The organism is Bacillus sp. UNC438CL73TsuS30, assembly GCF_000482325.1.
GTDB lineage: Bacteria > Bacillota > Bacilli > Bacillales > Cytobacillaceae > Neobacillus.
Window position 1 is genome coordinate 115344 of sequence record NZ_AXVA01000005.1, and the last position, 57671, is coordinate 173014.

Here is a 57671-nt window from a genome sequence, read left to right on the forward strand (position 1 = left end):
AATAGACCGTATGAAGATTGCTGTACGATTTTTGTCCCTGCTTCGCCAAAAACAAAGCCCCGCAGAGAGAAAGTCCAGCAATATGAAAGCTATTTTGATTTTGAGCCTTTGATTGAAGAAGCAGTTAATGACACGGAGACTATTACAATTAAACCGGATCTGGGTAACGATGATTCAGAGTTCGATGAATTATTTTAAAATGAATTTTTTGTGAACAATTACCAATTGATATTAAGAATGAACCTTGTGAGTTCTACACATTATATACTCACAAGGAGGTGATATCAAATGGCAAGCAACAATTCTAATCAACTTCTAGTTCCTGGTGTTGAACAAGCTCTTGACCAAATGAAATACGAAATTGCTAATGAATTTGGTGTAAACCTTGGTGCTGATACTACTTCTCGTGCTAACGGTTCTGTTGGTGGAGAAATCACTAAGCGTTTAGTCGCTATGGCTGAGTCTCAATTAGGCGGAAGCGGATTTACTCGTTAACAAATAAATAATATGGCTACAGAGAGCAGGATTTATTCCTGCTCTCTTCTTTTTTATATGAATTGGAGCGGTAAATCAAATTACAACTAAAAAATGTTTTTCGAATAATAATAATTTAAAATTTTAGGACAATTTTGTATAATAAAATTGGATGTAAATTTTTATTGCTGAGGGGGAGAGTTATGAAACGTGAGGATTTAATTGCACCGGAGAACTACAATCTTGTTTCTGAAGTAGAACGTTTTGCAAAAGACCCGAACAAATTAGCATTAAAATGGGAAAATGAAACAGGTGAAACTAAACAGGTTACATATGAATCATTATTGAAAAAAGTAAATCAAGCAGGTAATGTGCTGATTCAGAATGGTTTACAAAAAGGTGACACAGTTTTAGTGATTGTTCCAAGACTGATTGAAGCCTATATTGTCTACCTCGCTGCATTAAAAGCCGGGATGGTGGTAATTCCAAGTTCTGAAATGCTAAGAGAAAAGGATTTACAATACAGGATTACACATGGTGATGTTAAGGCTGTTATTAGTTATTATCCATACGTGGATCAATTTGAAAATATTAGTACTGCCCAATCTCTTGTGAAATTTTCCCTGGGAGGAAAAACGGAAGGTTGGAACCATCTGGATGAAGAAATGAAAGCGGCTTCAGAGAATTTTACCATTGCCGATACGAAAAGAGAAGATATGGCCTTTTTATCCTATACCTCGGGTACAACTGGGAATCCTAAAGGAGTGGTGCATACCCATGGTTGGGCATTTGCCCATCTGAAAACGGCTGCGTCTAAATGGCTTGGGATTAACGAAGGGGATACCGTTTGGGCAACGGCCGGTCCAGGCTGGCAAAAATGGATTTGGAGTCCATTCTTATCAGTCCTTGGATCAGGCGCAACAGGTTTAATATATAATGGCAAATTTGAGCCTAAAAAGTATTTAAGCCTGCTGCAAAAATACGATGTAAATGTTCTTTGCTGTACACCGACAGAATATCGATTAATGGCAAAGGTAGATAACCTCGCAGTATATCAATTGCCAAACCTTCATAGTGCGGTATCCGCTGGGGAACCACTCAATCGCGAGGTAATTGATACCTTTAGGAAATACTTCCGTGTTGATGTTCGGGATGGCTATGGTCAAACAGAAAACACTTTACTTGTTGGGGTTACCAAGGGAATGCAGCTAAAACCTGGTTCCATGGGCAAACCAACTCCGGGAAACCGTGTTGAAATCATTAATGAAGAAGGACAAGTTTGTCAAGTAGGTGAGGTGGGCGATATTGCCGTTCATGTTGAAACGCCTGCTTTATTCAAAAAATATTATAAAGACTCGGAACGAACAGCGATGCAATTCCGTGGGGATTACTATGTAACGGGCGACAAAGCGAAAATGGACGAGGAAGGCTATTTCTGGTTTGAAGGGCGCGGCGATGATATAATCATTAGTTCCGGCTATACAATTGGACCATTTGAAGTAGAGGATGCCCTTGTTAAACATCCATTTGTCAAAGAATGTGCCGTAGTGGGGAGTCCTGATGAAATACGCGGGTCTATTGTCAAAGCGTTTGTTGTTTTACAAGAAGGGGTTGATTCGAACAATCCTGAATTAACAAAGAATCTTCAAGAGCATGTAAAGGAGCTTACAGCACCATATAAGTACCCTAGAAAGATTGAATATGTATCGGATCTTCCGAAAACCACCTCCGGAAAAATCCGCCGTATCGAACTTCGCCAAAAGGAAATGGAAGCTTTAAAAGGATAATTAGATCAAAAGACAATCGGGAATCCCGGTTGTTTTTTATTTGGGCAAAAATTGGTGAATTAAAATTCCCCCTTTTCCTTCCGATTCACGTTATAATAAATAATATTTCGAAACTAGAAAGATTGGGGAACAGAACAACAATGAATAAATCAGAGATAAAAAAAGGAACCTTCCATGCCGGTTTCTCCTATTTCCTATGGGGGCTGCTGCCCATCTATTGGAAGCTCATCGATCAAGTAAGTGCCTTTGAAATTCTTGCGAACCGAATTTTTTGGTCGTTTATTTTTATGATCCTAGTACTTTTATTAACAAGAAGATGGAGATTATTTACTCAAACCCTTAAAGGATTTGCACAAAATAAAAAACAGCTTTATGCCCTGGCAATTGCCTCGTTATTAATAAGCATTAATTGGTTTGTCTATATTTGGGCAGTTAACAGCGGTCATATGCTTGAAGCAAGCCTTGGCTATTATATCAATCCGCTCGTGAGTGTCCTTTTGGGAATGATTGTCCTAAAAGAAAAATTGTCAATTGCACAATATATCTCATTTGGCCTAGCCACTATTGGAGTGTTGATCATTTCAATTTCCCATGGGAAATTTCCTTGGATTGCCATTAGTCTAGCACTTTCTTTTGGGTTATACGGTCTTGCAAAAAAATTAATCAATGTAGAGTCAGCCGTGGGATTAACCCTTGAAACATTAGTTGTTGCACCGATTGCAGCAATATATATGTGTTTCCTATTTATTAACGGTACGAATTCATTTTTATCAGCAAGTGCGGTAACCGATTTACTTTTAATAGGAGCCGGAGCGGCAACGGCTGTACCACTGCTTTATTTTGCAAAAGGTGCACAAAAAATTCCGTTATCCTTACTTGGATTCTTACAATACATTGCGCCGACTTTAACCTTAATTTTAGGGGTCTTTGTCTATAAAGAACATTTTTCAAAAACACAGCTGCTTTCCTTTATTTTTATTTGGTCCGCTTTAACCATTTATTCTTTATCTAAAACAAAACTATTTCCTCAGAGAGGATTAAATATCCAAAAGGAAAAATTAAACGGTTAAAAAAAGCAGCCACCCGAGATTTAGGGTGGCTGCTTTTATAGGAATTGTCTTTTCACTTTATGCCAGAATGAATTGTCTTTTAATTTAAGCGTCTTAATTTTTTTATTGCTCATTTTTATTTGAATTTTTTCCACATGGCGAATACTTAATGCTTCATTGTCCATTCCCATTACGGGATGGTCATTTCCTTCTGAAATCACTTTAAGTGTCAGCGTACGTTCATCTCCAATGATAAAGGAAGACCCCAGTGTTCGGTACCGATTATTATTTAACGAAGCAACTTCACTGATTTGCATACAGGAAAGTAATGGGTCAACAACGGAACCATTTAGTGATTTATTATAAGCAGTGCTGCCTGTAGGTGTGGCCACCACCAGCCCGTCTCCACGGAAGGTTTCAAAATGCAGCTGGTCAATGAACACGTCAATTACCAGCGTTTTAATAATGGAGGAGCGGATGCTGAACTCATTCAAACATGGGAACATCCCTTGTCCATCCACTGTCACTTCAAGAAGAGGGTAACGACGGACTTCAAATTGTTCATTTACGGAAGCTTCAACCATTTTTGAGGTATCATCAATCCGAAAATCACAGTACATACTTAAATTTCTAGTCGTGGAAATACCAGCGTAAAGACAATCCTCTCTAAAACCTGTTTTCCGGACGGCCTGCAGGAAAGTTCCGTCATGCCCGATGCTGGCAATAATATTTGCTTTCAGTTGATCATCAACAATCGTAAAACCATATTGTTCAGCTAACTCATAAATATGCGAGGCTTTTGAAAGCATATCGGCATCACGTGTGTGGTAAAAGTAAATATTGCGGCGACTTTCCATAAATGAACCTCCTTAATACAAAATGAATTTCCAATTTTTAACCTTTTTAAAAATATCTTTTGATAAAATGATGATAATCTTATTTAGTTTAGCATTTTTTTGAAACAATATGAAAATACGGACGTAAATTTAACTGGATTGACACAGGTAGGGGGAAAGAATATGAATGGAAAACGCTGGGCAGCACTCGGAATTGCAGCAGCACTATTTTTTGTCTCAGTGGTTATTAACTTTTTATCAGCTTTTGCCTTTAAGGGGATTGAGACGGATATAGGTGAATTTTTATCAACAAGTGAGCAGCCTTTTACTGAAGAGGTAGTTAAAGATGGAAGCGAGCTAAAAAAAATTGCGGTCCTGGATGTGGATGGGGTGATTCAAGATACGGGTGAAACAGCCTCTTTATTACAAAGTTCCGGCTATAACCATCAGGACTTTATGAAAAAATTAAACTTTATCAAAGAGGATGATACCGTCAAGGGCATCATCATAAAGGTCAATTCTCCCGGGGGTGGAGTCGTCGAAAGTGCCGAGATCCATGATAAACTAGCGGAGATTCAAAAAGATACGAAAAAACCGGTCTATATTTCAATGGGGTCAATGGCAGCTTCGGGAGGATATTATATTTCAACAGCAGCTAAAAGGATTTATGCAAGTCCAGAAACACTTACGGGGTCTCTTGGAGTTATTATGGAAGGGATCAATTATGAAGGATTAGCGAAGAAATATGGCGTCGATTTTGTCACGATTAAAAGTGGAAAATATAAAGACATTATGAGTCCAACTAGAAAAATGACCGAGGAAGAGCGGCAAATTCTCCAAAGAATGATTAACAATTCGTATCAGGGATTTGTCAAGGTTATATCTGAGGGCCGCCATTTAAGTATTGACCAGGTAAAAAAGATTGCCGATGGGAGAGTTTATGACGGTCGGCAGGCGAAAGAATTGAATTTAATTGATGGCTATGGATATTTGGATGATGTTATTAAGAAAATGAAAAAGGATGAAAATTTGAAGGGAGCAAAGGTTATTCGCTATTCAGAAGACCTTGGATTTGGTTCATTATTCAGTATGCAGGTTCATAAATGGATGGGAGAAAACGCGGACATGGCCGGAATGTTAAAAATTCTCTCTAAACCCAATTCACCAAGGCTCATGTATCTTTATGCGGAATAGGGGCGAAGTAGATGGAAAGCAATTATAATCAAGAAAACAAAAATCAAATAGAAGATCGTCGCTCCGAAGAAATGATGATACATCAAGAAGAAGAGATTAACAGCGAAAACAAGGTTCAACTAAAAACGGAAACGATAGAAGAATTACCACAATATCCAATTCGATATGCCGGATTTTGGATGCGTTTTTGGGCATATCTACTTGACTTAATTATAGTTGGGAGCCTAGTCAGGCTGTTGATTAAGCCTGTATTTCGCATACTTGACATCTCTTTAGCTGCATTTAATATGTTTGCTCCAATTTCTATTGCTTCTGCGGTTATTTTTTATTTATATTTTGTCTTGATGACGAAATATTTCCAGCAGACACTTGGCAAAATGGTATTTGGGATAAAAGTAGTTGATTTGAATAAGGATCAATTAACTTGGGGAACTGTTTTATTCCGTGAATGGATCGGCCGCTTTATTTCGGCGACAATCATTGTCGGATATGTAATAACTGCCTTTCTCCCGAAAAAGCAAGGATTGCACGATCTCTTTTCAGACACTTCGGTAATCCATATAGAAAAATAATTTTTAAGCCTTTCAACTTTTTGTTGAAGGGTTTATTTTTTTTCCTTAAAGCCATACTAATAGGCTGAAAGGCTGTGAATAAAATTGATCTGGGTCCTTTTAATCTTTTTGATTCTTTTGCTCTTATTCTTACTAATTATTTTTACAAAGCTGACCATTACAGTGAATTATTATCACTATAACGACAATGATGACTTTAAGATTGAGTTCAGGATTTGGTTTGGCCTAATTAAATTTAAAAAACATATTCCATTGATTAAAGTCGATGATAATTCACCAAGTATTGTTGTCAAAGGGAAAAAGAAAAAAGACCATTCTTCTAAAAAGTCCTCAAATGAAGAGGTACATCAAATTACCCCCGATGATATGATGACGAATTATAAAAATACAAGAGAAATCCTTAACCATATAATTGGTATGCATGTAATCATCCGTAAGTTTTTTAGGAAGGTCTCTATAAAACAATTTGAATGGCATACGATGTTTGGGGTCGGGGATGCCGCACATACAGGAGTATTATGTGGAGGACTTTGGACGATTAAAGGGGGGATTGTCGGTTTACTAAGTAACTATTTTAATTTAAAAGAAATGCCTATTTTACAGGTTACACCACACTTTCAAGCAACCGTTATTCAAACACAATTTTCATGTATGTTTCAGTTTCGAATCGGGCAAGCTATTTTAGCAGGATTAAAACTAATAAAATTCTGGAAGGGCGGACGCCCAAAATTAAAATCAAACACTAATTTTTCAAAGGAAAAAACTAAATCCGTTTGAAAGAGGAGGAAACTACGATGTCTGACCATCCAATTCAAGGTTTGATGACAACGGCAATGGAAAGCTTAAAAGAAATGATTGATGTGAATACAATTATCGGGGATCCTGTTGAAACCCCGGATGGAAGTGTTATTTTAACAGTTTCAAAGGTTGGTTTTGGATTTGCGGCCGGTGGAAGTGAATTTAAAGGCGGCGGCGGAGGTCAACAGGGTCAGGCGCAAAATCAGGGCCAGAATCAAGGGCAAAGCCAAAATCAGTCAAGCCTCCCATTCGGTGGAGGAAGTGGAGCCGGGGTTTCTATTACACCTATTGCCTTTTTGATTGTAAATTCTCAAGGCGTGAAAATGCTCCATTTAGACGAAAGCACTCATTTGTACGAGAAAATATTAGAACTGGCACCACAGGCTGTGGATAAAATCCAGCAAATGTTTTCGAAAAGGGATCACCAACAATCAGGCAACCTGCAAAATAGCCATCAGTCTCAAGAAAAACATGATCTTGATTTATAATGAAAAGGTTAATCTTCCAAGAAAAGGAGGATTAACTTTTTTCATGGTTAGGTTTTCAGGTTGAAATAATTGCAAAAAAGATTCTGAAAAGATATATTTACACTGTACATATTAGCGGTATGACATTAAATTGCCGCTCAATTTGATAAAAACAAAGGAGGATGTAAATATGGCAAACGTGACATTTGGCGGTAAGGCGGTAACATTATTAGGCAGTGAGGTAAAGGTAGGGGAAAAGGCACCTAATTTTACTGTGCTCGCAAACGATCGTTCAGAGGTTACTTTAAATGATACAAAGGGACAGGTGCGTTTAATTACTTCTGTACCTTCTTTGGATACAGGTGTATGTGATGCAGAAACACGTCGTTTTAACGAGGAAGCAAACAATTTAGGGAATGTAAAAATCCTAACAATCAGCTGTGATCTTCCATTTGCACAAAAGCGCTGGTGTGGAGCGAACGGAATCGAGAACGTACAGACATTATCCGATCATCGTGACCTTTCTTTCGGTGAAGCATATGGTGTTGCTATGCAAGAACATAGATTATTAGCACGTGCAGTGTTCGTGGTTGATTCCAGTGATACTGTGACATATGTTGAATATGTGAGTGAAGCAACTCATCATCCTAATTATGAAGCAGCAATCGAAGCAGCTAAAAGTGCGAAATAATTAAATGTAGAGGAGGCCTCGTCAATGGCGGGGTCTTTTTTGATTATATGGAGGTTATAGGATGAAAGTTTCTCCAGTTGAAGAGCTTTTTACGGTATTCAATCAAACGGCACTTGTGATTCAAGAAGAATTGGAATGCAGCTTTTTAGAGGCATTGGCTGAAACAGGGGAGAACCTTTTTCACGGTTCTATCCTTCAGGAGGAGTTAAGTGAATTAACCGTAAAAAGACTAAAAAAACATTATGAAGAAATTCAGATAAATAATTATTCAAATGAAGAAATTCGAAAAGCGTACCAGCTTGTGATTTTAAAAGGGATGCAGGAAAATGTGCAGCCAAATCATCAAATGACGCCTGATTCGATTGGTATGCTCATTGGTTATTTAGTTCAAAAGTTTGGCGTGCAACCATCAATGCGCTTGCTTGATCTGGCAATTGGAACAGGTAATTTATTAACGACTGTATTAAACCATTTACAAAAGGAAGTGGTTTCCATCGGCGTTGAGGTTGATGACCTTTTAATAAGGCTGGCTTATGTGAATGCGAATTTGCAACAGCATCCCGTAGAGCTTTTCAATCAGGATAGCCTTGAGCCATTATTTATTGATCCAGTTGATGTGGTAATAGGAGATTTACCTGTTGGGTACTATCCGAATGATGTTCGGGCCGCCGACTATCAATTACAGGCAAAAGAAGGGCATTCCTTTTCACACCATCTTTTTATTGAACAAAGTGTCAAGCACACAAAACCAGGCGGGTATCTCTTTTTCCTTGTGCCAAATACACTTTTTGAAAGTGACCAGGCAGGAGGGCTTCACGAATTTATAAAGGAACATGTAATTATACAAGGGTTCCTTCAATTACCAAATAGTATCTTTAAAAATAAGAGTACGGCAAAAAGTATTTTAGTTTTGCAGAAGAAGGGTGAGGAAGTAAAGCCTCCAAAGCAGGCTTTACTTGTTAATCTGCCAAGTCTGTCAAATGCTGCAGAAATGGATAAAATCTTATTAAAAATGGACAAATGGTTCCAAGAGAATAAACCAAAAAACCGATAAAATATCGGTTTTTTGTTTTTTATTAATAGTACAAAAAATTTGAATAAAATTATATTTTAGATGTAACCGCTGACACTTAAATTACTCCTTGAAATGTGACAAATCGAGTGTTTAAATGAGTAATTGAGAGATATATTCAATTTCGGTTTGCAAAGGTTAAAGATGTGCGAAAAGAGTCCTTTAAAACCGATGTTTTTATATAGAAGGAGCTGTAGCAAAATGTCTAATATTATTGCAATCAATGCCGGCAGTTCATCCTTAAAGTTTCAATTATTTGAAATGCCAAGTGAGAATGTTATTACAAAAGGGTTAATTGAAAGAATCGGCTTAAAAGATTCTATTTTTAATATCACAGCACATGGAGAAAAAATTCAAGAAATCATAGATATTCCGAATCATGACGTAGCAGTTAAGATGCTTCTAGATAAACTAACAACGCTCGGAATCATTCAATCATTAAACGAAATTGAAGGAATAGGACATCGTGTAGTGCATGGAGGGGAAACCTTTAATGATTCTGTCCTAATTACGGATGAAGTTTTGGCTAAAATAGAAGAACTATCGGAATTAGCACCTTTACACAATCCGGCAAATATTACGGGTATTAGAGCTTTTCAAGCGGTATTGCCAAACGTCCCGGCAGTTGCTGTCTTTGACACAGCCTTCCATCAAACAATGCCTGAAAGCTCTTTTTTATATAGCCTTCCATATGAATACTACAAAAATTATGGGATTCGAAAATATGGTTTCCATGGTACGTCCCATAAATATGTTTCACAGCGTGCCGCTGAGCTATTAGGTCGTCCAGTTGAACAACTGCGCCTTATATCCTGCCACTTAGGGAATGGAGCAAGTATTGCGGCTATTGAAGGCGGTAAATCAATAGACACTTCAATGGGCTTTACGCCACTTGCAGGAGTTACAATGGGTACGCGTTCAGGAAATATTGACCCTGCGTTGATTCCATATATTATGGAAAAAACGAATAAAACGGCTGAGGAAGTTCTTGATATTTTAAATAAAAAGAGTGGAATGCTGGCTGTTTCTGGTTTTTCAAGTGACCTAAGGGATATTGAAATTCAAGCGAAACAAGGAAATGCCCGGGCAAAACTTGCATTAGATGTATTCGCAAACAGAATTCATAAATACATTGGTTCCTATGCTTCCCGTATGTATGGTGTGGATGCGATTATTTTTACTGCGGGAATCGGCGAAAACAGCGATGTGATTAGAGAAAATGTTCTTAAAGGGTTAGAATTCATGGGAGTTTACTGGGATCCTGCCCTTAATAAGGTTAGAGGAGAAGAAGCCTTCATTAATTATCCTCACTCACCTGTTAAAGTAATGATCATCCCGACAAACGAAGAAGTAATGATTGCCCGCGACGTCGTTCGTTTGGCAAATTAGGACTTAATTTAAAAAGCAAAGTCTCTCTAAAGGGATTTTGCTTTTTTTAATCCTTCCGTTTCTTTATGCTATACTTAAAGAAAGAATTGGAAACAGGAGGAGTGTTTTCATGCCGCTCTCAGACAGGGAGAAAAACGTCTTGAAGGAAATAAGGGAATGGGAAAATCATTTATTCAGTTATGAAGTAAATGACTTTCAATTGACCTATGAAAAATACTTAGAGCGTTCCTTTTTACTTTTACCCAAAACGGTTCAAAAAAAGTTTTTTCTATTAGTCGACAACTGGTTGTTTCACTTACATGGCATGATTCAGGGTTCCCAGCTTCAGATGGATGCGAAGGAACGAATTCTTTCATCCGGAAGGATTTTTTACAAGGAGTTAGAAAAAATAGATGATCTAAAAAAATTAGATATCAATCAACTGCAATACATAGCCCAGCAACAAATTGCCAAGCATCGACTGTATTCCTTTGCACAAGGGGGACTCTCGGGAACAGGCGGAACTCTGCTTTTGGGAATGGATATCCCGGCAATGGCTGTGATTAATCTACGAGCTGTGCAATTAATTGCCATGACTTATGGATTTGAGGTCAATACTCCTTTTGAAATGATGACTTCACTGAAGGTTTTTCATACTGCTACACTCCCTCCTAGAATTCAGAAGGATGGATGGACGGCGCTCATGAATGAATTAGACGGAAACGATGATTTTTATTTCTATCAAGGGACTGAAGAAATAACGGATATTACCTGGCTGGAGCAGCCTGTCCAACAGCTGTTAAAGGCAATGGTTATTGCTTTATTTCGAAAAAAATTGATTCAAGGCATTCCGCTTGTCAGCATGGCGATTGGGGCAGGGGCAAATTATCAGTTAACAAGGAAAGTTACGGAAGTTGCTCACAAATATTATCAGCTTCGTTATTTAAAAGAAAAAGAGGAGTATCCGGATGAGTACGAAAGAGCATAAAAAAGAAGCTCCAAAAACCGTTCATTGTAAAGTAATTACGGTTAGTGATACACGAAATGAAGAAAGTGACAAAAGCGGGAGATTGATGATTGACCTCCTAGAGCAAGCAGGTCATAAGATCCTTGATTATTGTATAGTAAAAGATGAAAAGTCCTCTATTCAAGAAGAAATTTTAAAGGGCTGTGAACGAGAGGATATCGAGATTATTCTCACCAATGGAGGCACAGGAATTGCCAAACGGGATGTGACGATTGAGACCGTCCAAGAGCTAATAGAAAAAGAAATTGTTGGGTTTGGGGAATTGTTTAGAATGTTAAGTTACCAGGTAGATATAGGATCTGCAGCCATACTTTCACGAGCTATTGCAGGGGTTGTGAAAGATAAAGCTGTTTTTTCTACCCCGGGCTCTTCTGGTGCCGTAAAGCTGGCGATGGAAAAACTCATTCTTCCGGAAATAGGGCATGTGGTAAGAGAATTGAAAAAGGATTTGAAATAAAAAGGCTCCCAAAGCGGGAGCTCTTTTTAATGGTGCATTTTTACTGAAACAGTTTGATTTGCGCGATACCAAATCCATAAATCATTAATAATGGAAGCGAGATCCGCGATTTCGCTGTTTAGTTCACAGGAACGAGGGAAGTCGCTTTCATCTGAAAGTTGTGTTTGTTTTTGATTAATCGTATGTTCAAGTTCTGCAATTCGGTCGGGAATGGTGCCGCGAATTTGCTCCCAATAGAACAAGATAGCAGCCTGGGTCTGGCGGGAATATTGTTCCCAATCTAGTTGAATGTCAGGGAGTTGAATTCCCAGCCGTTGATCGAAAGAAAAATGTTCTTCCATACATTTGCCTCCACATGTATAGTTTTTTTCATTTTACTACACATCATCAGAGCTTTCACTGGAAAACTATTAATCTTAAAAGATAAATATAAAAACCTTCGCACATGACGATAGCTTTTGTGTTTTTTATTTGGCCCATAATTCATCATTTGTTTACCTTATTTATGCAACAATTGGAAATGTATAGATGTGCCAATTTTTCGAACAATAATGAGGTATTCATTATTGAAGGGGGCAGGCACATGAGCAAGCGTAATCCAAATAGCCAAAATGTTTTTGAGTTTGATGAACAGGGGACAAATGAGGTAAGCGAGCAAATCTTGAATTCGTATAATAGCGGATTTATCGGAGAGGGAAGCGAGCAGACTGAAAGCAGCAGTACAGAAGGTTAGGCAGGGGAGGAAGGCTGTCCGAATGAGGGCAGTCTTTTTCTTTTTTTATTCTATTTTCAATAAATCAATGCAATCTATATTGATAACAGGCTTTGACATTATTAAGCTTATGGGTGGATATAATAGTAAATATGGATGATTAAAATGGAGGTAAGGATATGCGGATTGGAGTACCTAAAGAGATAAAAAACAACGAAAATCGTGTAGCGATGACACCTGCCGGGGTAGTAAACCTATTAAAATTTGGTCATGAAGTTTATATTGAAAAAGGAGCCGGGCATGGATCTGGTTTTTCTGATGAGGATTATGCTTCGACTGGGGCAAAGATAGTAGATTCCGCCGGAGAAGCTTGGTCGATGGAAATGGTTATGAAGGTGAAGGAACCACTCCCAAGTGAGTACTCCTATTTTCGTGAAGGGCTAATATTATTTACATATTTACATTTAGCCCCTGAACCGGAATTAACCAAAGCTCTCATTGATAACAAAGTGGTTGGAATTGCCTATGAAACCGTTCAGCTAACAAATAGAAGTTTGCCATTATTGACTCCTATGAGTGAAGTAGCTGGTAGAATGGCAGCGCAAATTGGTGCTCAGTTCCTTGAAAAGGTTCATGGCGGTAAAGGAATATTGCTTTCCGGAGTGCCGGGGGTTCATCGCGGAATTGTGACAATTATCGGTGGCGGGGTTGCCGGTACCAATGCAGCCAAAATGGCCATTGGGTTAGGTGCGAAGGTTACGATTATTGATTTGAACCCCGACAGGCTCCGTCAATTGGATGATATTTTTGGTTCGGACGTGACTACATTAATGTCTAACCATTATAATATTGCGGAAGCTGTTAAGGAATCAGATCTTGTAATTGGAGCTGTCTTAATCCCGGGAGCAAAAGCACCGAAGCTTGTCACGGAAGAAATGATTCAGTCAATGAAACCGGGCGGTGTTGTCGTCGATATCGCCATTGATCAGGGTGGTATTTTTGAAACAACGGACCGGATTACGACACATGATAATCCAACCTATGTAAAGCATGGGGTGGTTCATTATGCTGTAGCAAACATGCCAGGGGCTGTTCCGCGCACCTCCACCATTGCTTTAACAAATGTAACGGTTCCGTATGCATTAGACATTGCGAATAAGGGATATAAAGCTGCTTGCCTTAAAAATGATGCATTGTTAAAAGGAATTAATACACTTGGCGGCTATGTAACCTACGAGGCAGTAGCAGAAGCACATGGTCTTCAATTTAAAGATACAAAGACATTGTTAGAAAAGGTGTAAGGTATATAACAAAACCAGCTTCAATTCGAAGCTGGTTTTTAGTTACTAATATGTAGCCGCATTTGCCGTATTCATATAAGAAAGTTTTAAACCACCACTCCTCAAAGTGGGTGTTCGCAGAAACCTTCCTGCCTGTCCTCCATGTCTTATAGACAGAGGCATGTCATTTCAGTTTCAATGTTAAAACTCCCTTTTACAGCTTAAAGGTTAAAACTTTATTATCATTACGTACAATGCAGCTTGTATTATTATTTTACTGCAGATTACTCGATTGTTCAATAGATAAAAATTCCATTTGGTTATTTAATAATTTGTAATTCTTTCGGGAAGTTTGTTAATACTTTAGCACCGTCGGCAGTAATAAAGAGATCATCCTCAATTCGGACCCCAGCTACCTCCGGTACATAAATTCCTGGTTCAATTGTGTATACCATGCCTTCTTCGATGACCAACTGATTTGTTTCAGTCATGGAAGGATATTCATGAACACTAATTCCAAGTCCATGTCCTAAACGGTGTGGAAAATATTCTCCATATCCTGCATCAGCAATAATTCTGCGGGCGGTTAGGTCAACCTCTGCTGCTGTCACACCAGGCTTACTAGCCTCAATTGCGGCAAGCTGCGCTTTTAAGACAGTGTCATAAATTTCTTTTTGCTTATCATTAATGTCTCCATATGCAACGGTTCTAGTGATATCAGAGCAATAGCGATCAACGACAACACCGAGGTCAAATAAAACCAAATCGCCTTTTTTAATTTTTGTTAAGCCCGGGTTGCCATGCGGTGATGCAGCGTTTGCACCAGTTAAAACCATCGTTGCAAAGGACATTTCGGTAACGCCCTTTTGTTTTAATGCATATTCGACTGCATTAAGAACATCTAATTCTGTTTTGCCTTCTTTGATTTCACTTGCACCGAATTCGACAGCGTAGTCTGCGAGTGCACAAGCCTCCTCGATAACTTTTAATTCTTTAGCATCCTTAATCATCCGAAGAATACGTAATTTTTCTTCAGCAGAAATAAAAGCAGCTTTTGGGAAAAGGCTCGATAGTTGTTCGTACCGTTCCACATTCATATGTTCTTTTTCAATCGCTGTTTTCGATACAATTCTGATTCTTTTTTGAATAGAGCTTTGAATCATTTCCCAAGGATTTTCGATGTCGCTATATCCAATGATTTCATGGTCCCATCCGGAGCGTTTCGCATCATGAACTTCCATGGCCGGACAAACAAGAAATGGTTCCTCTTGTTGAAAAACAACAAGTGCCAGCAGGCGTTCATGCGGATTCGTAAAATATCCGCTTAGGTAAAAAACATTTTCTGAAGAGGTGATGAAGCTTACTTCGATTTCATTTTCTTTCATCCAAGCTTGAAGCTTTTCTACACGTTGATTCATGTTAGTTCCCCCTTAAAAATCATTTCCACTTCTGAGATTATCAATTTAATGCCTGAATGTAAACAAACTGGGCTTTAGAAGTGATAGTTTATTATAGAACTGTTCAGTTCAGTTTTTTGCTAAAAGTCTGATCTTTTGGGTAAAGTTATTTTGTGAGGAAGGAATTCCTAATTTTTGCATGGAAGTAATTATAAAACTATTTATTGAGAGGAGTTAAAACAATGAAAATTTCTTATCATGGCCATTCCATTGTGCAAATTCAAACGGAAGGGAAAACAATTTTAATTGACCCGTTCATTCGAGGAAACTCTCTAACGGATTTAAATGTGGAAGAGGTAAATCCGGATGTTATTCTCTTAACACATGGTCATAACGATCATGTCGGCGATACGGTTGAAATTGCAAAAAGAACCGGTGCCCTTGTTGTTGCCAACGCTGACCTAACCACTTATCTCAGCTGGCAAGGAGTTCAAACCCATGGGATGAATATAGGCGGTGCCTATCAATTTGATTTTGGAAAGGTCAAACTGACACAGGCTTTTCATGGATCAGGTTATGCAACTGTTAACAATGAGATCGTGTACTGCGGCATGCCAACGGGTATTTTGTTTAGCAATGAAGGGAAAACAATTTACCATGCCGGTGATACAGGTCTTTTCTCCGATATGAAATTAATTGGTGAGCGTCATCCAATTGATGTTGCCTTTCTGCCAATCGGTGATAATTTTACGATGGGCGCGGAGGATGCGGCCTATGCTGCCAAATTATTAAATGCGAAAACAGTTGTGCCGATTCATTTTAATACCTTCCCGCCAATTAAGCAGGACCCGAATAAATTTATTGAACTACTTGAGGAACAAAATGGTAAAGTTCTTCAGCCAGGAGAAGCTATAGAATTATAAAGAATTGAGGTATTTGTCTACTTTTTTTCTTCCTTCTAGCATAAAAATGAAACAAGCAGTTTTTAAGGGAGGAAAAAATGTGAAGAAAAACAGATATTTATTATGCCTTTTACTTTGCGGAGCAATGCTTTATTATGCAGTGCCTCAATTATCGGTAACCGCACCGGGGCAGAAAGGGATTTTTTCTTTAGCGTGGCTCGCCTTTGCTCTAATGGTGATTGCCGGTAATTTAACGGGAATTCTTTATAGCCCGAAAAAAGCAGCTCAAAAACATCAACCAAATCGCAGTAAAAGAAAATCCCGCATGTTTCATTAAAGAGTATAAGAAAGGCTCCGGTACAACCAATACCGGAGCTTTTTCGTAATAATGTAACAATCCTCATGTCTAGCTCCAACGCCTAGCCCCTCGAGTCGCTTCGGTCCTGACGATGAAGTCAAAGAACGACTTCACCGTCAGGACCTCCAGCGCTTTTCGGGGCTAAACAAGGCGTTTCCGCTTTTCTTATTGTTTCAAGGCTTTTTTAACTCTATAATTAAATTTACAACGAATCCGGAAAGTCATTGCTGGATGAATGGGAATTTAAAATAAAGGGTGACGGTCTTGGCTACAAAACATGAACAAATTTTACAATATATTGATACACTTCCTGTAGGCGAAAAAATCTCTGTCCGCCAAATCGCAAAGGCGATGAATGTCAGCGAAGGCACAGCCTATCGAGCCATTAAGGAAGCAGAAAATAAAGGATATGTCAGCACCATTGAACGTGTTGGGACCATTAGAATAGAGCGGAAGAAAAAAGAAAACATTGAAAAACTTACCTTCGCCGAGGTTGTAAATATTGTGGATGGTCAAGTTTTAGGGGGAAGAACGGGTCTCCATAAAACACTAAATAAATTCGTCATTGGGGCAATGAAATTAGAGGCAATGATGCGCTATACCGAAGCGGGCAACCTATTAATCGTCGGTAACCGGACACAGGCTCATGAACTTGCCTTGAAAGAAGGAGCGGCAGTCCTAATAACTGGAGGATTTGATGCCGAGGACCAAATCAAAAAACTTGCAGATAGTCTAGAATTGCCAGTCATCTCAACGAGCTATGACACGTTTACTGTAGCAACGATGATTAACCGTGCCATTTATGACCAATTAATAAAAAAAGAAATCATCTTGGTGGAAGATATATTAACTCCTTTGTCTGAAACATTCTTTCTAAAAACAACAGATAAGGTTTCAAAATGGCATGAATTAAATCAACAAACCACCCACAGCCGTTATCCGGTTGTAGACCATAATATGAAGGTACAAGGGATGGTTACCTCAAAGGATATATTAGGGCAGGATTTTGAAACAACTATTGATAAGATTATGACGAAAAATCCAATGACTGTAAGCGGAAAAACAAGTGTTGCTTCCACAGCTCATATGATGGTGTGGGAGGGAATAGAGGTTCTTCCGGTGGCAGATGATTCGAACCGTTTAGAAGGAATTATCAGCAGGCAGGATGTCTTAAAAACGCTGCAAATGAATCAACGGCAGCCCCAAGTCGGTGAAACGATTGATGATATCGTAACCAACCAGATGGAATTAATTCAAGGGAAGGCAAAAGGGGAAGAGGTTTATTCCTGTGAAGTCAGCCCGCAAATGACGAATCATCTTGGAACCATTTCCTATGGTGTCTTCACCACGATTGTCTCTGATGCGGCAAATCGAATTTTACGAAGCTATAAAAAAGGAGATCTTGTCGTCGAAAATATGACCATCTATTTTCTTAAACCCGTTCAAATGGAAAGTACACTAGAAATTTATCCAAAAGTGCTTGAAGTAGGGCGGAAGTTCGGTAAGGTAGACGTTGAGGTATTTAATGACGGCATATTGGTCGGGAAAGCGATGATGATGTGTCAGCTGATTGATCGAACCTAAAACAATAAGAAAGCCGCTCCTGGATTAATGGAGCGGCCTTTCATTTATTTAGTGTCTTTTTAGGGTCTCGGCTTCTTTAACAGCAAATGGCAGATAATGTTTATAAGCTTTATATCCTGTCCATGAGCTTATGCCGCCAATGATAATAAAAACGGCAGCAACAATAATGGTAACGGTTGTCTGCGATAAATATACAGTATTAATGCCGAAAAAGAAGACAAAAAGACCAAGGGCAATACTCGATTTAGCCGAAAGCCATTTCTTTTCAGCAGGACGGTTGCTTCTAAAGTACTTTGTTTTATAAAATAAGTATAGTACAAATAATAGGACAATTAAAATAACGAGTACTGACATTTTTAGCTCCTCCGAACTTTTAAAAAATCATCTACTATTGTACAGGTTATCATCAAAAAATGCCAGAACCGGTTCAAAATGAACAGAAAAAGGAGACGCCATGCAGGAAAAAATCTTAGAAACAATTAAAAAATATGAAACCATTATTGTTCATCGCCATGTTCGTCCAGACCCTGATGCATATGGTTCCCAATGCGGACTTGTCGAAATGTTGAGAGCTTCTTTTCCGGAGAAAAAGATTTATGCAGTGGGCCGCGAAGAACCATCCCTTCATTTTATGCAGCGATTGGATACCATCGAGGATGCAGTTTATACCGGTGCACTTGTGATTGTGTGTGATACAGCTAACACGGATAGAATTTGCGACAGCCGGTATACTTTAGGAGATATGCTGATAAAAATTGATCACCATCCAAACGAAGACCCGTATGGAGACCTTTTATGGGTGGATACGAGTGCAAGCTCATGCAGTGAAATGATTTATGATTTCTATTTATTTGGGAAAGAGCAAGGTCTGAAAATGAACGATAAAGCAGCAAGACTCTTGTATGGAGGGATTGTTGGCGATACTGGCAGATTTCTTTATCCAAGTACAACAGAAAAGACTTTTTCACATGCAGGAGAATTAATCCAATATAATTTTTCACGAACAGAAATCTATGACAAGATGTATGAGCTGGATTTAAATATCATTAAGTTAAATGGCTATATTTTACAGAACTTTGAGCTGCAGGAATATGGAGTGGCCTCGGTTATTCTTTCAAAGGAGCTTTTAGAGGAATTTGGGGCGAAGCCGCCGGAAGCTTCCTTATTAGTTAGTACATTAGGGGATGTTAAAGGAATCACAGCCTGGGTCTTTTTCATTGAAGAAGATGACCAAATTAGGCTTCGCCTCCGCTCAAAAGGACCGGTAATTAATGGAGTAGCGCGCAAGTTTAAAGGCGGAGGCCATCCCCTTGCTGCAGGTGCATCCATTCATTCCTGGGATGAAGTGGAATTAGTTTTAAACGAACTACGCAAGGTTTGCAAATCACACTCCTAATCATTAAAATTAATAAAAATTCGGCCCTTTATTGTTAGGGCCGAATATTATTCATCAAAATTAATTTCAAGCTCAATGGAAAGAGTGGTATAAACAATCATTTCTTTCACTTCCAGCTTGTATCTTTTATTGTTAATTTTCACTCTTTTATTTTCAATGATTTTTTTAATCAAATCCTTACTTTTATAAACGGTTTCGAGGTCCTTGGCCAGCATCATGCTAATATCGTCCTTTACGGACTCCTCTGTTTCAAATGTACTAAGCTGATCAAGCTTATATTTCTCCCAATTTGTAATCCGAACATTTATTTTTTGAACTGTAATTTGTTCAATATTGCGTTTATTACTCTCTTTATATTCCTGCTGCCAAATATTAATATCCTTTTTCAATTCTAGGATTTCATCTTCCTGAAGACGGATTTTATGCGTATGCTTTTCTTGCCATACCCCAAAAATATATAAAAAAATGACCCAACTAATTGCACCGCCAACAGCCATTCCGGAAAAAAATCTTTGCCATGCGGGCCTTCTATAGTAAGGCGGGATTCTCATGATAAATGCTCCTGTGTCAACCAATTGATTAGCAGAGCACCTGTTTGGGCACCGCCAAGTGCGGAAAGAATTAAGAGGATCTGTTTAAATACATCCTTTGTCTCAGCATTAAAAATTCCTCTCTCAAAGCTGTACACAGCATCAAAGGTCCCGCCAATCGCTGCTACAATTGCCCAAATTCGAAGGGCTGAAGACAAACGAGCAACGGCTGTCAGAGGAGGCTGTCCAGTTAGGAAAGAAGCAATTCCCCCGATTAATGACCCGCCAAGTAAAACGCCTAAGGCAATAAAGTAGCTTTCGATAAAAGTAGGAAAAAAGCCAATCTCTTTCATGTTTTCAACCGCCCTTATACAAAATCAGTAATCCCTTACTCATTTATATGGACAAAGCCTAACGAATATGTTTTTTGCACTAAAAATTGAAAACACCAATATTCCGCCTTAATTATGGGAACATATTTTCTTTTTTTCAATGAAGTTCTATAATAGAAATAGATAATCGTTTTAAGGGTGTGATGACTAATGTCTTTTATTCACCTGCATGTATATAGCGCGTACAGCTTATTAACGAGTACGGCATCTGTTCCTAATTTGGTAGAAAACGCAAAGAAAAAGGGTTTTTCCGCCATAGCGATAACAGACCGAAATGTCATGTACGGAACAATCGAATTTTATAAATTATGTAAGAAATTTGATATAAAACCTATCATCGGGTTAACCATAGATGTTCAAAGTGAAGAAGCAGAAGCGGAGTCTTTTCCGCTTGTCTTACTGGCAGAAAACGAACAAGGCTTTAAAAACCTATTAAAAATATCAAGTGCGGTTCAAACAAAATCACCAAGTGGTATTCCTTTCAAGTGGTTAAAACACTATGCAAAAGGGTTAATTGCTATTACCCCGGGAATCGTGGGGGAAATTGAACAATATCTAGCAGAACAGAAGGAAGAATTAGCAGAAGCTGCTGCCAGAAAGTTAAGGGGAATTTTCGGTAATGACCATCTTTTTTTCTCGATTCAAGATCATCATTTGGAGAAAGAAAGATTGATAAGAGATGGAATTCTATTACTTTCCCAAAAGTTAAATATACCCATTGTTGCAACAAACTCCGTTCAGTATTTAGAAAAAGATGATTCTTTCGCACATGAAGTCATGCTGGCCATCAAAAATGGTGATAAAGTAAATGATGAAAATCATGAAAAATTGGGGAGTGACCATTTTTATTTAAAAACACCAGAAGAAATGGTTGAGACTTTTTCTGAAATACCGGAAGCCTTAGAAAATACAATCGCAATTGAAAAGCGCTGTCAGGTAAACATTGAATTAAACAAGACTTTTCTACCTGTTTATCCAACAGAAAATGGTATGCAAGCAGAAGATTATTTGGACATGCTTTGTAAAAAGGGATTAGCTGAGCGTATACCTAACCCTTCAGAAGAATATCAAAAAAGGCTTGCCTACGAATTATCGGTCATCAAACGAATGAAGTTTAGCAACTATTTTTTAATTGTTTGGGATTTTATGAGATATTCCCGTGAGAATGGGATTTTGACTGGGCCGGGCCGGGGGTCGGCAGCAGGTTCTCTTGTTGCCTATGTACTGTACATTACGGATGTAGACCCGATTCAGCATCATTTATTATTTGAACGTTTTTTGAATCCAGAACGAATTTCCATGCCTGATATTGATATCGATTTTCCGGACCATCGCCGCGATGAGGTCATTGAATATGTTGCAGATAAATATGGGGACTTGCATGTTGCTCAGATTGTCACGTTCGGAACAATGGCGGCAAAAGCAGCATTGCGGGATGTCGGCAGAGCATTTGGATTCAATTCGAAGGAATTGGATCATCTATCAAGGCTTATTCCCTCTCGATTAGGAATCAGTCTAAATTCTGCTTATAACGAATCAGAGGCATTTAGAAATTTTATTCACGAAAATCAATTGAACCGGCGTCTCTTTGAGACTGCCTTGAAACTTGAGGGGCTCCCGCGGCATACATCCACGCATGCGGCGGGAGTAGTGATCAGTGAAAAGCAGCTTGTTGATTTAATCCCCATTCAACAAGGAAGCGGAAATGTTTATTTAACGCAATATTCAATGGAGTACCTTGAAGAAATTGGTCTGTTAAAGATGGACTTTCTTGGATTAAGAAATTTATCGCTGATTGAATCCATTTTAGCTTCCATAAAGAGAAAAACCGGTAAAAAAGTAGAGATTGGTTCCATATCACTAAACGATTCTGAAACGTTTGAACTGTTAGCAAGCGGGGAAACCACTGGAATTTTCCAGCTTGAATCGGAGGGAATGAGAAAGGTGCTAGTCCGCTTAAAGCCCTCACGATTCGAAGATATTGTGGCGGTTAATGCGTTGTACCGGCCAGGTCCAATGGAAAATATCCCGCTGTTTATTGATCGCAAACATGGAATAAAGCCCGTTAGTTATCCACATCCGGATTTGAAAAACATTCTTGAGAATACATATGGAGTCATCGTCTATCAGGAGCAAATCATGCAAATTGCCTCGACAATGGCCGGATTCTCGCTTGGAGAAGCCGATTTATTGAGAAGAGCTGTTGGTAAGAAGCAAAAAGAGACACTAGACCGTGAGCGAAACCATTTTGTCCAAGGGGCTTTAAAAAAGGGGTATGAACAGAGCTTGGCGAATGAAATATACGATTTGATTGTCCGCTTTGCCAATTATGGATTTAATCGCAGCCATGCAGTTGCTTACAGTATGATTGCCTATCAGCTTGCTTATTTAAAGGCACATTATCCATTGCATTTTATGGCGGGGTTATTAACGGCTTCGATAGGAAATGAATCAAAAATATCGCAGTATATCATGGAATCAAGGCAAAAGGGAATTAAAGTACTTCCTCCTTCCATAAATAACAGCGGGTATTCATTTCAAGTGGAACCGGAAGGGATTCGTTATAGTTTAGCGGCAATCAAGGGTATCGGCGCAGCTGCCTTGAAAGAAATCTTTGGAGCAAGAAAAAAGAAAAAATTTGAAGATTTATTTGATTTTTGCAGCCGAATTTCAACGAAAGCAATTAATCGTAAACAGCTTGAAACCCTGGTCCATTCCGGAAGCTTTGATGAATTTGGGGAAGACCGTGCCGTCCTGCTCGCCAGTTTAGATGTTGCAATTGAACATGCCCAGCTGGTGAATCCGGATGACTCCAGCCAAATTGACTTTTTTTCCGGTGAAGAGTACTTTCCGAAACCAATGTATGTACAGGTTGATCCCATTAGGTCTGAGGACAAGCTTTCCTTTGAAAAAGAAGCACTCGGATTTTACCTTTCCAATCATCCTGTTTCCACTTATGAACAGGAGTTAAAACAAAAGGGGGCTCAAGCAATATTTGAGCTTACTTTGAATAGAAACAGGGCAATTTCAGGAATTTATGTTACTGTCTCAAAAAAAATTCGTACGAAAAAAGGTGAATCGATGGCCTTTCTTACCATTAGTGATTCAAGTGGTGAAATGGAGGCAGTGGTTTTCCCTGCTGTTTATAAGCGCTTTTCAGCAATTTTAGACCAAGGGAAATTTGCCGTCGTCGAGGGAAAGGTAGAAGAAAGGGAAGGGAAACGTCAATTTATTATCCAGCAGGCAGCAGAAATGCAGCACTGGCTACAGGAAAAAAAGCAAAAAGCCTCTGTGTTATATATTAAAATTGTCGAGGGAAAACAGGATGAACTTTCTTTAAGGAAATTATATTATTTTTTAAAGGAGGAAAAGGGGGATACTAGTGTTGTCTTACATTACGAATCCACCCGAAAAACTGTCCGATTAGCACGTGAGTATAATGTACATCCCACTTCTAAATTATTGACAAACTTGGGGGACTTTCTTGGTCCCGATAATGTCGTATTGAAAGAATAATTCTTTACAACTTTCGCAGATATGTTATAGTGATAAAGAGACGAGTGTGGTCAGACCACTCATAGTCGGAGAGATTTCAAAAAAACTTTTTGGTGATAATATAAGGGGTGACTTAGCTTGACTTTACGTGAAGAAGCATTACATATGCACCGCATTAACAAGGGGAAATTAGAATCAAAATCAAAAGTTCAAGTTCGAAATGCTAAGGATTTGAGTTTAGCATATTCACCAGGTGTAGCGGAGCCTTGTAAAGATATCTATGAAAAACCCGAAACTGTTTACGACTATACAATGAAGGGGAATATGGTTGCCGTTGTGTCCGATGGGACAGCTGTACTTGGTCTTGGAAATATCGGCCCTGAAGCTGCATTGCCTGTTATGGAAGGAAAAGCAGTCCTATTCAAAAGCTTTGCCGGTGTGGATGCTTTCCCAATCTGTTTAAATACTACAGATGTTGATAAAATCGTTGAAACCGTTAAGCTGATGGAACCAACCTTTGGTGGTGTCAATCTTGAAGATATTGCTGCTCCACATTGCTTTGTTATTGAAGAAAGATTAAAAAAAGAAGCCAATATCCCAATTTTCCACGATGACCAGCACGGTACAGCGATTGTTACGGCTGCTGGACTAGTCAATGCCTTAAAGTTAATTGGTAAAAAGATGACTGAAATTAAAGTGGTTGCGAATGGAGCCGGTGCTGCCGGGATTGCAATCATTAAATTGTTATATCATTATGGTGTAAGAGATATTATCATGTGTGATACAAAGGGAGCCATTTATGAAGGCCGTCCTGTCGGAATGAACGCCGTTAAGACTGAAGTGGCGAAATTCACTAATCATGATAATTTAGCTGGAAGTCTTGAAGATGTAATTAAAGGCGCGGACGTCTTTATTGGGGTTTCTGTTGCTGGTGCCCTTACAAAAGAAATGGTTGCATCCATGAACGATGATGCGATTATTTTTGCCATGGCTAACCCTGATCCGGAAATTATGCCTCATGTAGCAAAAGAAGCCGGGGCGAAGGTTGTTGGGACAGGAAGATCAGACTTCCCAAACCAAGTAAACAATGTTCTAGCATTCCCTGGGATTTTCCGTGGAGCGCTTGATGTTCGTGCGACACATATCAATGAAAAAATGAAAGTGGCTGCTGTTGAGGCGATTGCTGGTTTAATCTCTGAAGCCGAGCTTAATGAGGATTACGTCATTCCGGGACCATTTGATCCCCGTGTTGCACCTGCAGTAGCATCAGCTGTTGCAAAAGCTGCAATGGAAACAGGAGTTGCACGTATTAAAGTTGACCCTGAAGAAGTAAAAGAAAAAACGATGAGACTTGCTATTATTGGAAAAAGTGAGTGAGATCGTAAGTGTCAAATACGAAAGTTTACCTCGAAATTGTAAAGCAGTTGAGAGAAATGATCACTGCTGACGGACTTGAGTCCGGCGATAAAATACCATCTGAACGGGAATTATCAGAGCGCCTGAATGTCGGGCGCTCTTCCGTTCGAGAGGCCCTTCGAGCATTAGAATTGTTGGGGCTAATTGAAACGAGACGCGGGGAAGGAACCTTTATCAGAGATTTCCGCGGGAACCAGCTTGTACAGCTTTTAAGTACCTTTATTTTACAGGATGAAAAAGCGAAACAAGATGTTTTTGAAACAAAAAATTTAATTGAAATGGATTGCCTCCGATTAGCTATCGGGCGGATGGGTAAAGAAAATATTTTGAAACTCATTGAAAAGGTTAAATCCAGTCAATTGAATGATGATGAATTTTTTTACCGAATCATTGAAAACGCTGATAACCATTTATTTTTAAGAATGTGGTTAATTTTAAAGGATTATTACAACTCACTCCATTTAAGAAAAGTTGAATATAAACGGGAAGATTACCTTAATTTACTCGAAGCGTTAGCGGAAAAAAATGAGCAAAAAGCGCTTACAGCCTACCGGAATCTGCGAAAATTGTCTTCTTCAGCGACAAATACTAACAAAATTTAAACCCCAAATCCTTTATAGTGAATACAGACAAGCGATGCCCGGAAAATGGGAGTTTTGATATGTGGGTGGTCTGACCACTTTTATAGACCGCAAAGGTATGAAGTGATTCAAGAATAGAAAGACTTTTGATTAGAAGATGTAGGTCTTTGCCGATTGGCCTAAGAACTACAACGAGGGAGGTTATTTTTTGCTTAAAGACCTTTTTACAAAAAACAATACAAAGAAAAGAAAATATGCAACCATTCCAACTGAAACGGTAAAAAGTGATGTCCCTGAAGGAATTATGACAAAGTGCCCTTCATGTAAAAAGATCATGTATACAAAGGAATTAAATAAAAATCTAAAAGTGTGTATTCATTGTGGTCACCATTTCCAAATGAATTCAAGAGAACGGCTTGAAAGTTTTGTGGATGAAGGTAGTTTTGAAGAAATAAATGAAAATATGATTTCAAAAAATCCTTTGAATTTTCCTGATTATCTGGAAAAGCTGGAAAAAGACCGCGAAAAAAGTAAACTAAATGAAGCGGTTGTAACTGGAATTGGAACTGTGAATGGTCATAAAATTGTTGTAGCCATTATGGATGCCACTTTCCGAATGGGAAGTATGGGATCGGTTGTTGGTGAAAAAATAACACTTGCGATCGAAAAAGCGGATGAGCTATCCGTACCATTTATTATTTTTACTGCTTCCGGCGGTGCCAGAATGCAAGAGGGAGCACTAAGTCTTATGCAGATGGCGAAAACCAGTGTTGCCTTGAAGAGGTTTAGTGATAATGGCGGTCTAATTATTTCAATGATGACACATCCAACTACAGGCGGTGTTTCTGCAAGCTTTGCATCGCTTGGTGACTATAATTTTGCTGAACCAGAGGCTCTGATTGGCTTTGCAGGCCGAAGGGTTATTGAACAATCCATCCGTGAAGAATTGCCGGAGGATTTTCAAACAGCTGAATTCCTTTTAAAACATGGGCAGCTTGATGCGATTATTTCTCGTTTGGATTTAGTAGATCAAATTACTAACATTCTCGAAATCCATCAACCTGGAGGTGAGCTTGAATGGTAGGAGAACTAGAATTTGAACGTCCAATTATTGAGCTAAGAAAGAAAATCAGCGAAATAAGGGAATTTACCAAAACAGCTGATGTTGATCTTAGTTCGGAAATTGAAAAATTAGAGACCCGTTTAGAGAAACTTGAAAAAGATATTTACGAGAATATTAAGCCATGGGATCGCGTGCAGATTGCCCGCCACCCAAACAGACCGACAACACTCGATTATATTGCGGAAATCTTTGAAGGCTTTTTTGAATGTCACGGCGACCGGACCTTTTCGGATGATGAGGCCATTGTCAGCGGAATTGCTAAATTTAAGGGATTACCTGTTACCATCATCGGCCATCAGAGAGGTAAGGATACGAAGGAAAATATCCGCCGGAATTTTGGAATGCCGCATCCGGAGGGGTACAGAAAAGCACTTCGTTTAATGAAGCAGGCTGATAAATTTAAACGTCCGATTATTTGTTTTATTGATACAAAAGGTGCCTATCCTGGGAAAGCCGCTGAAGAACGTGGGCAAAGTGAAGCGATTGCGAAGAACCTTTTTGAAATGGCAGGTCTGCGGGTACCTGTAATCTGTATTGTTATTGGAGAAGGCGGAAGCGGTGGAGCCCTTGCACTAGGTGTCGGCAATCGGATTTATATGTTGGAAAACTCTACCTATTCGGTTATTTCGCCCGAAGGGGCAGCAGCTATTCTGTGGAAGGACGCTGCTCTTGCAAAGAAAGCAGCAGAAACGATGAAGATTACCGCACCAGACTTAAAAGAATTGGGTGTAATTGATGATATTATTCCTGAGATTAAGGGTGGTGCCCATAAAAATGTTAAAAAGCAGGCAGAGGAAATTGAAAATATTTTAAAGACTTCCTTACAAGAACTTCTTAAACTTTCAGAGGATGAATTGATTGCAGACCGCTATAATCGATTCAGGACAATAGGCGAGTTTTCACTTGCAAAGGATTATATTGGTGTTCAGTAAAACGTGTCTCTTTTGACACGTTTTTTTATATCATGGTCATTTTTTTGTAACATAATATTCATAAAAAATTATTGAAAAAGATAATGATAACGGTTGCATTTTTAATTAAATCGTTTGCAGTTGACAGACTATTCCGTCTATTTATTTTTGCATTATGAATCAGTTGTTATCGTTATTTCTTCATGTTATTTTATAAATATTCAAGTGTTTTATGCGAATACTAAAAGCAGTTATCAACAAAATAGGCTGAGTGTCTAATTTTTTTTGCAATACATAAATTTAGTTATTTTATAATGGGGTGATTACCATGAAAAAAATTGGGGTACTTACGAGTGGTGGAGATTCACCCGGTATGAATCCGGCAATTCGTGCAGTTGTTAGAAAAGCAATTTATCATAATCTTGAAGTCTACGGTATTTATGGAGGCTATTCAGGATTGATTTCCGGTAATATAAAAAAACTTGAACTAGGTTCAGTTGGAGATATCATCCATCGAGGCGGGACCATGCTTCATTCAGCCCGCTGCCTGGAATTTAAAACAAATGAAGGTCAGCTTCAAGGAATTGAGCAATTAAAGGCTCATGGAATTGACGGGTTAGTAGTAATCGGAGGGGATGGTTCTTACCGCGGAGCAAAAGCTTTGACTGAGCAAGGTTTTCCTTGTGTAGGTGTGCCAGGAACGATTGACAATGATATACCAGGCACAGAGCTTACTATTGGATTCGATACGGCGCTCAATACGGTAATTGATGCTTTAGATAAAATCCGTGACACAGCTACATCCCATGAAAGAACGTTTGTGATTGAAGTAATGGGTCGCAATGCAGGTGATATTGCTCTTTGGGCTGGTCTTGCCGGCGGGGCCGAAACCATCTTAATTCCTGAAGAAAATTTTGATATGGATGAAATTGCTGACCGTCTTCGCAAGGGTCAAGAGCGTGGTAAAAAACATAGTATTATTATCGTGGCTGAGGGTGTTTGCAGCGGCGTTGAATTTTCTAAAAAACTAGAGGAAGCGACTGGCTTTGATACTAGGGTTTCTGTTTTAGGACATATTCAGCGGGGGGGATCACCAAGTGCTGCCGATCGTGTCCTTGCCAGCCGTTTAGGAGCAAGGGCTGTGGAGCTACTACTTGAAGGTAAAGGTGGACGTGCAGTCGGAATCGAAAATAATCGGCTTGTTGATTATGATATCATTGAAGCGTTAGGGAAGAAGCACACCTTAGACCTGCAGCTCTATAACCTTTCAAAAGAATTATCCATTTAATCATGCTCGATCTAGGAGGAAATATAGGATGTTACGGAAAACAAAAATTGTTTGTACAATCGGTCCCGCAAGCGAGTCGGTTGAAAAATTAACACAATTAATTGAATCGGGAATGAATGTAGCAAGATTGAATTTTTCCCATGGTAATTTCGAAGAACACGGTGCACGGATTAAGAATATTCGTGAAGCCGCAAAAAAAACAAATAAAACAGTGGCAATTTTGCTTGACACTAAGGGCCCTGAAATCCGTACAAATAATATGGAAAACGGTGCAATTGAATTAAAGTCCGGGGAAAATATAATTATATCGATGACAGAAGTAGAAGGAACACCGCAAAAATTTTCCGTTACATATGCCGGTTTAATTGAAGATGTTCATGTAGGCTCGAAAATTTTATTGGATGATGGGTTAATTGGTCTTGAAGTAACAAAAATAGATCAAGCTGCAAATGAAATTCATACAAAAATTTTGAATAGCGGTACATTAAAAAATAAAAAGGGTGTAAATGTACCGGGAGTTTCTGTTAATTTACCAGGCATTACAGAAAAAGATACAAAAGATATCCTTTTTGGGATTGAACAGGACGTCGATTTTATTGCTGCCTCCTTTGTTCGACGGTCCAAAGATGTTTTGGAAATCCGCCAGCTTTTAGAAGAAAATAATGCAGCCCATATTCATATTATCCCTAAGATTGAAAATCAAGAAGGTGTTGATAACATTGATGAAATCCTCGAGGTTTCCGATGGTTTGATGGTCGCACGCGGTGATCTTGGGGTCGAAATTCCTGCAGAAGAAGTTCCACTTGTACAAAAAATGTTAATTAAAAAATGTAATGCATTAGGTAAACCAGTTATTACGGCAACGCAAATGCTTGATTCGATGCAGCGTAATCCAAGACCAACACGTGCAGAAGCTAGTGACGTTGCTAATGCCATTTTCGATGGAACAGATGCTATCATGCTTTCAGGGGAAACGGCTGCCGGCACGTACCCTGTAGAAGCCGTACAGACCATGCATAATATTGCCTCAAGAGCTGAACAGGCACTAGACCACAAAGAAATCCTTTCAACCCGCAGCAAGGATACGGAACACAATCTGACTGATGCGATTGGGCAATCAGTAGCGCATACCGCACTTAATCTTGATGTAACCTCAATTGTTACTCCAACGGCGAGTGGTCATACAGCAAGGATGATTTCGAAGTATCGTCCGAAAGCACCAATTGTTGCTGTTACATCAAATGATTCAGTGTCCCGCCGTTTATCCCTTGTTTGGGGCGTGTACCCGCAGTTGGGAAGAATGTGCGCAACGACGGATGAAATGCTCGAAATTGCTGTTGAAGAAAGTGTGAATAGCGGTATTGTCAAACACGGAGATTTAGTGGTGATTACTGCCGGTGTTCCTGTTGGGGAAGCTGGTACGACCAATTTAATGAAGATTCATGTTGTTGGTGATATCATCACAAAGGCACAAGGCATTGGACGGAAGTCTGCTTTTGGTAAAGTAGTGATTGCACACAATGCAAAGGAAGCTATGGAAAAAGTAAAACCTGGATGCATTTTAGTTACGATTGGCTCTGACCGCGATATGATGCCTGCGATTGAAAAAAGTGCAGCACTTATTACCGAAGAAGGCGGTTTAACCAGCCATGGTGCTGTAGTAGGCTTAAATTTAGGGATTCCGGTAATTGTCGGTGTCGACAATGCCTTAAACCTATTTACAGATGGTCAAGAAATCACCGTGGACGCAGCAAGAGGCGTTATTTATAACGGACACGCTAGTGTTCTATAATTAAAAGAAGGGCTTTTGCTCTTCTTTTTTCTTTTTCAATGGTATGATTGTCTTATTAGGTATTAGGGGGGAGAGGGAAAATGCGTTACTTATTTTTATTGATTATCATTATACCGGCAGCAGATATTGGACTACTTCTTTTTTCAGGCAAAACGATTGGAGTATTACCAACACTTCTCTTTATCCTTTTAACAGGCGTCCTTGGTGCCTATTTAGCCAAAAAAGAAGGACTACAAACCATTCGAAGAGCACAGGAACAGCTGCGCCACGGACAGATTCCTGGTGAATCAGTACTAGATGGTGTGTGTATTCTGATTGGAGGAACACTCCTTCTTACACCCGGATTTATTACCGATATCTTAGGATTTCTCATGCTTTTCCCTCCAACTAGAAAACTATTTAAATTCTTAATGAAAAATTCGCTCCGCAAATGGATTAATAAAGGCAATATTAAAATAATAAAATAAAAAAACGTCAGCAGCGGAGCTGACGTTTTTTTATGCTTCTTTTCCCACAATGAATCCCCATAAATCATGGAAGACATTTGCACGGTAAAGTGTACTGATAATGACAAGGGTAACGGGTCCAAGAATTAGTCCCAAAAACCCAATTAATTTAAATCCGACGAATAAAGCAATTAGGGTTGCTAACGGATCAAGACCAATATTAGAAGATAGTATTTTCGGCTCCATAATCTGTCTTTGGGCTAAAACAATCACATATAGGACACCTAACCCAATAGCAAGTCCTGTATCTCCGGAAATGACCTCATAAATAATCCATGGAACAAAAACAGCCCCTGTCCCTAGATAAGGAAGTACATCGACAATCCCAGTGACGAGCGCAATCGTGATTGCATAATCGACACGAAGGATAAGTAATCCGATTAAAATAATAACAGTAGTGATGGAAATGAGGGTTAATTGTGCTTTGATAAATCCAAATAAGGCTTTCTTTAAATCGATAAAAACAGTTTTACCACTGGACTTTGCTTTTTCAGGTAATAATTTTCCACCAAGGGCTGACAGACGATACCAATCTTTGCTGATAAAGAAGGTTGCCAGTAAAGAAAAGATTAAGACGGTAGCGGCAGTTGGAAACCATGATAAAATATTAGGAATAATCCCGAAAAGGTTTTGGATGAATGAACCGACAGTAGTACCTATATTCTTCCCTACATTTTGAATATTTCCGATAATGGTATCCTGCTGTCCGGCATCAAGCTTGTTAAAAACACTCGTTAATTGATTATAGAAGGGAATAATCTGGGCGGTGACGACTTTTTCAATATAATCAATTAATGTATCGAGATGTTCCGGTACTACTGCGGCAAGGTAATTTGCTCCAGAAACAATTTCTGCAACTAATAATGTAATCAATCCCGCAAATAGAGCAAAAATAAAGATTAACGATAGGAAAACAGCAAGTACCCTTGGCATTTTTGCTTTTTTCTCCAATATATTAACCAAAGGATTAATCATAAAAGCAATCACGAGCCCAATTAGAAATGGATAGGTAACCTTTGATACATAATAAAAAGATAAAAATCCAAGAACCACAATTCCTACTACTAAAAGGAATCTTAACGTTCTATATAAATACTTTAGATTCAAGCTTAAACCTCCTCTCTAGAATGATCTATTTTTAATTAGATATATTTTAACATTTTTGATTGAAACTGCATATTTTTCCAATCTTATTTTTAAGGACCTTTTTACAATGTTATACTGATATATTTATATTGGGGGGTGCACAACAAATGATGAGTCAATCATTATTATTTTTATTGTTATTACTTGGAATCGGTTTTATAGCTAAAAATAACTCCTTAATGGTTGCGATTGCAGTTTTGCTTTTACTAAAATTTAGCGGATTAGGGACAAAATCGTTCACCATGCTGCAATCGAAAGGAATCAATTGGGGTGTTACAATTATTACAATTGCAGTACTTGCTCCGATTGCAAGTGGAGAAATTGGTTTTAAGGATTTAACTGGCGCATTTAAATCCTCCTTTGCCTGGATTGCCCTTATCTCCGGTATGGCCGTTGCCTTATTAGCAAAAGGGGGGGTATCACTACTTGCGAATGATCCTCAAATTACAACAGCACTTGTATTAGGAACCATTTTATCCGTTTCAATTTTTAAAGGTGTGGCGGTGGGACCGCTTATTGGAGCAGGTATTGCCTATACAGTGATGAAAGTTGTTGATTTTTTTACTTAGAAATTTTGTAAAAATAATATTTTTCTATTTTTTCAAGTCCTTCTCATTCACAAAACTCTGATAATTGTTTATAATAGTACGTGTAAGCGTATCCTTTTTTACATATCTCACTCATATATGATAAAATACCTTTATAATAAGCAATTTATTATGAAGGAAAGATTTTGTTTTTTTCCGAGCAAGCGCTCACTCTATTTCAATCTATTGGAAATATGCGTGAGATGGGTAACACAATGAATGGGAAATACAACCATTTTTATTCTTTTTCATCCAGGATAGCTTTAGCTAACTTTTATTGAAAGATATAATAAACAAATGGGTAATGGGGAATTTTAGAAAGCAAAGGAGAGATTTACGATGACGGTAACACGTGGACTTGAGGGGATTGTAGCAACAACTTCCTCCATCAGCTCAATTATCGATGACACACTAACATACGTGGGTTATGACATTGATGATTTAGCAAAAAATGCTAGTTTTGAAGAAGTTATTTATTTGTTGTGGCATCGTCAGCTGCCGACAGCAGAGCAATTGAAAGAGCTTAAAAAAGAACTTTCTGAAAATGCAGCACTTCCTCAAGAAGTAATCGAACATTTCAAAATGTATCCAATTCAAAAGGTTCATCCAATGGCAGCACTCCGCTCAGCCGTTTCTCTATTAGGGTTATATGATGATGAAGCCGATGTAATGAATGAAGAAGCAAACTATAAAAAAGCGGTTCGTCTGCAAGCAAAGATGCCTACAATTGTAGCAACATTTGCGAGGGTTAGAAAGGGTCTAGAACCTGTTGCACCAAAAAAGGATTTAAGCTTTGCGGCTAATTTTCTTTACATGTTAACAGGAAATGAGCCTAAGCCAATTGCCGTTGAAGCAATTAATAAAGCACTTGTTTTACATGCAGACCATGAATTAAATGCCTCTACCTTTACTGCACGAGTTTGTGTGGCTACATTATCAGATGTATACTCCGGAGTTACAGCTGCAATCGGAGCATTAAAAGGCCCGCTCCATGGTGGAGCAAATGAAGCCGTTATGAAGATGCTTACTGATATTGGTACAATTGAAAATGTTGAACCATATATTCGCGGCAAGCTGGAGAAAAAAGAAAAAATCATGGGCTTTGGTCACAGAGTATACCGCCAAGGAGATCCGCGTGCAAAGCACTTAAGGGAAATGTCAAAGAAATTAACAGAACTTACCGGTGAACCATTTTGGTATGATATGTCTGTTAAAATTGAAGGCATTGTTACAGGCGAAAAGAAATTACCGCCAAATGTTGACTTCTATTCAGCATCTGTTTATCACAGCCTTGGTATTGATCATGATTTATTCACACCAATCTTTGCTGTCAGCCGTGTTTCCGGATGGCTTGCTCATATTTTAGAGCAATATGAAAACAACCGCTTAATTCGTCCGCGCGCTGAATATACTGGTCCTGGAATGCAAAAATACATTCCAATTGAACAAAGAGGATAATTTATTTTACTTTTTGCTCAAAAATTGGTGTAATAGGATTGTAGGAAAAGGTTAGGGTAACGCTCTAACCTTTGATTCGGTCCTAGAAAACGGGTTATAAAACTTTTACCCGACGGTTATACATATTAGGAGGGAAAACATCTATGCAAGGCGAAAAAATTACTGTTAAAGATGGCGTATTAAATGTTCCAAACAATCCAATTATTCCGTTTATCGAAGGAGACGGTACCGGTCCTGATATCTGGGCAGCTTCGTATCGCGTATTAGATGCAGCGGTAGAAAAAGCCTATAAGGGTGAACGCAAACTTGTATGGAAAGAAGTTTTAGCAGGCGAGAAAGCATTCAATCAAACAGGAGAATGGCTGCCTTCAGAAACTCTTGATGTAATCAATGAATACTTAATTGCTATTAAAGGCCCATTAACAACACCAGTTGGCGGTGGAATTCGTTCATTAAACGTTGCACTTCGTCAAGAATTAGATTTATTTGTATGCTTACGTCCAGTAAGATGGTTTGAAGGGGTTCCTTCCCCAGTTAAACGTCCTCAAGATACAGACATGGTTATTTTCCGTGAAAATACTGAGGATATCTATGCTGGTATTGAATATGAAAAAGGTTCAGATGCAGTTAAGAAAATGATTGAATTCCTTCAAAATGAAATGGGCGTAAAGAAAATCAGATTCCCTGAAACTTCAGGTATTGGAATTAAGCCGATTTCTGAAGAAGGAACAAAACGTCTTGTCCGCGCAGCTCTTAACTATACTATTAAAGAGGGACGTAAATCTCTTACAATTGTGCACAAAGGTAATATCATGAAATTTACTGAAGGCGCATTTAAAAACTGGGGCTATGAAGTGGCTGAAACAGAATTTGGCGATAAAGTCTTCACTTGGAATCAATATGACCGCATTAAAGCTGAACAAGGCACTGATGCTGCGAATAAAGCACAGGCTGATGCTGAAGCTGCAGGTAAAATTATTGTGAAAGATGCAATTGCTGACATCTTCTTACAACAAATCCTTACTCGCCCTAAAGAATTTGATGTTGTTGCTACAATGAACTTAAATGGTGATTATATCTCCGATGCTCTTGCAGCGCAAGTCGGCGGTATTGGTATTGCACCTGGAGCAAACATTAACTATGTAACAGGACACGCGATCTTCGAAGCAACACATGGTACTGCACCAAAGTATGCAGGTCTTGATAAAGTAAATCCTTCATCTGTTATCTTATCAGGTGTTCTTATGTTAGAACACTTAGGATGGAATGAAGCAGCGAATATGATCACGAAATCAATGGAAAAATCCATTGCTTCTAAAGTGGTAACATATGACTTTGCCCGTTTAATGGACGGAGCAACAGAAGTAAAAACATCTGAGTTTGCCGACGAGCTAATCAAAAATATGGAATAAGTTATTTCCTTCAGTTAAGGGCTGTTTTTTAAACAGCCCCTGTTGGTTATGCATTTTAGATTTTATACTTTTTAAAAAAAGGGGAGAGTCAAAATGTCATTAAAACGTAAAAAGGTTTCTGTAATCGGCGGCGGTTTCACTGGAGCAACTACTGCATTCTTACTTGCACAAAAAGAACTTGCAGATGTGGTTTTAGTTGATATTCCTCAAATGGAAAATCCAACTAAAGGAAAAGCATTAGACATGCTTGAAGCAAGTCCTGTTCAAGGCTTTGATGCAAACATCACTGGCACTTCCAATTACGAAGATACGGCTGACTCGGATATCGTGGTTATTACAGCCGGTATAGCTCGTAAACCAGGCATGAGCCGCGATGATTTAGTCCAAACAAACCAAAAAGTAATGAAAAGTGTAACACAGGAGATTGTAAAGTATTCACCAAATTGTACAATCGTTGTTTTAACAAACCCTGTTGATGCAATGACCTACACTGTTTTTAAAGAATCTGGCTTTCCTAAAAATCGCGTAATCGGCCAATCAGGTGTTCTTGATACAGCTCGTTTCCGTACATTCGTTGCTCAAGAATTAAACCTTTCTGTAAAAGATATTACAGGCTTTGTTTTAGGAGGACATGGGGATGACATGGTACCACTTGTACGTTATTCCTATGCAGGCGGTATTCCTCTTGAAACATTAATTCCAAAAGATCGCTTAGAAGCAATTGTTGAACGTACAAGAAAAGGCGGCGGTGAAATCGTTAACCTTCTTGGAAATGGCAGTGCATACTATGCTCCTGCGGCTTCTTTAGTGGAAATGTGTGAAACGATTCTGAAAGACCAGCGCCGCGTAATTCCTTCTATCGCATACCTTGAAGGTGAATTTGGATATGATGGAATCTACCTTGGCGTACCAACTATCCTTGGTGCAAATGGAATTGAAAAAATTATTGAACTTGAATTAACTGCTGACGAAAAAGCAGCATTAGATAAATCTGCTGAATCTGTACGCAATGTTATGGGTGTACTAGCTTAATAATTTTGAAATTCGGGGTTAATGCCCCGAATTTTTTTCTAGTTATCATTGAAACCGTTTACATAAAGGGGAGATTAAATGCTTTTAGGAAAAAAGAGAAAACTGGGCCGGAAAATTAAAGAAATGACCGTCGGAGAAAAATTATCACTGACGGAAAAAATTGAAGATAAAGACCTATTACTCTATTTAGGATTAACAGATGATGCCAATCCCCTTTATATTCAACATGACTATGCAACACAAACACCGTTTAAAAAACCAATTGTCCCGGTTATAATGCTGACTGGAATCATCACTTCTGCTATTTCTAAGTATTTACCAGGTCCCGGAAGTCATATTCTAAGTCAGGAAATTGAGTTTCCGAAACCGGTTTACCATTATGGAACCGTTCATTTTTTATTTGAGGTAATCGAAGTAAATCAACCCAATCATTTTGTCATGATTCATGTATTGGGTCACAATGAAAAAAATGAAGTGGTCATCCAAGGAAAAGTAAAGGTATGTCCGCCATACCCGCTCGAAGGTTTGGATGGACAGGCATTGGAAAACTTTTAATAGGAACAGCTAAGGGAATGTGGTCTGCACATTTCCTTTTTTCTTTTTGCCGAGGCTAAAGGTTATTGAAGGAATTTCTATAAGGTTTATATTATAATGAAAATTGGAAACTTGGATAGGACAATAAAATAGGGGCAAATTTATATAAAAGCGGAGGATTTTATGAAAAATAAAGTACTTGTTGTGGATGATGAGCAATCAATTGTAACCTTGCTTCAATATAATTTTGAGCAGGCTGGTTTCGAGTGTCTTACAGCAATGGATGGTGAAGAGGGAAAAAGATTAGCTGAAACAGAGTCGCCTGATATCATCATTTTAGACCTTATGCTGCCCAAACTAGATGGAATGGATGTTTGCAAACAGCTTCGCCAAAACAAAGTCATGACCCCTATTCTAATGTTAACGGCAAAAGATGATGAATTTGATAAAATTTTGGGCCTTGAATTGGGTGCAGATGACTATATGATTAAGCCATTCAGCCCAAGAGAAGTAATTGCTAGAGTGAAAGCAATTCTAAGAAGAACACAAGTACAGCCTGAAAATAATGAAAATACAAAAGATATCGAGCAAATTGTAATCGGGGATTTAAAAATTTATTCAGAAAAACATGAAGCTTATTTTCGAGGGGTACGATTAGAGCTAACATTAAAGGAGTTTGAACTTTTGCTGCATCTTGCACAAAATAGTGGAAGGGTTTTAACCCGTGATCAATTATTAAGTGCCGTCTGGAATTATGATTTTGCCGGGGATACCAGGATTGTCGATGTCCATATATCGCATTTAAGGGAAAAAATTGAAGATGATACCAAGAAGCCAATCTATATCAAAACCATTCGCGGACTGGGGTATAAAATGGAGGGGCCAAAAGGAGAATGACAAATTTTCGTAAAAGGCTTCTAATTGCACTAATTGTTACCATAGTGATTGTCTTAACTGGATTAGGGATAATGGTTAGTCAGTTATTTAAAGGGTATTATTCTGATTCATTTTACCAGCTAAAACAGGAATATGGACAATATGGGTGGATTTTATTATTTAGCCTGGGAATTATTTTACTCATCATTCTTTTTCTTGGATATTTGATTACAGCAAGATACACGAAACCGATTGAAGCTGCTACACAAGTGGCAATGGAACTTGCCAAAGGAAATTATCGGGCAAGGACTACTGTGGGTGGATTTAACGAAACAGGAATGCTTAACCAGTCGATAAATATTTTGGCAAAAAACATTGAAGAAATGGTTAAATCTAAGGAAATGCAGCAGGATCGTTTGACGGCTTTGATTGAAAATATTGGAGCAGGCTTAATTTTAATTGATAGCCGTGGTTTTATAAATTTGATAAATCGGGGCTATAGTGAAATATTTCATGTAGATCCTGCAGATTATTTGTTTAAACGTTATTTTGAAGTGATGGACCATGAAGAAATCTGTAATTTGGTTACAGAGGTTTTCAGAACTGAGCAAAAGATTAGAAAACAAATGCTGCTTCCATTATTTATTGAAAGAAAGTACTTTGATGTCTACGGGGTGCCAATCATTGGTAAAAACAATGCTTGGAAAGGCATCTTGCTGGCTTTTCATGATATAACAGAAATAAAAAAACTTGAACAAATGCGTAAGGATTTTGTTGCCAATGTTTCGCATGAATTAAAAACACCGGTCACATCAATCAAAGGATTCACTGAAACACTTTTAGATGGGGCGATGAACAATCAAGAAACATTGGAAGCTTTCCTCTCGATTATTTTAAAGGAAAGTGACAGGCTGCAAACGCTGATTCAGGATTTATTGGACTTATCAAAAATTGAACAGCAAGGATTTAAATTGGCTTTGCAAGAAGTAGATTTGAAATTATTACTTAATGAAGTGATTACAATGTTGAGTGGAAAAGCTCAAGAAAAGAAAATGAACATTGATTTTTATCCAAACCAGGAACAGGTATTGATTAAGGGCGATTTGAATCGATTAAAACAAGTGTTTATTAATTTGATTGCAAATGCGATTACCTATACACCTCCTGAAGGAGAGGTTAAGGTCATTTTACTAGAACATGGAAAGAATGTTCGAATTCATGTGAAAGATTCTGGAGTGGGAATTGAAAAGGATGAAATTCCTCGGATATTTGAGCGTTTTTACCGTGTAGACCGTGCTCGAAGCAGGAATTCCGGCGGAACTGGTCTAGGATTAGCCATCGTGAAGCATTTAGTTGAAGCTCACCATGGAACGATTAGTGTAAGAAGTAGTGTAGGCGAAGGCAGTGAATTTATTATCGAATTTAGTAAATAGTGAAAGTAGCCTTGGATTGGTTGGTGTAATAAATTTACATAAACTTAATAGTTTCTATATATTTAGTTAACATTGTTGTTATATGATAATTGTACAAGCCCCCAATCCAAGGGAACCAAAGAAAAGGTGAAAGTTACCCCGCTTTCACCTTTTCTTTTTTTTGCGAAGTCAACGTTATTTTCTTTTCTTTTTCCAGTCATGATAGAATAAGAAAAGGAAATTAATTTATCTATAAAGATCATACATAATCGTTTATAAGTGTAATATGAGGAGGTTTCTGATGGAGCAGAAAAAGCTAGTATTAATAGACGGGAATAGTATCGCCTACCGGGCATTTTTTGCGTTGCCGCTACTGAATAATGATAAAGGAATTCATACAAATGCAGTATATGGTTTTACCATGATGCTGATGAAGATTATTGATGATGAACAACCGACCCATATCCTCGTTGCCTTTGATGCCGGAAAAACGACCTTTCGTCACAAAACGTTTGAGGAATATAAGGGGGGCAGGCAAAAAACACCTCCAGAATTATCAGAGCAATTTCCGTTTATCCGTGAACTGTTAGATGCCTATGGGATTTCACGTTATGAACTCAACAATTATGAGGCAGATGATATTATCGGCACACTCTCACTAAATGCTGAAGAGAATGGTTATGATGTAAAAGTAATCTCCGGAGATAAGGATCTAACACAACTCTCTTCGAATAACACTACAGTCGGAATTACCCGTAAAGGGATTACAGATATTGAAGAATATACTCCAGAGCATATCCAAGAAAAATATGGTCTAACCCCTGGGCAAATTATCGATATGAAGGGTTTAATGGGCGATCCATCTGATAATATCCCGGGAGTACCGGGAGTAGGTGAAAAAACGGCAATTAAATTACTTAAGGAATTTTCAACACTTGAAAATCTGCTGGATTCTATCGGGCAAGTCAGCGGTAAAAAACTGCAGGAAAAGCTTGAAGAATTTAAAGACCAAGCGTTAATGAGCAAAGAATTAGCAACGATTGAAAGAAAGGCTCCGGTCGAAATAAAACTAGATGAAATTTCCTACGAAGGGTTTACCAGAGAAAAAGTGGTGGCCTTTTTTAAAGAATTAGGTTTTAATTCATTGCTGGATAAACTCGGAGAGTCTGAAGTAGATGAAGTTCAGCATGATATGGAAGAGATTGAGTTTCAGATTCGGGAAGAAATTACTGCAGATTTATTTGCCGATGATAATTATTTCTATGTGGAAATGCTCGATGACAATTACCATTATGCTGACATTATCGGTTTTTCATTGGTAAATGAAAACGGGAATTTTTATTTTCCAACGGAATTGGCGACAAAATCTGAGGAATTTAAAAAATGGGCAGAGGATGAAAATAAAAAGAAAACGGTATATGATGCAAAACGTTCAGAGGTTTCTTTAAGAAGATATGGGATTCATTTAAAAGGTGTCGACTTTGATACTTTGATTGCCTCCTACATCATCAACCCGACTGAAAGTATTGAAGATCTTGCATCCATCGCGAAAAGAAATGATGTACATAATATCCAATCTGATGAATCCTTTTATGGAAAAGGAGCTAAACGGAAAATTCCCGATACCCAGCTGCTTGCGGACCATTTAGTAAGAAAAAGCTTGGCAATGTCTGTTTTAAAGGAAAAACTGGAACATGATTTAATACAAAATGAACAATATGAATTGTTCACTGATCTTGAGATGCCGTTATCGCTTATTTTAGCAGACATGGAGGCGTGTGGGATAAAGGTGGACAGCGAGCAGCTGCAGTTGATGGGGCAGGAGATTAACGACCGTCTAATCGACATCGAAAAGGTCATCCATGAATTAGCAGGTGAGAAGTTTAACATTAATTCTCCTAAACAATTAGGGATTATCCTATTTGAGAAACTGGGGCTGCCTTCATTCAAGAAAACGAAAACGGGATATTCAACCTCTGCGGATGTATTAGAAAAACTGGCGCCTGATCATGAAATCATTGAATATATTCTTCTTTACAGGCAATTAGGTAAGTTACAGTCAACCTATATTGAAGGGTTACTTAAGGTCATTAATCCTGAAAATAGTAAGGTCCATACAAGATTTCAACAAACCTTAACCGCGACAGGAAGACTAAGTTCTATTGATCCGAACCTGCAAAACATTCCAATTCGTTTGGAAGAAGGACGAAAAATTCGGCAGGCCTTCGTTCCATCCGAAAAAGACTGGGTGATTTTTGCTGCGGATTATTCGCAGATTGAATTGCGTGTCTTAGCGGATATTGCCGGTGATGCTAAACTGATTCAAGCCTTTAAAGAAGACCTTGATATTCATACGAAAACCGCGATGGAAGTATTTCATGTCAGTGCGGATGAGGTCACCTCTAATATGAGACGTCAGGCAAAGGCCGTAAATTTTGGAATTGTTTATGGAATAAGTGATTATGGTTTATCACAGGGATTAGGAATTACCCGTAAAGAGGCCGGAAAATTTATTGAACGTTATCTTAACAGCTATCCGGGTGTCAAGGATTATATGGATGATATCATTAAACTGGCAAAACAAAAGGGATATGTTTCGACATTATTGCAGCGTAGAAGATATATCCCTGAAATCACCAGCCGTAACTTTAATATTCGCAGCTTTGCAGAAAGAACGGCGATGAACACCCCGATTCAAGGGAGTGCAGCTGATATTATTAAAAAAGCCATGATTGAGATGGATGCAGCACTAAAAGGGCATAACTTAAAAACAAGGCTATTGCTTCAGGTCCATGATGAATTGATCTTCGAGGCACCACAGGATGAGATTGAAATTTTAAAAACGTTGGTACCGGAAGTAATGGAACATGCGCTGGAACTGAAGGTGCCATTAAAAGTAGACTATGCATATGGACCGACCTGGTTTGATGCCAAGTAAAATGAGGTGAATTTGAATGCCTGAACTTCCAGAAGTCGAAACGGTGCGAAAAACGTTAAAAAATTTAGTTCTTCATAAGGAAATAAAAGATATCATAGTCCATTGGCCGAAAATCATTAAAAATCCTGTAGAAATCGAGCAATTCATTGATGCGCTAAAAGGGGAAACCATTATGGATGTGGGGAGAAGAGGGAAATTTTTAATCCTGTATACCGACCATTATGCGCTAGTTTCCCATTTAAGGATGGAAGGAAAATACGGACTTTATCCAAAAAGTGAGCCTTATGATAAGCATACCCATGTGATTTTTCATTTTAGCGATGAAACCGATTTAAGGTATCGTGATGTTCGTAAATTTGGAACCATGCATTTATATAAAAAAGGGGAAGAATTTTTCCGGCCGCCATTATTTGATCTTGGGCCAGAGCCCTTTGATGAAACCTTTACAAGAGATTATTTAAGCGAGATGTTAAAAAAGACAACAAGGAAAGTAAAACCGGCACTTTTAGATCAAAAGGTCCTCGTTGGGCTTGGAAATATATATGTAGATGAAGCCCTTTTCCGGGCAGGTATTCATCCGGAACGTATTGCGAATACATTGACTGAAGAAGAAACCACAATTCTTCATCAAGAAATTATTCATACGTTAAGTGAAGCAGTGAAAAAGGGCGGAAGTACAATACGTTCTTATGTCAACTCTCAAGGAGAGATTGGCATGTTTCAGCTTGAATTATATGCCTATGGACGCAAAGGCGAAGCGTGTAAACGATGCGGTACACCGCTTGAAAAAATAACGGTCGGCGGCCGCGGAACACATTTTTGTCCAAGCTGCCAAAAGATTTAATCATGAAGTAAAAGCCGGTTTAAAGGCACACATAGGATAGGCTCCTTCCATATACTATCGTAGTGATTGACAGGAAGGAGCCCTAAATCAATGGTTCAATTGTTCTCACTTCTCTTACTAGCTCTTGCTCTTAGTCTCGACAGCTTTAGCGTTGGATTTACCTATGGATTAAGAAAAATGGTCATGCCGGTTAAATCAGTTCTTATCATTGCTAGCTGTGCGGGATTATCTTTATTGCTCGCTGTGTCAATCGGACATGGTCTTGCGAAAATATTATCACCAAGTATAACGGCAGGGCTTGGGGGATTCATTCTTATTGCTTTGGGTGCAGGAGTCATATATCAATATTTTCGGCCGGAAAAAGAGAAAGAAGTTCAAAAACAAGAAAAAACAATTGTGAATTTTGAAATTCGCTCTCTCGGTTTAGCCATAAATATTTTGAAAAAACCAATGTCTGCCGATTTTGACCAATCTGGTACCATTACAGGAATTGAGGCATTAGCGCTCGGGTTTGCTTTGTCATTAGATTCATTTGGTGCAGGAATTGGGGCTGCTATGCTCGGGTTCTCCCCTTACTATTTAGCGATAGCGGTAGCAATTATGAGCCCATCCTTTGTCCTTTTTGGAATTAAAATTGGAACATTCTTTCACAAATATGAATGGATTCAGAAATTTACCTTCTTACCGGGGGTAATGTTAATCTTAATTGGAATATGGAAATTATGATGAACGTAGAAAGGATCAGAGAATGTCACTAGTTATTGGATTAACAGGCGGAATCGCCAGTGGAAAAAGCACGGTGTCCAATATGTTTAAGGAAATGGATATCACCGTTATTGATGCAGATATCGAAGCACGCCTTGCAGTGGAAAAAGGAGAACCTGCCTATAACAAAATTATTGAATCCTTCGGCAGCGATATTTTACTTCCGAATGAAGAAATTGATCGTCAAAAATTAGGTTCGATTATTTTTCACCATGAAGATAAGCGACAGCTCTTAAATGAGATTGTTCATCCCGAAGTACGAAAACGAATGAGACAGCAAATGGAAGCGGCCATTTCGAATCAGGAAAAAATCGTCGTTCTTGATATCCCATTATTATTTGAGAGCAAGCTAACCTATATGGTCCAAAAAACAATTCTTGTTTATGTAGAACTTGAGGTTCAGCTCCAGAGGTTGATGGAGAGAAATCAGCTAACGATGGATGAAGCGGAGGCTAGGATCCATTCACAAATGCCGCTTGCAGAAAAAGTAAAACTGGCCGATGCAGTCCTCAATAATAATGGCACACTAATTGAAACAAAAAAACAACTCCTTGAAGTTTTAGCTAGATGGGGAGAAAATCTATAATGTATAACCTATTTGAGAAGGGATTCCCCTTCTCTTTTTTTATTGGAATCGCTAGTTTTTAGCGTTAAATCAAGGGATTTCCACCTGGATGAATTATCTGAAAAATAAAACATTAAGAAAATCCGCATATTATTCATCACAATTACAGATTAATATGTTATACTAATTACAAGAAATCAAGTTAACAGTATAACACTTATGCGGAAGGGGCCGTAAAATGAAAGCAAGAATTGCAATTAACGGTTTTGGGAGAATCGGAAGGATGGTTTTTAGAAAAGCGATCCTTGAAAATAAGCTTGAAGTTGTAGCGATTAATGCGAGCTATCCGGCTGAGACATTAGCTCATCTTATTAAATATGATACAAATCACGGACCTTTTCAAGGGGAAGTTATTGCCTTAGATGATGAGTTAATCGTAAATGGAAAAAGAGTGAAATTATTAAGCAGCAGAAATCCGGAAGAACTCCCTTGGAAAGAGCTTAATATAGATATCGTAATTGAAGCAACGGGTAAATTTAATTCCCGTGAAAAAGCAGCATTACATTTGGATGCAGGAGCTAAAAAGGTTATTTTAACTGCTCCAGGTAAAAATGAGGATGTTACCATTGTTGTTGGGGTAAACGACGAAATGCTCGACCTTAACGAGCATGACATCATTTCAAATGCATCTTGTACAACAAATTGCCTTGCGCCAGTCGCAAAAGTATTGGATGAAAAGTTTGGAATTGAATCCGGTTTAATGACAACGATTCATGCCTATACAAATGACCAAAAGAATATCGATAACCCACATAAAGATTTACGCAGGGCTAGAGCGTGTGGACAATCTATCATTCCAACAACAACTGGCGCTGCTAAAGCACTATCCTTAGTTTTACCTCAGCTTAAGGGCAAATTGCATGGAATGTCACTTCGTGTTCCTACGCCAAATGTTTCTTTAGTTGATTTAGTAGTTGACTTAAAACAAGATGTTACAGTTGATGATATTAATCATGCGTTTATTGAAGCAGCTGATGGCCCATTAAAAGGAATTTTAGATTTTACAATGGAGCCGCTTGTTTCAGTTGATTTCAACACCAACCAACATTCAGCCATTATTGATGGTCTATCTACCATGGTAATGGGTACAAGAAAAGTCAAGGTACTTGCTTGGTATGATAATGAGTGGGGCTATTCATCCCGTGTTGTTGATTTAACTTTATTTGTCGCACAAGAATTGGCGAATACTAAACAGGTGAAAGTGGGATAGAACCCGCTGAAACAAAAAATTGCTGTCAACTGGCAGCAATTTTTTTTACATAATCGGTGTGTTAAAGATTTGATTGGAGCGGAAAACAACAGACAATTTATAATAGAATCTTTAAAAAATTTTATTTTGATAGGTTGCAAAAAAAATATAAACAAAGTATACTAGTCATCGTGAACTTCTTGAAATTAGGTAACGATCGATTACTTAAAGGGTTAGGACCTCTCTGGACTAACTTTCCCCCGTGGTAATTACTTTGCTACCGTCAATAACAGGATTTCAAGAATGAAGCAAAAATCTTTAGAGGGGGAAATTGAATATGGAAACAATGGGTAGACACGTAATCTCAGAATTATGGGGATGCGATTTTGAAAAATTGAATGATATGGACTTTATTGAACAAACTTTTGTTGAGGCAGCTCTTAAGTCAGGTGCGGAAATCCGCGAAGTGGCTTTCCATAAATTTGCTCCTCAAGGCGTGAGCGGTGTCGTGATTATTTCTGAATCACATTTAACCATTCACAGCTTCCCAGAACACGGATATGCGAGCATTGATGTGTATACTTGCGGCGATTTGAATCCGAATATTGCTGCCGACTATATCGCAGAAGCTTTAAATGCGGAAACACGTGAAAATATTGAAATTCCACGTGGTATGGGTCCTGTTCAAGTGAAACAGGCAAAAGTCCTTTAATCCTTATAAAAGTGAAAATGGCAGAAAAGAGGCGTATCCGATGGTACTCCTCTTTTTATTTTCATAATATTTGATGTAAAATAGAAAGAAAGATATTTTTTTGGAGGATCGATATGGCTCTTTTCGGGAATATGTTCTTAAGGTTTAGTAAACAAATTGAAACCTCTGATAAGCACTCAGATGAACAGTTAAAAACACATTACTATAAATCCAGTTTTAATCAATTATTCCAATCTGTTGAGGAATTATTTAGGCAGGATGCGGATTGCCGGATCATAACCGTATCGAAAGAGCGAGGCGAAATAGCCGTTGAGGTAATGAAACCATTTCCTTGTTTTCTAATTGCTACGGTCATTTCAATTAGAGGAATGGAAACGGCTGTGGATTTTAATCTTTCAACCGAACATTTTTCAGTCGGCGGGACCTATCCTGCTTTAAGGAAAAGAATCGCTTCTTATTACGACAAGCTAAAACAATTACATACATATATTGGTACAGGTAAAAACGCCTAATAGTTCTACTTGTCTTAAAGGGTTGTTTTTTATAAGATAAAGGTAAGATATGATGACACTTGTTCGGGTTTTGTCGGATAGATTTGGAGCTGATTAACAATGAAATGCCCATCTTGTCAAAATTATGGTACACGTGTGCTTGATTCCCGTCCAGTTGATGAGGGGCGGGCAACACGGCGCAGACGAGAATGTGAAGAATGCGGCTATCGTTTTACAACCTTTGAGAAAATCGAAGAGATTCCCTTAATTGTTGTTAAAAAGGAAGGCACAAGGGAAGAATTCAGCCGGGATAAAATTTTAAGGGGCTTAATTAAAGCTTGTGAGAAGCGCCCTGTTGCATTAAAAGAATTAGAGGATATCACGCAAGGGGTAGAAAAAGAACTGCGAAGTCAAGGAGTCTCCGAGATTAAAAGTGATATGATTGGCGAAATGGTGATGGACAGACTCGTAAATGTGGATGAAGTCGCATATGTCCGATTTGCCTCTGTTTACCGTCAATTTAAAGACATTAATGTATTTATTAATGAATTAACAGAACTGATAAAAAAAGAGAAATCATAGGGAGCTAAAGAGACTTTGGCTCTCATTTTTTTCACTGGGAAAATTTTTATAAGAAGGGTTTGAAATATATGGCGCAGCATTGGCAGGAACTTATTCCAATCGATCGTTATATTGTTGCGGCCAGTGGGTTACTACATGAATATGACCGAAAAGTGCTGACCTTATTGTATCAGCCATTAATTGGATCAACCTGCTCTAGTTTATATATGACACTATGGGCAGAGCTGGAAGAAAACAGAATGTGGTCTGAACCCTCCACGCATCATTTATTAATGAATTTACTAGGGCTTAATCTAAAGGATATTTATGAGGCACGATTAAAGCTGGAGGGAATTGGTTTATTAAAGACATATGTAAAAACAGATGAGGAGCGCTCGTTTATTTACGAGCTTCACCCTCCGCTCACGCCAGAACAATTCTTTTTAGATGGAATGCTTAATATTTATTTATATCGAAAAATCGGCAAGAATCATTTCGCCCGGCTCAAGCGGTTTTTTAGTGACCAACAAAAGCCGAATGAAGAGGGATTTGTTGAAGTTACAAAGGCATTTCAGGATGTCTTTGCCTCAGCTACCCCTGGAAGCCTGCAGTATATGCAGAACATCCAAAGTGAACTGGACCCCGGCAATGACCAGCAGTTTATCGGTCGAAATGAACAGAAACCAATTGTGGTTGATGTGAGTACCTTTAATTTTGATTTATTGCAAGCAGGATTAAATGATTCACTTGTACCGAAAAAAGCTCTCACTCCAAAAGTGAAAGAGGTTATTAGTAATCTTGGTTTTCTTTATGATATTGATCCGATTCAAATGAAAAATATCGTCTTAGGGGCCGTTAATGAAGTAAATGAAATTGATGTCGAGGAGTTAAGAAAGGCTGCCCGGGATTGGTATCAATATATCCATTATGATCAGCTGCCGTCCTTAATTGAACGAACACAGCCGCACGGTTACCGCGTTCAGCTTGAGGAGCCAAAATCACAGGAGGAGCAGTTAATTCGTTCATTGGAAACCACTTCTCCTGTGAAGGTTTTTAAAGACTCCTCCGGCGGTGTCGAACCTTCAAAAGCTGACTTAGAAATTATCGAAGAGATGATGTTTAAACAAAAGCTTCTCCCGGGAGTTATGAATGTACTCATTCAATTTGTATTATTAAAAACAGATATGAAATTTACAAAAGGGTATGTTGAAAAAATCGCCGGGCACTGGGCAAGAAAACAGGTTAAAACGGTTAAGGAAGCGATGGACCTCGCAAAGAAGGAACATAACACTTACCTTGGGTGGAGTGAAACAAAGAAATCGGGAAAATCTTCTTCAAAGCAAAAGCCAATTCGAACCGAAGTACTTCCAGAGTGGTTTGAAGAAAAATCTCAGACAGCAGCTAAAGATGCTCCTGTAGAGAATAACAAGGAACTAGAAGCGAAAAAGCGTGCCATCGAGGAAAAATTAAAGGCATTTCGCAAATAGAGGGTGACGAATATTGGAAAAAATAAACCAAACCTTGAAGCGGTTAGCCTCAAATGAAAACTTTCAAAAACGCTATGAAAAAATGCGGCAGGATCTACTTCGGAATCCTGATATTAAAGCATTTCTTAATGAGCATCGGGAGCAAATAAACGATGCAATGATTGAAAAAAGCTTAAGCAAACTTTTTGAGTATACGAACCAAAGTAAGGAATGCAGCCGCTGCCAAAGTCTTGACAGCTGTATTAATATGATGAAAGGGTATCATCCTTCTCTTGTTTTAAGGCGTAATTCGATTGACGTGGTATATGAAAAATGTCCACGGAAGGTCATTGCGGATGAAAAAAGGAAAAACGAGCAATTAATTAAAAGCCTTTATGTCCCGAGAGATATATTAGAAGCGACCTTTGAGGATTATGAGGGAGATTCAGGCAGACTTGATGCAATTGATCATGCTGCCGACTTTTTAATGAATTATGAACAGAATAAGAGGCAAAAAGGGCTATATCTTTATGGCAAGTTTGGGGTTGGGAAATCCTATTTATTAGGTGCAATTGCCAATGAGCTTGCAAAAAAGAAAATTTCCTCTATGATTGTCTATGTTCCTGAACTGTTAAGGGAAATGAAAAGCTCCATAGCGGATTCAACCTTAAATGAAAAAATTGAAGCATTAAAAAAAGAACCAATCCTAATGTTGGACGATATTGGTGCAGAAGCTGTGTCCAGCTGGACGAGGGATGAGGTATTAGGGCCAATCATGCAGTTCCGGATGCTTGAAAATCTGCCGACGTTTTTTACCTCTAATTTTGATTATCAAGGGTTGGAACATCATTTAACCTATAGCCAGCGTGGTGAGGAAGAAAAAATGAAAGCCCGCCGGATTATGGAAAGAATCCGTAGTTTGACTGTACCTGTACAAGTAGATGGCCCAAACCGCCGAAATTAAATAGAGATAACGGAAAATGGATTGCTAATATAATAATAGCAGTCCTTTTTCTTTTGGTATAACTTCTAAATTGGCCAAGTCCCCCATATATTTTAAAAACAGAGTTTGGGACATAGGGGGGATTTGGTTGGCGGAAATCATCTTCCAAGGCAAGATGGATGCAAAGCGATTTTATAACCACTTGCTGACGTATTTAAAAGATTGTCTAACTGAACATGATATTCTTCTACACGAAGATCGATATATAGTAAAAATTCTTGAAGGCGGATTATCTACTTTAACGTTTGAAAAAGTAAAGGAGGCCTTTTTCGGGTTTATTGTAAAAATAAAGACAGAAGACTGGTATCGGGATATACTCAAGGAACATTTTTATTATGATGACCCGGAAGAGCAGCAGCAAATTATCGATATTATTTATTCGATCCAGGAAGGGCATCGGGAGGATTTAGCCATTTTATTAAAAGAAACAGCTGAAGAACCGAAGGTCAAAGAAGCAATTGAGCAGGTTTTTCAAGAAAATATTTCTTTTTCCTTCGATTCCTTTCTTAAATTTCGGCTGCGTCCCTACCTGCAGATGCTTGAAAACTATGTAGAAATTTCGATTGATGAATATAAAATGGAACAGGAATATCAAATGTTTATTCAAACCCTGCGTGAATTTTTGGCTGGACGAGAGCCGAAAATGGACACGCTCCATCTATTGTTTGATGAGGAAATCACTTTCTTTACTGACCAATTCGGAGAAATCAAAAGGGGGGAGTTAACCAAAATGATAGACCGGAAATTACTGGTGAATCATCCGGTCTATGTTGACTCTGCATCGATTGCACCGCTTCTGTCGATTGCACCCAAAACGATTTTTCTTTATGCAAAGGAACCTGATGCACCGCTAGTTCGAACCATTCAAAATATTTTTGAAGAAAGGGTTACGCTCAAATCCTTTCAAGCACTGCGGAAAGTAAAGGAGCAAGAGGAGTATAGGGGTGAAATGGGTGAAAATCATGCGTGAAAAATAAAAATGCAAAAATGGGCTAAAGGAACTTGATTTTTCAAAATTGAATCATTATAATTACGTACATAGTTTACTTACAATCATACATGCGTAAAAAGTAATGATAAGGATAACGGTATTTTTTTACGGTTTCTAGAGAGGGAGGTCCTAGGCTGAAAATCTCCTATCACGAGAAAAATACTTACCACCTTTAAACTTCGGCAGTGAATACCTTTCTTTTGCAGGGTTAGTAAATGCTGACGGCTAATCATCCGTTATTTGTCCAAAGTCATTTTAAAAAGCAAAAGGTCTTTTAAAATGAAAAATTGGGTGGAACCACGTGTTAATCATAACCCGTCCCTTTCTTTAGGGACGGGTTTTTTTATTTTTATAAAAAGTGATCCGGATCAAATTTAATCCCGAGCACTTAAAATATGAAGGAGGAATTATCATGTCAGACGTTGTTAAGATTTCGTTTCCAGATGGGGCAGTAAAGGAGTTCCCACGGGGAACAACAACGGAAGATATTGCTGCTTCCATCAGTCCCGGCCTCAAGAAAAAGGCGATTGCCGGCAAATGGAATGGTAAATTAGTTGATCTTCGCCGTCCAATTCCAGAAGACGGTTCAATAGAAATTGTTACACCGGATTCAAGTGATGCATTAGAGGTTTTACGTCACAGTACAGCTCATTTAATGGCACAGGCAGTTAACCGGCTTTATCCAAATGTAAATTTAGGAGTAGGCCCTGTCATTGAAGGCGGTTTTTATTATGACATGGATTTGGAAGATTCGTTAACACCTGAAGATCTTCCAAAGATTGAAAAAGAAATGGCGAAAATCGTCAATGAAAATCTTGAGATTGTTCGTAAAGAAGTAAGTCGTGCACAAGCTGTACAACTGTTTAAAGAAGCTGGCGATCCGTATAAGCTTGAATTAATCGAAGCGATTCCTGATGAGGAAACAGTAACAATCTACGAGCAGGGTGAATTTTTCGACCTTTGCCGCGGTGTTCATGTACCGTCAACTGGAAAAATTAAAGAATTTAAGCTTTTAAGCATTGCAGGTGCCTATTGGCGCGGTGACAGTAACAACAAAATGCTGCAGCGTATTTACGGTACAGCCTTTTTCAAGAAAGAAGATTTAGCAGAACATCTTCGTCTACTCGAAGAAGCCAAAGAGCGTGATCATCGTAAAATTGGTAAGGAATTAAGTCTTTTCACAAGTTCTCAATTAGTTGGGCAGGGATTACCATTATGGCTTCCTAAGGGTGCAACGATTCGACGTATCGTTGAGCGATATATTGTTGATAAGGAAGTAAGCCTGGGATATGACCATGTTTACACTCCGATCATGGGGAATGTGAATCTTTATAAGACTTCAGGTCACTGGGACCATTACCAGGAAGACATGTTCCCAGTTATGGACATGGATAACGAACAATTAGTGCTTCGCCCAATGAACTGTCCTCATCACATGATGGTTTATAAAAATGCGATTCACAGCTATCGTGAGCTGCCAATTCGGATTGCCGAGCTGGGCACTATGCACCGTTATGAAATGTCTGGTGCGTTATCAGGGTTGCAGCGTGTCCGTGGAATGACTTTAAATGATGCTCATATCTTTGTCCGCCCTGATCAAATTAAGGAAGAATTCCAGCGCGTTGTCCGCTTAATTTTGGATGTCTATAAAGACTTTAATTTAACAGAATACTCATTCCGTTTGTCCTACCGTGATCCACAGGATAAAGCAAAGTACTTTGATGATGATGCAATGTGGGAAAAAGCACAAAGCATGCTGAAGGAAGCTATGGATGACATGGGTCTAGAGTATTATGAAGCGGAAGGGGAAGCGGCATTCTACGGACCTAAACTTGATGTTCAGGTTAGAACAGCATTAGGTAAAGATGAAACACTTTCTACTGTTCAATTAGACTTCTTATTGCCTGAGCGTTTTGATTTAACTTATGTAGGGGAAGACGGAAAGCAGCACCGTCCGGTTGTTATTCACCGTGGTGTCGTTTCAACAATGGAACGCTTTGTTGCCTTCTTAATTGAGGAGTACAAAGGGGCATTCCCAACGTGGTTAGCACCTGTTCAGGTTCAAGTTATTCCGGTTTCACCTGCAGCACACTATGACTATGCAAGAAAAATTCAAGAACAGCTTAAAAGCGCCGGCTTCCGTGTTGAATTAGATGGACGCGATGAGAAAATCGGCTATAAAATTCGTGAAGCTCAAATGCAAAAAATTCCATATATGCTCGTTGTCGGTGACAAGGAAGTCGAAGAAAATGCCGTCAATGTCCGTAAATATGGCGAACAAAACTCAGAAACTATAGCCTTTGCAGCATTCCTTGATGCATTAAAGGATGAAGTGAGAAAAGGCTGATTTTTAAAAAGGAAGGATTTACCTTCCTTTTTGTTTTTGAAAAAACTATTGAATAATTTTTTGTTTCTTGCTAAAATAAATTTCGTTGCATGAACATAGTCTATTTGACATTACGTCTTTGCTTATGTTATAGTAATCAAGGTGAAAATAGAATACGATTTTAGGAAAAGAAGGAGCACCCGCTTCTCACCTGATTGACGCTTATTAGCAGTTGGCAGGTTTTACGTGAACTTTTTGTTTTATTACTTTTGTTTCGTAAAGTGTGGGTGGTTTCATCCGCACTTTTTTGTTTGGTTAAAAAAACAAAACATTGCTTAAAAGTTTTAGTATCTGACGATTTGCTTAGTGTCATAAGTAACGAGGAGCCTTTTTAGGAATCCTTCTTGACCTGGATGTTGTTTTCGTGATTAAACCTTGGAGGTGGCTAATTATTAGCAAAGACATGTTGTTAAATGAGGGAATTCGCGCTCGTGAGGTTCGCCTAATTGATCAAAATGGTGAGCAGTTAGGAATTAAATCCAAAAACGAAGCGTTGGAGATTGCAGGACGAGTGAATCTTGATTTAGTGCTTGTAGCACCAAATGCAAAGCCTCCGGTAGCCCGAATTATGGACTATGGAAAATTTAAATTCGAGCAGCAAAAGAAAGACAAAGAAGCTCGTAAAAACCAAAAAATCATTACCACGAAGGAAGTTCGTCTAAGCCCGACAATTGATGAGCATGATTTTAATACAAAGCTTCGTAATGCCATTAAGTTTTTGGAAAAAGGCGACAAGGTAAAAGCCTCAATCCGATTCAAGGGCCGGGCAATTACCCATAAAGAAATCGGTCAGCGTGTGTTAGACCGTTTTTCCGAATCTTGCAAAGAAGTTGCGACCATCGAGTCACATCCTAAAATGGATGGACGAAGCATGTTCCTAGTTCTTGCACCTAAAACAGAAAAGTAATAAGGAGGAAGTTCCCAATGCCAAAAATGAAAACTCACCGCGGCGCTGCAAAGCGTTTCAAAAAGACTGGTTCTGGTCAATTAAAGCGTGACCACGCTTATACAAGTCACTTATTCGCTAACAAATCTACAAAAGCAAAGCGTAAGCTTCGCAAATCTTCACTTGTTTCAAAAGGCGATTTCAAACGCATTCGTCACTTATTAACTTACGTTAAATAATCTCGTATTTTCGATTTATATAGGAGGGAAATTACATGCCACGTGTTAAAGGCGGTACAGTTACGCGCAAGCGTCGTAAAAAGGTTCTTAAATTAGCAAAAGGTTATTTCGGTTCTAAACATACTTTATATAAAGTTGCAAACCAACAAGTAATGAAATCATTACAATATGCATTCCGTGATCGTCGTCAGAAAAAACGCGACTTCCGTAAACTTTGGATTACTCGTATCAATGCAGCTGCACGTATGAACGGTCTTTCTTACAGCCGTTTAATGCACGGACTTAAGTTAGCTGGTATCGAAGTAAACCGCAAAATGCTTGCTGAATTAGCAGTAAGTGATATAAATGCATTCAATGAATTAGCAAACGTTGCAAAACAACAATTTAACAAGTAATTATATAAAAAGCCATTCTCTACATCGAGGATGGCTTTTTCTCATAGGAGGAATCGAGAGTGGAGGGGAAAACTCTATTATTAGTGGTCTATTTAATTATGAATGTCGCAGGTTTAATCATCATGTGGGAGGATAAACAAAGGGCTATTCATCACAAATACAGGATTCAGGAGAAAACTTTATGGCTTGTGGCACTGTTCGGCGGAGCAATTGGAGCAACGATGGGAATGCAGCTTTACCGCCATAAAACTAAACATGTTCAGTTTAAAATTGGCTTTCCGTTGCTAGCCGTTATAGAATTTATCCTAATGCTCTATTTATTTTTAAAGAATTAAGTGTCTTTCAGGAATTCCTGAATCGGACTTTTCCAATGAATCTCGGCATTTGGATATTTTTCACAGATTTTTTTTTCAATAAAATTAAAGTCTTCTTTGGCTAATCCTTCCTGCTTGTTTTGTGGCCATATCGTAATGGTAATAGCGGTACTACCGTTATATTTTTCACCTGTAAACATAGCCCCTTTGTAAGTCAGCAGGAAGTTTCTTCTAACATCATCACTATCAAGAAGCAAAAAACGCTTCTGTTTACAGGCAGACTTAAGCTTTCGATTAGGTGTTAAAAAGAATTTCAAGACATAATAAAAAAAGAGAATAAGTAAAAGCATTAAAACGAAACGGAGCATCCAGACCATTGTTAAGCCCCCTACTTAATTTTCTTTTAATACGAAACAGAAGGGGGAAAGTTTCAGCAATTTTTGCAAGAATGTTCATAAGTTTTATTTTGATTAAACTACATAAAATTTTTTGCTGGCGGAGGTTCAAAATGGAATATAACGTAAAGGTAAAATTAATGAATGATGATGCGCGTATACCCTATCGGGCACATGAGGGTGATGCCGGATTAGATTTGTTTTCTAGTGAGGAAAAAATAATTAAAGCTGGGGAAGCAGGATTAGTAAGAACAGGTTTACAAATTGAATTGCCAAAAGGAACAGAGGCTCAGATTAGGCCAAGAAGTGGTTTAGCATTAAAACACTCCATTACTGTACTAAACAGTCCGGGAACCATTGATGAAGGGTACAGGGGGGAAATTCAAATTATCCTCATTAATCATGGAAAAGAGGATTTTAAAATAGAAAAACAAATGAGAATTGCTCAAATGGTAATTGCTCCAGTTTTAAAAGTTAATCTTATTGAAACAGAAAATTTATCGGATTCAGTAAGATTAGAAGGCGGGTTCGGTTCATCCGGTATATAAAAAAAGACATTCTGCTTTAATATTTTCTATTTAACAAAGGTACCCTTTTGCTTAATATTTTCCAGATAGAATCTAGTTATACATGAGAACTTATTGTTGTGAACATCCTATAGAGGCTATCGTTTAGTTGAGTTGTTTATCCATTTAATTTGTATCTAGTTTGTAAACTTCTGTATAATTAAATTCGTACATATATTAAGGGGGTAAATAAATGGCGAAATTAGATGAAACATTAACAATGTTAAAAGATTTAACTGATGCCAAAGGGATTCCCGGTAATGAACGCGAAGTTCGCGAAGTCATGAAAAAATACATAGCTCCATACGCTGATGAGGTTATAACAGACGGACTTGGCAGTTTGATTGCCAAAAAGGTCGGTATAGAAGGCGGTCCGAAGATTATGGTGGCCGGCCATCTTGATGAAGTCGGCTTTATGATTACCCAAATCGATGATAAAGGCTTTCTTCGTTTCCAAACAGTCGGCGGTTGGTGGGGGCAGGTCATGCTCGCTCAGCGCGTGACGATTGTTACGAAAAAAGGTGAGGTAACCGGTGTAATTGGTTCAAAGCCGCCGCATATCTTATCTGCTGAAGCGCGGAAAAAACCAGTTGAAATTAAAGATATGTTCATTGATATTGGTGCCTCTAGCCGTGAAGAGGCAATGGGCTGGGGCGTTTGCCCTGGGGATATGGTCGTTCCATATTTTGAATTTACGGTAATGAACAATGAAAAAATGCTGTTGGCTAAAGCTTGGGACAATCGAATCGGTTGCGCGATTGCAATTGATGTTCTAAAACAATTGCAGGGTGTGGACCATCCGAATGAGGTTTATGGTGTGGGCACCATTCAAGAAGAAGTTGGTTTACGCGGAGCGCGGACATCAGCTGCAAAAATTGAGCCGGATATCGGTTTTGGTGTTGACGTAGGAATTGCCGGCGATACTCCAGGAATTTCTGAGCAGGAAGCCATGAGTAAGATGGGGAAAGGGCCGCAAATCATTTTATATGATGC

The 57671-nt window shown here is 38.5% G+C and carries 60 protein-coding genes, 1 other RNA gene and 1 other annotated feature (2 of these 62 cut by a window edge); of the genes, 52 read left to right on the top strand and 9 right to left on the bottom strand.

Going from position 1 to position 57671, the window contains the following annotated elements; all coding sequences use genetic code 11:
* From thiI to rarD, 4 genes are all read left to right on the top strand, one after another.
* Nucleotides 1–198, top strand: the final stretch of a protein-coding gene (thiI, locus tag M028_RS0100685; protein WP_026572182.1) for a tRNA uracil 4-sulfurtransferase ThiI. The gene continues 1011 nt to the left of window position 1, outside the view; only the last 198 of its 1209 coding nucleotides appear in the window; its start codon lies off the left edge, out of view; its stop codon occupies nucleotides 196–198.
* A 90-nt stretch (nucleotides 199–288) separates the two neighbouring features.
* On the top strand, nucleotides 289–495 hold the full coding sequence (locus tag M028_RS0100690) for an alpha/beta-type small acid-soluble spore protein (RefSeq protein ID WP_026572183.1): 207 nt from the start codon (nucleotides 289–291) through the stop codon (nucleotides 493–495).
* Nucleotides 496–677: 182 nt separating this feature from the next.
* Nucleotides 678–2261 (top strand): acyl-CoA synthetase MbcS, encoded by a 1584-nt coding sequence (gene mbcS / locus M028_RS0100695; RefSeq protein ID WP_026572184.1) that lies wholly within the window; start codon nucleotides 678–680, stop codon nucleotides 2259–2261.
* A 140-nt stretch (nucleotides 2262–2401) separates the two neighbouring features.
* Complete coding sequence (gene rarD / locus M028_RS29185; protein ID WP_035423636.1) at nucleotides 2402–3331, top strand: EamA family transporter RarD; 930 nt, start codon at nucleotides 2402–2404, stop codon at nucleotides 3329–3331.
* Between the two features lie 35 nt (nucleotides 3332–3366).
* Here the strand turns inward: rarD and M028_RS0100705 are convergent, their stop codons facing one another.
* The gene (locus M028_RS0100705; RefSeq protein WP_026572185.1) at nucleotides 3367–4167 is read right to left on the bottom strand and encodes an NAD kinase; all 801 of its coding nucleotides are present in this window, start codon (nucleotides 4165–4167) and stop codon (nucleotides 3367–3369) included.
* Between the two features lie 162 nt (nucleotides 4168–4329).
* Here M028_RS0100705 and sppA point away from each other — a divergent pair, with 162 nt between their 5' ends.
* The 9 genes from sppA to M028_RS0100750 all read left to right on the top strand — a co-directional run bounded on the left by sppA (nucleotide 4330) and on the right by M028_RS0100750 (nucleotide 11792).
* Nucleotides 4330–5340 carry a signal peptide peptidase SppA gene (sppA, locus tag M028_RS0100710; RefSeq protein WP_026572186.1) on the top strand — a complete coding sequence of 337 codons (1011 nt, stop codon included), beginning with the start codon at nucleotides 4330–4332 and terminating at the stop codon, nucleotides 5338–5340.
* Nucleotides 5341–5351: 11 nt separating this feature from the next.
* Nucleotides 5352–5912 carry an RDD family protein gene (locus M028_RS0100715; protein WP_081810612.1) on the top strand — a complete coding sequence of 187 codons (561 nt, stop codon included), beginning with the start codon at nucleotides 5352–5354 and terminating at the stop codon, nucleotides 5910–5912.
* Nucleotides 5913–5996: 84 nt separating this feature from the next.
* The gene (locus M028_RS0100720; protein WP_026572188.1) at nucleotides 5997–6689 is read left to right on the top strand and encodes a DUF2953 domain-containing protein; all 693 of its coding nucleotides are present in this window, start codon (nucleotides 5997–5999) and stop codon (nucleotides 6687–6689) included.
* A 17-nt stretch (nucleotides 6690–6706) separates the two neighbouring features.
* Nucleotides 6707–7198: a GerW family sporulation protein gene (ytfJ, locus tag M028_RS0100725; RefSeq protein ID WP_026572189.1), complete on the top strand. Its 492-nt coding sequence runs from the start codon at nucleotides 6707–6709 to the stop codon at nucleotides 7196–7198.
* Between the two features lie 169 nt (nucleotides 7199–7367).
* Nucleotides 7368–7868 (top strand): thiol peroxidase, encoded by a 501-nt coding sequence (gene tpx / locus M028_RS0100730; protein WP_026572190.1) that lies wholly within the window; start codon nucleotides 7368–7370, stop codon nucleotides 7866–7868.
* Between the two features lie 61 nt (nucleotides 7869–7929).
* Nucleotides 7930–8922: a class I SAM-dependent methyltransferase gene (locus M028_RS0100735; RefSeq protein ID WP_026572191.1), complete on the top strand. Its 993-nt coding sequence runs from the start codon at nucleotides 7930–7932 to the stop codon at nucleotides 8920–8922.
* 219 nt (nucleotides 8923–9141) lie between these two features.
* Complete coding sequence (locus tag M028_RS0100740; protein WP_026572192.1) at nucleotides 9142–10329, top strand: acetate kinase; 1188 nt, start codon at nucleotides 9142–9144, stop codon at nucleotides 10327–10329.
* Nucleotides 10330–10438: 109 nt separating this feature from the next.
* Nucleotides 10439–11296 carry an EcsC family protein gene (locus M028_RS0100745; protein ID WP_026572193.1) on the top strand — a complete coding sequence of 286 codons (858 nt, stop codon included), beginning with the start codon at nucleotides 10439–10441 and terminating at the stop codon, nucleotides 11294–11296.
* Nucleotides 11277–11792 carry a MogA/MoaB family molybdenum cofactor biosynthesis protein gene (locus tag M028_RS0100750; RefSeq protein WP_026572194.1) on the top strand — a complete coding sequence of 172 codons (516 nt, stop codon included), beginning with the start codon at nucleotides 11277–11279 and terminating at the stop codon, nucleotides 11790–11792. Before M028_RS0100745 ends, M028_RS0100750 begins: the two co-directional genes overlap by 20 nt.
* A 26-nt stretch (nucleotides 11793–11818) precedes the next feature.
* Here the strand turns inward: M028_RS0100750 and M028_RS0100755 are convergent, their stop codons facing one another.
* On the bottom strand, nucleotides 11819–12133 hold the full coding sequence (locus tag M028_RS0100755; protein WP_026572195.1) for a hypothetical protein: 315 nt from the start codon (nucleotides 12131–12133) through the stop codon (nucleotides 11819–11821).
* 242 nt (nucleotides 12134–12375) lie between these two features.
* On the opposite strand from M028_RS0100755, the gene M028_RS33240 reads away from it, so the two are divergent.
* On the top strand, nucleotides 12376–12525 hold the full coding sequence (locus M028_RS33240) for a hypothetical protein (protein ID WP_197031355.1): 150 nt from the start codon (nucleotides 12376–12378) through the stop codon (nucleotides 12523–12525).
* 158 nt (nucleotides 12526–12683) lie between these two features.
* A complete protein-coding gene (gene ald / locus M028_RS0100770; RefSeq protein WP_026572196.1) occupies nucleotides 12684–13805 on the top strand; it encodes an alanine dehydrogenase in 1122 nt (373 codons plus the stop codon).
* 49 nt (nucleotides 13806–13854) lie between these two features.
* On the opposite strand, the gene ssrS is transcribed toward ald, so the two are convergent.
* Nucleotides 13855–14050, bottom strand: a non-coding RNA gene (ssrS, locus tag M028_RS31770) — 6S RNA.
* A gap of 54 nt (nucleotides 14051–14104) precedes the next feature.
* Nucleotides 14105–15202, bottom strand: coding sequence for a M24 family metallopeptidase (locus M028_RS0100775; protein ID WP_026572197.1), 1098 nt, complete (start codon nucleotides 15200–15202; stop codon nucleotides 14105–14107).
* Between the two features lie 221 nt (nucleotides 15203–15423).
* Between M028_RS0100775 and M028_RS0100780 the strand changes: the two genes are divergently transcribed.
* The 3 genes from M028_RS0100780 to M028_RS0100790 all read left to right on the top strand — a co-directional run bounded on the left by M028_RS0100780 (nucleotide 15424) and on the right by M028_RS0100790 (nucleotide 18025).
* The gene (locus tag M028_RS0100780) at nucleotides 15424–16104 is read left to right on the top strand and encodes a metal-dependent hydrolase (RefSeq protein ID WP_026572198.1); all 681 of its coding nucleotides are present in this window, start codon (nucleotides 15424–15426) and stop codon (nucleotides 16102–16104) included.
* 79 nt (nucleotides 16105–16183) lie between these two features.
* Nucleotides 16184–16420, top strand: a complete 237-nt coding sequence (locus M028_RS0100785; protein WP_026572199.1) for a hypothetical protein — start codon at nucleotides 16184–16186, stop codon at nucleotides 16418–16420.
* A 285-nt stretch (nucleotides 16421–16705) separates the two neighbouring features.
* Nucleotides 16706–18025 (top strand): CBS domain-containing protein, encoded by a 1320-nt coding sequence (locus M028_RS0100790; RefSeq protein ID WP_026572200.1) that lies wholly within the window; start codon nucleotides 16706–16708, stop codon nucleotides 18023–18025.
* A gap of 48 nt (nucleotides 18026–18073) precedes the next feature.
* Here M028_RS0100790 and M028_RS0100795 read toward each other — a convergent pair whose 3' ends face one another.
* A complete protein-coding gene (locus M028_RS0100795; protein ID WP_026572201.1) occupies nucleotides 18074–18379 on the bottom strand; it encodes a YtpI family protein in 306 nt (101 codons plus the stop codon).
* Nucleotides 18380–18479: 100 nt separating this feature from the next.
* Between M028_RS0100795 and M028_RS0100800 the strand changes: the two genes are divergently transcribed.
* Nucleotides 18480–19421: a DHH family phosphoesterase gene (locus tag M028_RS0100800; protein WP_026572202.1), complete on the top strand. Its 942-nt coding sequence runs from the start codon at nucleotides 18480–18482 to the stop codon at nucleotides 19419–19421.
* Nucleotides 19422–19468: 47 nt separating this feature from the next.
* On the opposite strand, the gene ytrI is transcribed toward M028_RS0100800, so the two are convergent.
* Nucleotides 19469–19972, bottom strand: coding sequence for a sporulation membrane protein YtrI (gene ytrI / locus M028_RS0100805; RefSeq protein WP_026572203.1), 504 nt, complete (start codon nucleotides 19970–19972; stop codon nucleotides 19469–19471).
* Complete coding sequence (locus M028_RS0100810) at nucleotides 19969–20304, bottom strand: YtrH family sporulation protein (RefSeq protein WP_026572204.1); 336 nt, start codon at nucleotides 20302–20304, stop codon at nucleotides 19969–19971. The genes ytrI and M028_RS0100810 overlap by 4 nt, the downstream gene beginning before the upstream one ends.
* Before the next feature lie 189 nt (nucleotides 20305–20493).
* Between M028_RS0100810 and dnaE the strand changes: the two genes are divergently transcribed.
* From dnaE to M028_RS0100850, 8 genes are all read left to right on the top strand, one after another.
* Nucleotides 20494–23859, top strand: a complete 3366-nt coding sequence (gene dnaE, locus M028_RS0100815; RefSeq protein WP_026572205.1) for a DNA polymerase III subunit alpha — start codon at nucleotides 20494–20496, stop codon at nucleotides 23857–23859.
* 117 nt (nucleotides 23860–23976) lie between these two features.
* A complete protein-coding gene (locus tag M028_RS0100820) occupies nucleotides 23977–25215 on the top strand; it encodes an NAD(P)-dependent malic enzyme (RefSeq protein ID WP_026572206.1) in 1239 nt (412 codons plus the stop codon).
* A gap of 56 nt (nucleotides 25216–25271) precedes the next feature.
* Nucleotides 25272–25856 carry a GntR family transcriptional regulator gene (locus M028_RS0100825; protein WP_035423639.1) on the top strand — a complete coding sequence of 195 codons (585 nt, stop codon included), beginning with the start codon at nucleotides 25272–25274 and terminating at the stop codon, nucleotides 25854–25856.
* A gap of 187 nt (nucleotides 25857–26043) precedes the next feature.
* Nucleotides 26044–26919, top strand: a complete 876-nt coding sequence (accD, locus tag M028_RS0100830) for an acetyl-CoA carboxylase, carboxyltransferase subunit beta (RefSeq protein ID WP_026572208.1) — start codon at nucleotides 26044–26046, stop codon at nucleotides 26917–26919.
* The gene (gene accA / locus M028_RS0100835; RefSeq protein ID WP_026572209.1) at nucleotides 26913–27890 is read left to right on the top strand and encodes an acetyl-CoA carboxylase carboxyl transferase subunit alpha; all 978 of its coding nucleotides are present in this window, start codon (nucleotides 26913–26915) and stop codon (nucleotides 27888–27890) included. The genes accD and accA overlap by 7 nt, the downstream gene beginning before the upstream one ends.
* Nucleotides 27891–28197: 307 nt before the next feature.
* Nucleotides 28198–29157 carry a 6-phosphofructokinase gene (gene pfkA / locus M028_RS0100840; RefSeq protein WP_026572210.1) on the top strand — a complete coding sequence of 320 codons (960 nt, stop codon included), beginning with the start codon at nucleotides 28198–28200 and terminating at the stop codon, nucleotides 29155–29157.
* A gap of 28 nt (nucleotides 29158–29185) precedes the next feature.
* On the top strand, nucleotides 29186–30949 hold the full coding sequence (gene pyk / locus M028_RS0100845; protein WP_026572211.1) for a pyruvate kinase: 1764 nt from the start codon (nucleotides 29186–29188) through the stop codon (nucleotides 30947–30949).
* Between the two features lie 80 nt (nucleotides 30950–31029).
* Entirely contained in the window at nucleotides 31030–31416 is a 387-nt protein-coding gene (locus tag M028_RS0100850) for an FxsA family protein (RefSeq protein WP_026572212.1), read from the top strand.
* Between the two features lie 30 nt (nucleotides 31417–31446).
* On the opposite strand, the gene ytvI is transcribed toward M028_RS0100850, so the two are convergent.
* Nucleotides 31447–32562, bottom strand: a complete 1116-nt coding sequence (ytvI, locus tag M028_RS0100855) for a sporulation integral membrane protein YtvI (RefSeq protein ID WP_026572213.1) — start codon at nucleotides 32560–32562, stop codon at nucleotides 31447–31449.
* 146 nt (nucleotides 32563–32708) lie between these two features.
* On the opposite strand from ytvI, the gene M028_RS0100860 reads away from it, so the two are divergent.
* The 23 genes from M028_RS0100860 (at nucleotide 32709) to M028_RS0100970 (ending at nucleotide 55738) form a co-directional block, all read left to right on the top strand.
* Nucleotides 32709–33170, top strand: coding sequence for a DUF441 domain-containing protein (locus M028_RS0100860; RefSeq protein ID WP_026572214.1), 462 nt, complete (start codon nucleotides 32709–32711; stop codon nucleotides 33168–33170).
* 357 nt (nucleotides 33171–33527) lie between these two features.
* Nucleotides 33528–34646, top strand: a complete 1119-nt coding sequence (citZ, locus tag M028_RS0100865) for a citrate synthase (protein ID WP_026572215.1) — start codon at nucleotides 33528–33530, stop codon at nucleotides 34644–34646.
* 143 nt (nucleotides 34647–34789) lie between these two features.
* Complete coding sequence (gene icd, locus M028_RS0100870) at nucleotides 34790–36058, top strand: NADP-dependent isocitrate dehydrogenase (RefSeq protein WP_026572216.1); 1269 nt, start codon at nucleotides 34790–34792, stop codon at nucleotides 36056–36058.
* A gap of 93 nt (nucleotides 36059–36151) precedes the next feature.
* Entirely contained in the window at nucleotides 36152–37090 is a 939-nt protein-coding gene (mdh, locus tag M028_RS0100875) for a malate dehydrogenase (RefSeq protein WP_026572217.1), read from the top strand.
* Nucleotides 37091–37168: 78 nt separating this feature from the next.
* Complete coding sequence (locus tag M028_RS0100880; RefSeq protein WP_026572218.1) at nucleotides 37169–37645, top strand: MaoC/PaaZ C-terminal domain-containing protein; 477 nt, start codon at nucleotides 37169–37171, stop codon at nucleotides 37643–37645.
* Between the two features lie 162 nt (nucleotides 37646–37807).
* A complete protein-coding gene (locus tag M028_RS0100885) occupies nucleotides 37808–38521 on the top strand; it encodes a response regulator transcription factor (protein ID WP_026572219.1) in 714 nt (237 codons plus the stop codon).
* Nucleotides 38518–39933 (top strand): two-component system histidine kinase PnpS, encoded by a 1416-nt coding sequence (pnpS, locus tag M028_RS0100890; protein ID WP_026572220.1) that lies wholly within the window; start codon nucleotides 38518–38520, stop codon nucleotides 39931–39933. The genes M028_RS0100885 and pnpS overlap by 4 nt, the downstream gene beginning before the upstream one ends.
* A 277-nt stretch (nucleotides 39934–40210) precedes the next feature.
* Nucleotides 40211–42850 (top strand): DNA polymerase I, encoded by a 2640-nt coding sequence (gene polA / locus M028_RS0100895; RefSeq protein ID WP_026572221.1) that lies wholly within the window; start codon nucleotides 40211–40213, stop codon nucleotides 42848–42850.
* A 16-nt stretch (nucleotides 42851–42866) separates the two neighbouring features.
* Nucleotides 42867–43694: a DNA-formamidopyrimidine glycosylase gene (gene mutM, locus M028_RS0100900; protein ID WP_026572222.1), complete on the top strand. Its 828-nt coding sequence runs from the start codon at nucleotides 42867–42869 to the stop codon at nucleotides 43692–43694.
* A 90-nt stretch (nucleotides 43695–43784) separates the two neighbouring features.
* Nucleotides 43785–44420, top strand: a complete 636-nt coding sequence (gene ytaF, locus M028_RS0100905) for a sporulation membrane protein YtaF (RefSeq protein ID WP_026572223.1) — start codon at nucleotides 43785–43787, stop codon at nucleotides 44418–44420.
* 22 nt (nucleotides 44421–44442) lie between these two features.
* Nucleotides 44443–45045: a dephospho-CoA kinase gene (gene coaE / locus M028_RS0100910; RefSeq protein WP_026572224.1), complete on the top strand. Its 603-nt coding sequence runs from the start codon at nucleotides 44443–44445 to the stop codon at nucleotides 45043–45045.
* Nucleotides 45046–45262: 217 nt separating this feature from the next.
* Nucleotides 45263–46294, top strand: coding sequence for a glyceraldehyde-3-phosphate dehydrogenase (locus tag M028_RS0100915; protein ID WP_026572225.1), 1032 nt, complete (start codon nucleotides 45263–45265; stop codon nucleotides 46292–46294).
* Nucleotides 46295–46610: 316 nt separating this feature from the next.
* Nucleotides 46611–46985 carry an adenosylmethionine decarboxylase gene (gene speD, locus M028_RS0100920; RefSeq protein WP_026572226.1) on the top strand — a complete coding sequence of 125 codons (375 nt, stop codon included), beginning with the start codon at nucleotides 46611–46613 and terminating at the stop codon, nucleotides 46983–46985.
* Between the two features lie 113 nt (nucleotides 46986–47098).
* The gene (locus tag M028_RS0100925) at nucleotides 47099–47497 is read left to right on the top strand and encodes a hypothetical protein (protein WP_026572227.1); all 399 of its coding nucleotides are present in this window, start codon (nucleotides 47099–47101) and stop codon (nucleotides 47495–47497) included.
* Between the two features lie 99 nt (nucleotides 47498–47596).
* Nucleotides 47597–48058: a transcriptional regulator NrdR gene (gene nrdR, locus M028_RS0100930; RefSeq protein WP_026572228.1), complete on the top strand. Its 462-nt coding sequence runs from the start codon at nucleotides 47597–47599 to the stop codon at nucleotides 48056–48058.
* Nucleotides 48059–48126: 68 nt separating this feature from the next.
* On the top strand, nucleotides 48127–49524 hold the full coding sequence (locus M028_RS0100935; protein ID WP_026572229.1) for a replication initiation and membrane attachment family protein: 1398 nt from the start codon (nucleotides 48127–48129) through the stop codon (nucleotides 49522–49524).
* A gap of 13 nt (nucleotides 49525–49537) precedes the next feature.
* Nucleotides 49538–50467, top strand: a complete 930-nt coding sequence (gene dnaI / locus M028_RS0100940) for a primosomal protein DnaI (protein WP_026572230.1) — start codon at nucleotides 49538–49540, stop codon at nucleotides 50465–50467.
* Between the two features lie 127 nt (nucleotides 50468–50594).
* Nucleotides 50595–51476, top strand: coding sequence for a putative sporulation protein YtxC (locus M028_RS0100945; protein WP_026572231.1), 882 nt, complete (start codon nucleotides 50595–50597; stop codon nucleotides 51474–51476).
* 433 nt (nucleotides 51477–51909) lie between these two features.
* On the top strand, nucleotides 51910–53844 hold the full coding sequence (gene thrS, locus M028_RS0100950; RefSeq protein ID WP_026572232.1) for a threonine--tRNA ligase: 1935 nt from the start codon (nucleotides 51910–51912) through the stop codon (nucleotides 53842–53844).
* Nucleotides 53845–54005: 161 nt separating this feature from the next.
* Nucleotides 54006–54138 (top strand) — a sequence feature (ribosomal protein L20 leader region).
* 133 nt (nucleotides 54139–54271) lie between these two features.
* Nucleotides 54272–54790 carry a translation initiation factor IF-3 gene (infC, locus tag M028_RS0100955; RefSeq protein ID WP_197031362.1) on the top strand — a complete coding sequence of 173 codons (519 nt, stop codon included), beginning with the start codon at nucleotides 54272–54274 and terminating at the stop codon, nucleotides 54788–54790.
* A gap of 17 nt (nucleotides 54791–54807) precedes the next feature.
* Complete coding sequence (gene rpmI, locus M028_RS0100960) at nucleotides 54808–55008, top strand: 50S ribosomal protein L35 (RefSeq protein WP_026572234.1); 201 nt, start codon at nucleotides 54808–54810, stop codon at nucleotides 55006–55008.
* 35 nt (nucleotides 55009–55043) lie between these two features.
* The gene (gene rplT / locus M028_RS0100965) at nucleotides 55044–55403 is read left to right on the top strand and encodes a 50S ribosomal protein L20 (RefSeq protein WP_026572235.1); all 360 of its coding nucleotides are present in this window, start codon (nucleotides 55044–55046) and stop codon (nucleotides 55401–55403) included.
* Nucleotides 55404–55462: 59 nt separating this feature from the next.
* Nucleotides 55463–55738 carry a DUF1294 domain-containing protein gene (locus M028_RS0100970; protein ID WP_026572236.1) on the top strand — a complete coding sequence of 92 codons (276 nt, stop codon included), beginning with the start codon at nucleotides 55463–55465 and terminating at the stop codon, nucleotides 55736–55738.
* On the opposite strand, the gene M028_RS0100975 is transcribed toward M028_RS0100970, so the two are convergent.
* Entirely contained in the window at nucleotides 55735–56094 is a 360-nt protein-coding gene (locus tag M028_RS0100975) for a hypothetical protein (protein ID WP_026572237.1), read from the bottom strand. The genes M028_RS0100970 and M028_RS0100975 overlap by 4 nt on opposite strands.
* A 131-nt stretch (nucleotides 56095–56225) precedes the next feature.
* Between M028_RS0100975 and dut the strand changes: the two genes are divergently transcribed.
* Both dut and M028_RS0100985 read left to right on the top strand, forming a co-directional pair.
* Nucleotides 56226–56660 carry a dUTP diphosphatase gene (gene dut / locus M028_RS0100980; RefSeq protein WP_026572238.1) on the top strand — a complete coding sequence of 145 codons (435 nt, stop codon included), beginning with the start codon at nucleotides 56226–56228 and terminating at the stop codon, nucleotides 56658–56660.
* Nucleotides 56661–56871: 211 nt separating this feature from the next.
* A protein-coding gene (locus tag M028_RS0100985) for a M42 family metallopeptidase (RefSeq protein ID WP_026572239.1) crosses the window boundary here: on the top strand, nucleotides 56872–57671 show its 5' portion. 286 nt of this gene lie beyond the right edge of the window; the window shows 800 of its 1086 coding nt (coding positions 1–800); it begins with the start codon at nucleotides 56872–56874; the stop codon falls past the right edge of the window.

Coding starts and splice junctions, on each gene's coding strand:
- M028_RS0100690 (WP_026572183.1), top strand. CDS start 289: ATGGCAAGCAACAATTCTAATCAACTTCTAGTTCCTGGTGTTGAACAA.
- mbcS (WP_026572184.1), top strand. CDS start 678: ATGAAACGTGAGGATTTAATTGCACCGGAGAACTACAATCTTGTTTCT.
- rarD (WP_035423636.1), top strand. CDS start 2,402: ATGAATAAATCAGAGATAAAAAAAGGAACCTTCCATGCCGGTTTCTCC.
- M028_RS0100705 (WP_026572185.1), bottom strand. CDS start 4,167: ATGGAAAGTCGCCGCAATATTTACTTTTACCACACACGTGATGCCGAT.
- sppA (WP_026572186.1), top strand. CDS start 4,330: ATGAATGGAAAACGCTGGGCAGCACTCGGAATTGCAGCAGCACTATTT.
- M028_RS0100715 (WP_081810612.1), top strand. CDS start 5,352: ATGGAAAGCAATTATAATCAAGAAAACAAAAATCAAATAGAAGATCGT.
- ytfJ (WP_026572189.1), top strand. CDS start 6,707: ATGTCTGACCATCCAATTCAAGGTTTGATGACAACGGCAATGGAAAGC.
- tpx (WP_026572190.1), top strand. CDS start 7,368: ATGGCAAACGTGACATTTGGCGGTAAGGCGGTAACATTATTAGGCAGT.
- M028_RS0100735 (WP_026572191.1), top strand. CDS start 7,930: ATGAAAGTTTCTCCAGTTGAAGAGCTTTTTACGGTATTCAATCAAACG.
- M028_RS0100740 (WP_026572192.1), top strand. CDS start 9,142: ATGTCTAATATTATTGCAATCAATGCCGGCAGTTCATCCTTAAAGTTT.
- M028_RS0100745 (WP_026572193.1), top strand. CDS start 10,439: ATGCCGCTCTCAGACAGGGAGAAAAACGTCTTGAAGGAAATAAGGGAA.
- M028_RS0100750 (WP_026572194.1), top strand. CDS start 11,277: ATGAGTACGAAAGAGCATAAAAAAGAAGCTCCAAAAACCGTTCATTGT.
- M028_RS0100755 (WP_026572195.1), bottom strand. CDS start 12,133: ATGGAAGAACATTTTTCTTTCGATCAACGGCTGGGAATTCAACTCCCT.
- M028_RS33240 (WP_197031355.1), top strand. CDS start 12,376: ATGAGCAAGCGTAATCCAAATAGCCAAAATGTTTTTGAGTTTGATGAA.
- ald (WP_026572196.1), top strand. CDS start 12,684: ATGCGGATTGGAGTACCTAAAGAGATAAAAAACAACGAAAATCGTGTA.
- M028_RS0100775 (WP_026572197.1), bottom strand. CDS start 15,202: ATGAATCAACGTGTAGAAAAGCTTCAAGCTTGGATGAAAGAAAATGAA.
- M028_RS0100780 (WP_026572198.1), top strand. CDS start 15,424: ATGAAAATTTCTTATCATGGCCATTCCATTGTGCAAATTCAAACGGAA.
- M028_RS0100795 (WP_026572201.1), bottom strand. CDS start 18,379: ATGTCAGTACTCGTTATTTTAATTGTCCTATTATTTGTACTATACTTA.
- M028_RS0100800 (WP_026572202.1), top strand. CDS start 18,480: ATGCAGGAAAAAATCTTAGAAACAATTAAAAAATATGAAACCATTATT.
- ytrI (WP_026572203.1), bottom strand. CDS start 19,972: ATGAGAATCCCGCCTTACTATAGAAGGCCCGCATGGCAAAGATTTTTT.
- M028_RS0100810 (WP_026572204.1), bottom strand. CDS start 20,304: ATGAAAGAGATTGGCTTTTTTCCTACTTTTATCGAAAGCTACTTTATT.
- dnaE (WP_026572205.1), top strand. CDS start 20,494: ATGTCTTTTATTCACCTGCATGTATATAGCGCGTACAGCTTATTAACG.
- M028_RS0100825 (WP_035423639.1), top strand. CDS start 25,272: ATGATCACTGCTGACGGACTTGAGTCCGGCGATAAAATACCATCTGAA.
- accA (WP_026572209.1), top strand. CDS start 26,913: ATGGTAGGAGAACTAGAATTTGAACGTCCAATTATTGAGCTAAGAAAG.
- pfkA (WP_026572210.1), top strand. CDS start 28,198: ATGAAAAAAATTGGGGTACTTACGAGTGGTGGAGATTCACCCGGTATG.
- pyk (WP_026572211.1), top strand. CDS start 29,186: ATGTTACGGAAAACAAAAATTGTTTGTACAATCGGTCCCGCAAGCGAG.
- M028_RS0100850 (WP_026572212.1), top strand. CDS start 31,030: ATGCGTTACTTATTTTTATTGATTATCATTATACCGGCAGCAGATATT.
- M028_RS0100860 (WP_026572214.1), top strand. CDS start 32,709: ATGATGAGTCAATCATTATTATTTTTATTGTTATTACTTGGAATCGGT.
- citZ (WP_026572215.1), top strand. CDS start 33,528: ATGACGGTAACACGTGGACTTGAGGGGATTGTAGCAACAACTTCCTCC.
- icd (WP_026572216.1), top strand. CDS start 34,790: ATGCAAGGCGAAAAAATTACTGTTAAAGATGGCGTATTAAATGTTCCA.
- mdh (WP_026572217.1), top strand. CDS start 36,152: ATGTCATTAAAACGTAAAAAGGTTTCTGTAATCGGCGGCGGTTTCACT.
- M028_RS0100880 (WP_026572218.1), top strand. CDS start 37,169: ATGCTTTTAGGAAAAAAGAGAAAACTGGGCCGGAAAATTAAAGAAATG.
- M028_RS0100885 (WP_026572219.1), top strand. CDS start 37,808: ATGAAAAATAAAGTACTTGTTGTGGATGATGAGCAATCAATTGTAACC.
- pnpS (WP_026572220.1), top strand. CDS start 38,518: ATGACAAATTTTCGTAAAAGGCTTCTAATTGCACTAATTGTTACCATA.
- mutM (WP_026572222.1), top strand. CDS start 42,867: ATGCCTGAACTTCCAGAAGTCGAAACGGTGCGAAAAACGTTAAAAAAT.
- ytaF (WP_026572223.1), top strand. CDS start 43,785: ATGGTTCAATTGTTCTCACTTCTCTTACTAGCTCTTGCTCTTAGTCTC.
- coaE (WP_026572224.1), top strand. CDS start 44,443: ATGTCACTAGTTATTGGATTAACAGGCGGAATCGCCAGTGGAAAAAGC.
- M028_RS0100915 (WP_026572225.1), top strand. CDS start 45,263: ATGAAAGCAAGAATTGCAATTAACGGTTTTGGGAGAATCGGAAGGATG.
- speD (WP_026572226.1), top strand. CDS start 46,611: ATGGAAACAATGGGTAGACACGTAATCTCAGAATTATGGGGATGCGAT.
- M028_RS0100925 (WP_026572227.1), top strand. CDS start 47,099: ATGGCTCTTTTCGGGAATATGTTCTTAAGGTTTAGTAAACAAATTGAA.
- nrdR (WP_026572228.1), top strand. CDS start 47,597: ATGAAATGCCCATCTTGTCAAAATTATGGTACACGTGTGCTTGATTCC.
- M028_RS0100935 (WP_026572229.1), top strand. CDS start 48,127: ATGGCGCAGCATTGGCAGGAACTTATTCCAATCGATCGTTATATTGTT.
- thrS (WP_026572232.1), top strand. CDS start 51,910: ATGTCAGACGTTGTTAAGATTTCGTTTCCAGATGGGGCAGTAAAGGAG.
- rpmI (WP_026572234.1), top strand. CDS start 54,808: ATGCCAAAAATGAAAACTCACCGCGGCGCTGCAAAGCGTTTCAAAAAG.
- rplT (WP_026572235.1), top strand. CDS start 55,044: ATGCCACGTGTTAAAGGCGGTACAGTTACGCGCAAGCGTCGTAAAAAG.
- M028_RS0100975 (WP_026572237.1), bottom strand. CDS start 56,094: ATGGTCTGGATGCTCCGTTTCGTTTTAATGCTTTTACTTATTCTCTTT.
- dut (WP_026572238.1), top strand. CDS start 56,226: ATGGAATATAACGTAAAGGTAAAATTAATGAATGATGATGCGCGTATA.